Genomic DNA, 55,316 nt, shown 5'->3' with positions numbered 1-55,316 from the left:
CGAGATCCGCACGCCGATGAACGCGATCATCGGGCTCACCCACCTGCTGCAGGACGACGTCACCGGCCAGCGCCCGCGCGCGCGGCTCAACCGCGTGCGCGCCGCCGCCGACCACCTGCTGGGCATCATCAACGACGTGCTCGACCTGTCGAAGATCGAGGCCGGGCGGCTGACGATCGAACACGAACCGCTGTCACTGCGGCGCATGGTGGCCCATACCATCGACATGCTGGGCGAACGGGCAAGCGCCCGCGGCCTCGTGCTGCGCGACGACTTCGACCCCGGCCTGCCCGACGTGGTGCTCGGCGACCCGTTGCGGCTCGAGCAGGTGCTCGTGAACTTCGTCGGCAACGCCATCAAGTTCTCCGAACGCGGGGCGGTGACCGTGCGCATGCACTGCCTCGCGCCGCCTGGGCCGAACAGCGTGCGGCTGCGCATGGCCGTCGAGGACCAGGGCATCGGCCTGACACCCGAGCAGCAGGGCCGGCTGTTCCAGGCCTTCGGCCAGGCCGATGACTCCACGTCACGCCGTTACGGCGGCAGCGGCCTCGGACTCGTGATCGCGCAGCGGCTCGCCCGGCTGATGGGCGGCGAGGTGGGCGTGACGAGCCAGCACGGCCTCGGCAGCACCTTCTGGCTCGACGTCACGCTGCCCCGTTCGGTGGGTGGCCCGGTTCCCGCCACCGTCGCCGAGGGCAACAGCGTGCAGGCCGAGCGGTTGCTGGTCGAACGGCACCGCGGCGCCAAGGTGCTGATCGTCGACGACGACCCGGTGAATCAGGAGGTGACCGGCGCGCTGCTGCGGCGGCTCGGGATGGACGTGAGCGTGGCCCACAACGGCGAGGAAGCCGTCGAGGCCGTGCAGCGCGACCACCACGCCCTCGTGCTGATGGACATGCAGATGCCGGTGATGGACGGGCTCCAGGCCACGCGGGCCATCCGCCGGCTGCCGGGGCGGCCCACGCTGCCCATCGTGGCGATGACGGCCAACGCGTTTTCCGAGGACCGCGACGAATGCCTGGCCGCCGGCATGGACGACCACGTCAGCAAGCCGGTGGAGTTGCCCAAGTTCTACGCGTGCCTGTTGCGCTGGTTGCCGGCCGTCACGGTGTCGTGACGGCAAGGCCGGCCAGGTAGGTGTCGAGCACCTGCTCACCCACGACCAGGAGATCGAAGGCCTCGGGGTCCAGCATCCAGTTCTGGATCAGGCCGTCGATCAACGCGTGCAAGCCGAAGGCGGCCGTTTCCGCCGAGACGCGCTTGGCCAGCTGGCCCCGTGCCATCGCCAGCCCGATGCGGCGCGTCATGTGCTCGTGCATCTCGTTGCGCACGGCCAGGTGGCGGTCGCGCACGGCCCGGGTTTCACCCACGTATTCGACCTTGTGCGTGGCGATCTCGAACACACGGCGCACCTGAGGGTCGTTGACGGTCTTCTGCATGGCTGCGCTGAAGGTCTCGCGCATCACGTCGAGCGGCCCCGCGCCGGCATCGTCGGGGCGCCTGATGGCGTCCTCGAACGGCAGCGTGACCCGCTCCAGCATCGCGTTGAAGAGGTCGGCCTTGTCCTGGAAGTGCCAGTAGATCGCACCGCGGGTCACCCCCGCCGCCAGCGCAATCTCGTTCAGGGACGTGCGGGAGACACCCCGGTCCTGGAACACCCGTTCGGCCGCATCCAGGATGCGATTGCGGGTTTCCTGCGCCTCTTCCTTCGTTCTCCGTACCATGTCTCGTTCCGACCCATCGTTCGTTGCGTCGCTTACATACATACAGCGATGTATGTATACTAACGCACGCCGGCTCTGGAACCCCGGTTTTTCAATCGGTGGTTCCCCTTGCCTCACATTCTCCTCACTGTCAGCGCCCACCATGGGCGCTTTTCCCGGAAGGTTTCGCATGGCTGCGTTGCAAAACGTCTTGGCTCCCTCTGTTGTCTTGCGGGCGGGGGGCATCGCCACCGCCGCTTCCCTCGCCATCCTGCTGGCTGCGTGTGGCGCCAAGGACGGAGCCGCCCAGGGCGTCCGCCCGGGCGGCGGCATGCCGCCGCCGGAGGTCGGGGTGGTCACCATCGCTGAACAGGCCATCGAATTGCAGACCGAACTCCCCGGCCGTGTAGAGGCCTTGCGAACCGCGCAAGTGCGCGCTCGCGTCAATGGGGTCGTGCAGAAGCGGCTGTTCCGTGAAGGGTCCGAAGTGAAGGCCGGCCAGGCGCTGTTCCAGATCGACGCGGCGCCGTACCAGGCCACGCTCGAGAGCGCCCAGGCGTCGCTGGCCAAGGCCCAGGCGAACCTGACGCAGGCGGCCGCCCAGGCCGAGCGGTACAAGCCGCTGGCCGAGGCGAACGCCGTCAGCAAGCAGGACTACATCAACGTCGTCGCCGCGCAGAAACAAGGCGAGGCCGACGTGGCCTCCGCCAAGGCCGCCGTCACGTCCGCCCGCATCAACCTGGGTTACGCCAGTGTCACCGCGCCCATCTCGGGCCGCATCGGCCGCGCGCTGGTCACCGAAGGGGCGCTCGTCAGCGCGTCGGAAGCCACGCAGCTGGCGCTGGTGCAGCAGACCAACATGGTCTACGTGAACTTCACCCAGTCCACCAACGACGTGCTGCGCCTGCGCAAGGCCATGCAGGCCGGCCAGTTGCGCAGCGCCGGTGAAGGCGCCGTGGCGGTGCGGGTGGTGCTGGACGACGGCACCGAACTGCCGCGCCAGGGCAAGCTGCTGTTCTCCGACCTGACAGTGGACAGCACGTCGGGCCAGATCACGCTGCGGGCGGAAGTGCCGAATCCGGACGGCTTGCTGCTGCCCGGCCAGTACGTGCGCGTGCGCCTCGCGCAAGCCGAACTGCCCGCCGGCATCCTGATCCCGCAGCAGGCGGTGACCCGCGGCAGCCAGGGCGACACCGTGCTGGTCGTCGGTGCCGACGGCAAACCCGCGTCGCGCCCCGTGAAGATCGGTTCAGGCCAGGGCACGAACTGGGTGGTCCAGGGCGGCCTGAAACCGGGCGAGCAGGTCATCGTCGAAGGGTTCCAGAAGATGATGGTGCCGGGGGCACCCGTCAAGCCGGTGCCCTGGAGCAAGGGCGCCAGCGCGCCCGCCCAGGCAGCATCCGGCGCCGCGCCGGCATCTGCGCCCGCACCTGCCGCCTCGGCCGCGTCCGCGCAGTAAGGGACCCGACCCATGGCCAAGTTTTTCATCGACCGCCCCATCTTTGCGTGGGTGATCGCCCTGTTCATCCTCGTGATGGGCGCGGTGTCGATCACGCAGTTGCCCATCGCGCAGTACCCGCCGGTAGCACCGCCGTCGATCGTGGTGTCCACCGCCTACCCGGGCGCCTCCGCGCAGGTGCTCGAAGACGCCGTGCTCAGCGTCATCGAACGCGAGATGAACGGTTCTCCCGGCCTGATCTACATGGAGTCCGTCGCGCAGGCGGACGGCACCGGGTCGATCACGCTCAGCTTCCAGCCGGGCACCAACCCCGACCTGGCGCAGGTGGACGTGCAGAACCGCCTCGGCCGCGCCACGCCGCGCCTGCCGGCCGCGGTGACGCAGCAGGGTGTGCGTGTCGACAAGTCACGCGCCAACTTCCTGCTGTTCGCGATCCTGTCATCCGACAACCCGGCGTACAACCCCATCGCCCTCGGCGACTACGCGTCGCGCAACGTGCTGCCGGAAATCCAGCGCATCGCCGGTGTGGGCCAGGCCCAGCTGTTCGGCACCGAACGGGCCATGCGCATCTGGATCGACCCGGCCAAGCTCGTCGGCTTCAACTTGTCGACGGCGGACGTCGTCAGCGCGTTGCGGACGCAGAACGCCCAGGTGTCGTCCGGCACCATCGGTGACCTGCCCAACGTGGCCGGCCAGTCCATCTTCGCCACCGTGGTCGTGAAGGGCCAGCTCAGCACCGTCGAACAGTTCAACAACGTCGTGGTGCGTGCCAACGCCGACGGCTCCACCGTGCGTGTCAAGGACGTGGCCCGCGTGGAACTCGGCGCGCAGGCCTACGCCACGTCGGCCCGCCTGAACGGCGAGCCGTCCACCGGCATCGGCGTGCAGCTCGCCCCCTCCGGCAACGCGCTGGCCACGGCGAAGGCCGTGCGCGCACGGCTCGACGAGCTGCAGAAGTACTTCCCGCAGGGCGTGAAGTACACGATCCCGTACGACAGCTCGCGTTTCGTCGACATCTCCATCAAGCAGGTGGTCGAGACACTGATCGAGGCCGTCGTGCTCGTGTTCCTCGTGATGTACCTGTTCCTGCAGAACTTCCGCTACACGGTGATTCCCACCGTGGTGGTGCCCATCACGCTGCTGGGCACGTTCTCGGTGCTGCTCGCGATGGGCTTCTCGATCAACGTGCTGACGATGTTCGGCATGGTGCTCGTGATCGGCATCGTGGTGGACGACGCGATCGTGGTCGTCGAGAACGTCGAACGCATCATGAGCGAGGAAGGCCTGTCACCGCTTGCGGCCACCCGAAAGGCCATGGGGCAGATCTCCGGCGCGATCATCGGCATCACCGTGGTGCTGGTGTCGGTGTTCATCCCGCTCGCCTTCTTCGGCGGCGCGGTGGGCAACATCTACCGCCAGTTCTCGGCGGTGATGGTCACGTCCATCCTGTTCTCCGCCTTCATGGCGTTGTCGCTGACTCCCGCGCTGTGTGCCACGCTGCTCAAGCCCGTCGAGGCCGGCCACCACCACGAGAAGACCGGCTTCTTCGGCTGGTTCAACCGCGGCTTCTCGCGCACCGCCAAGAGCTACGAGAGCTTCATCGCCAAGCTGTTGCGCCGCGCCGCGCGTTACCTCGTGATCTACGCTGCCATCATCGGTGTGGTGGTGCTGCTCGTGTCGCGCATGCCCACGTCCTTCCTGCCTGCGGAAGACCAGGGCACCATGCTCGTGAACGTCCAGCTGCCGCCGGGCGCCACGCAGAACCGGACGCTCGACGTGATGAAACAGGTCGAGGGCTACATGCTCAAGCAGCCTGAGATCCAGAGCATGGTCAGTGTGCTGGGCTTCAGCTTCTCGGGTACCGGCCAGAACGCCGCGCTCGGGTTCATCACGCTGAAAGACTGGAAGGAGCGCGAAGGCCAGGCGCACTCGGCCCAGGGCATCGCCGGCCGCGCGTTCGGTGCGTTGATGGGTGTGAAGGACGCGTTCATCTACCCGCTGAGCCCGCCCCCGATTCCCGAACTGGGCACCGGCTCCGGCTTCAACTTCCGCCTGCAAGACCGCGGCGGCAACGGCCACGAGGCCCTGCTTGTCGCCCGCAACCAGCTGCTCGGCATGGCATCGAAGAGCCCGAAGCTCACCGGCGTCCGGCCCGACGGCCTGGAGGACGCGCCCCAGCTGCAGCTCGACATCGACCGCGACAAGGCCAGTGCGCTGGGTGTGCCGTTCGACTCGGTCAACGCGGCCATCTCCACGGCCCTCGGTTCGACGTACGTGAACGACTTCCCGAACGCCGGCCGCCTGCAGCGGGTGGTGGTGCAGGCCGACGCCCCCACGCGGATGCAACCGGACGACCTGCTGCGCATCAACGCGGTCAACACGAGGGGCCAGGCAGTGCCGCTGTCAGCCTTCGCGACCACCCGGTGGGTGACGGGCCCGATGCAGACCATCCGCTACAACGGCTACCCCACGATGCGCATCACCGGTGAGGCCGCCAAGGGCTTCAGCAGCGGTGACGCGATGGACGAGATGGAAGCCCTCGCGGCCCGGCTGCCGGCCGGGTTCGCGTTCGAGTGGACGGGCCAGTCGCGGGAAGAGAAGCTGTCGGGCTCGCAAGCCGTGATCCTGTTCGCGTTCTCGCTGCTCGCGGTGTTCCTGTGCCTCGCGGCGCTGTACGAGAGCTGGTCCATTCCGCTCGCGGTGATCCTGGTGGTGCCGCTCGGGGTGCTCGGGGTGCTGCTCGGCGGCACCATCGCCGGCATGTCGAACGACGTGTACTTCAAGGTGGGCCTGATCACCATCATCGGGCTGTCCGCGAAAAACGCGGTGCTGATCATCGAGTTCGCGAAAGACCTGCACGCCCAGGGACGAGACCTCGTCGAGGCCACGCTCGAAGCCGCCCACCTGCGCTTTCGCCCCATCATCATGACGTCGCTCGCGTTCATCCTCGGCGTGATGCCGCTGGTGGTGGCCAGTGGCGCCGGGTCCGCCGGCCAACGTGCCATCGGCACCGGTGTGATGAGCGGCATGATCAGCGCCACGGTGCTGGCGGTGCTGTTCGTCCCCATCTTCTTCGTGGTGGTGCGCCGCCTCTTCAAGGGCAGCGAACGCCAACGGAAGAAGTACGCCCACGAAACCGATGACGGCAGCACGCCCGCGCTGGCCCAAGGAGGCTCGCATGAGTGAGCGGCACCTGATGAAAACCGTGGCTGCGGCCGCGGTCCTCGCGATGCTCGGCGCCTGTGCGTCGATGGCACCCACGTATGAACGCCCGGCCGCCCCCGTGGCCGCCGCGTACCCCGCGGTCGGCGCCAGCGCACCGGCGGCCGGCACCACGCCGGCCACCGGGATCGCATGGCAGTCGTACTTCGCGGACGCACGGCTCAAGCAGCTGATCGAGATCGCGCTGAAGAACAACCGCGACCTGCGGGTCGCGGTGCTCAACATCGAGCAGGCGCGTGCCACCTACGGCGTCAGGCGGGCGGACCGTCTCCCCACGGTCAACGCCGGCATGACGGCGCAGCGGCAGAACTCCGGTGTCGAGTCGCTGTACACGGTGGGCCTGCAGGTCTCCGCGTACGAACTCGACCTGTTCGGCCGGGTGCGCAGCCTGAGCGATGCGGCCCTCGCGCAGTACTTCGGCACCGAGGAAGCGCGCAAGTCGGTGCAGATGAGCCTGATCGCTTCGGTGGCCAACGCGTACTACACGCTGCTGGCCGACGACCTGCTGCTGAAGGTCACGCAGCAGACGCTCGAGACCCGCGAGGAGTCGTTCAAGTTGACGAAGCTGAAGTTCGAGGGCGGTGCGGCCTCGGAACTCGACTTCCGCCAGGGCGAGTCGCTGCTCGAATCGGCGAGGGTGTCGCTTGCGCAGCAGACGCGCCAGCGCGCGCTCGACGAAAACGCGCTCGTGCTGCTGCTGGGCCAGGGCATCCCCGACGGGCTGCCGGCCGGCCTCGAGTTGACCGGCCAGGGCCTCGTGGCCGACCTGCCGGCGGGTGTTCCGTCCGAGGTGCTCGCGCAGCGTCCGGACGTGCGCCAGGCCGAGCAGGCGCTGATCGCCGCGAACGCAAACATCGGCGCGGCCCGGGCGGCGTTTTTCCCGCGCATCTCGCTGACCGCCAGCGCGGGCACGGCCAGCACCGAGCTGTCGGGCCTCTTCAAGAGTGGCAGCGGCGCCTGGAGCTTCACGCCGACCATCGTGCTGCCCATCTTCGATGCGGGCCGCAACAAGGCCAACCTCGACGTGGCGAAGGTCAACCGCGAGATCGCGGTGGCGCAGTACGAGAAGTCGGTGCAGACCGCGTTCCGCGAGGTGGCCGATGCGCTCGCCGGCCGCGCCACGCTCGACGAGCAGGCACGGGCCCAGGCCGCGGTCACCCGCGCCGAGGAAACCCGCTTCAAGCTCGCCGACCTGCGCTACCGCAACGGCGCGGCGAGTTACCTCGACGTGCTGGACGCCCAGCGTTCGCTGTTCACGGCCCAGCAGGCCGTCGTGCAAGTGCAGGCCGCGCAGGTGCAGAACCTCGTGACGCTGTACAAGGCGCTCGGTGGTGGCTGGACGGAGCCGGCCGAGGCGAAGTGATTGGTGCGAAGGCCGCCCTCGGGCGGCCTTCGCGCAGCAGACCTTTTGGATGGCCCGCTATGGCGAGACCTGGATCACGGCGCAGCCATAGGCGGAAAGCCTCAGCGCCCCGGCCGCATGCGGCCGGTCGCCCATCAACTCCAGGCCGGCAGGTACGTCGGGTACGACCACGGGCTCGGCCCGGCTGTTGAGAATGAACAGCAGGCTGCGCCCTTCGCCCTCGCGCAGCGTCACTTCGACGCCCGCGGGCACGTGGGGCAGCAGCGGCTTGATCGGCAGGTCGGCCAGCACCGCGTCGAGCAGCAGGGCCGCCAGCGCGTCCGTCACGTAGGTGCCGACGTAGACAACGCGGCCCTCACCCACGCGCCGGATCGTGATCGCCGGCTGGCCAGCAACGAAGCGCGTGTCCCAGCGGCCGGCCACCGTCACCTGGTCGGCGGCATCGTCGCGCACCTTCAGGAGTTCGTAGGCATGCGCGGCAGGCAACACCGCATCGCCCACGCGCAGCTGGTGCGCGCGTCGCGACGATTCCGCGGGCCGCGTGGGCAGCACCAGGGCGCCTTCAGGCCGGTTGAGCTTGTCGGTGAGCCCTAGTCCGTCCAGCGGCGGCAGCAAACCGAACTCTTCGACCGTGATGCCGCACAGGGCCGACAGCGAACGGCCCGGCGCCGTGTCGCGGATGACGTGGTTGTTGGCGTCGCGCGTGCCGGTTCTCGCGCCAATGATGACCGTGCCGCCGGCTCGTGCGAAGCGCTCCAGGCGCTCGGTCCACTCGTCCTTCCAGATCACCCAGTGCGGCACGAAGAAGACCTTGAGGCGCGACAGGTCGTCTTCGGGGTGCAGGAAGCCGCAGGGCAGGCCCTGCTCGAAGCAGTGGCGGTGCAACGGCAGGCTGGCCCCCTGGGGCGAGGGCAGGCCCAGGGGGTAGGTGGTGTGGGCCTCCTGGTTGTCGTAGTCGGCACCGGCGATGCCCACGTCCATGCGCACCGAGGTGCCGAGGATGCGTGACCCGATGCGCTGCAGCGTGGTGCCGGTACGGCGGGCTTCCTCGTAGCGGCGCCGCGGCACGTCGTCGTGGTCGAGGATGCCGTTCCAGTAGATCTCGGCGCCGAAGTGCGCCGGCCGCCAGCGGAAGAACAGCACGCCATCGGCACCGCGGGCGATCGATGACATCGCCATGCGCTGCATCTCGCCTTCTTCGGGCACCGGGGTCGCGAACCCCGGTTGGCTGCCCAGCCCGGACTGCTGCTCGGGCACGATGAAGTTGCCCGCGTAGCCACGCATCACATCGGCCATGAAGGCCTGGTGATGGGCATGGCAGCCGGTGCGCTCGATCTCGTCCTTGAGGAAGGGGTAGACGTCGTAGCCGAGGAAGTCGAGGTCGGTGGTGAACTCGCCGCGGAAGTCGATGTCGCGCAACTGGCCCAGGTTGTGGAAGATGAACCAGCCGGGGTTGGTGGCACGCAGGATCGCGACCTGGTCGTGCTGGAACGCGGCGGTGGCCCAGGCCAGGAAACGGTGGTAGTCCAGCACCTGGGTGGGGTTGGCGAACGAGGGGGCGAGCTCGAACGGCAGGTCGACCTGCTCGAAGCTGTCGTAGCGCTGGGCCCAGAAGTCGGTGCCCCAGGCGTGGTTGAGGGCGGCGATGGTCTGGTAGCGGGCCGACAGGTAGCGGCGGAATTCGCGCGCCGTGCCGGGCGCGTACGACTCCGAGGCGGTGGTGTTGAGCTCGTTGTCGGTCTGCCAGCCGATGACGTGCGGGTGGTCGCGGTAGTGGTTCGCCATCGCCTGCGTGATGCGGCGGCTGTGCTCGCGGTACACCGGGCTCGTGGTGTCCGCCTGCTGGCGCGAGCCGTGCCGGGCCGGACGGCCATGGGTGTCGACACGCAGCACCTCGGGGTAGGCCATGGTGAGCCAGCGGGGCGGCGTGGCCGTGGGCGTGCACATCACCGTCGAGATGCCGTGGCGGGCGAAGACCTCGATGGCGCGGTCAAAGAGCGAGAAGTCGAAGGCGCCTTCACGCGGCTCCATCAGGTGCCAGGCGAACTCGGCCAGGCGGATCACGTTGAAGCCGCATTCGGCCATGCGCGCAGCATCGCGCTCGAGATAACTGTCGTCGACGTGCTCCGGGTAATGCGGCGTGCCGATCAGCAGGCGGTCCAGCGAGGTGGGCCGCCAGGCGGAAGGGGCCAGGACCTGGCGTCGAGGGGCGTGGGCGAAGGGTGGTGAGAAGGTCATGCTCGGCTCAGGAAGGGACGGTTCAAGCGACGCCGGGAGCGGCGACCGAGATGGTCTTGCCACTCGCTGCGAAGAGGTAGGCGTCGGCGGGATCGAAGGCGAGCCGGATCGCATCGCCCGGCACCCGCCGCGACATGGCGCTGAGCTGCACCGTCACGTTGGACGTGCCGCTGTCGGAGCCTTGCGTCTGCAAGGGCGAGGCGTCCGCGTAGAGCACGGTTTCGCGCCCCAGTTGCTCGACGAGCCGCACCTGCGCCGGGAAACCCGTGCCGTCGTTCGAATCCGCAGCCACGATGCGCAGCTTCTCGGGCCGGATGCCCAGCGTCACCGCGGCACCCGGTTTCAGCTCGGTGGCATCCGCCACGCCCACGGCGAGTGGCGGCAGGCCGGGCGTGGCGACGACCGCATGGGCCTCGCCCACCGCCTGCACTTCGGCCGCGAAGAAATTCATGCGCGGGGACCCGAGGAACCCCGCGACGAAACGATTGGCCGGCTGGTGGTACAGCGCGAGCGGCGTGCCCACCTGCTCCACCAGGCCGGCGTTGAGCACGACGATGCGGGTGGCCATGGTCATGGCCTCGACCTGGTCGTGCGTGACGTAGATCATGGTCGCCCCCAAGGCTGCATGCAGCGTGCTCAGCTCCACCCGCATCTGCGTGCGCAGCGCGGCATCGAGGTTGGACAGCGGCTCGTCGAACAGGAAGATCTCCGGCGAGCGGGTGATCGCGCGGCCGATGGCCACGCGCTGGCGCTGGCCACCGGAGAGCTGCTTGGGCTTCTTGTGCAACTGATCGGTGATGCGCAGGATCTCTGCGGCACGCTTCACCGCCTGGTCGACCTCGGCCGGCGGCCGGCGTGCCATGCGCAGGCCGAAGCCCATGTTCTCGGCCACCGTCATGTGCGGGTACAGCGCGTACGACTGGAACACCATCGCAATGCCGCGCTCCACCGGTTCGAGCTGCGTGACGTCGCGCCCCTTGATGGTCATGCGGCCCGAGGACACGGTGTCCAGCCCGGCGATGGCCCGCAGCAGTGTCGACTTGCCGCAGCCCGACGGGCCGACCATCACGACGAACTCGCCTTCCTCGACATCGAGGCTGATGCCGCGCAGCACGGGAACGCCGTGGAAGTTCTTCTCGATCTGGTGAAGCTGGAGGCTCAGGGTCATGGTGGGGTTGCTGGTTTGGGCCGCTGGCAGGCCGATCGGCGGGTTCAGCCCTTGACCGCGCCCGCGGTCAGGCCGGCGATGAAGTGCCGCTGCATCAGGAAGAACATCGCGACGGGCGGAATCGCCGCGATCATGGTGGCTGCAGCCACGACGTTCCAGGCCGAGAGCCACTCGCCCTTGAGGTTGGCCAGCCCGGCGGTCACGGGCTTGACGCTGTCGCTCTGCGTCAGCACCACGGCCCAGAAGTAGTCGTTCCAGATGAAGGTGAAGGTCAGCACCGCGAGCGCCGCCAGCGCGGGGCGCAGGAGCGGCACGACGATGTACCAGAGCACCTTCGGCGGCGACACACCTTCGGCCCGCGCGGCATCGAACAGCTCGCCCGGCAGCGAGGCGATGAAGTTGCGCATGAACAAGGTGGCGAAGCCGGTCTGGAAGGCCACGTGGAACAGGATCAGCGCATAGAAGGTGTCGTACAGGCCGGCCTTCACCATCAGGTCGCGCACCGGGATCATCAGGATCTGGTGCGGCAGGAAGTTGCCGCCGACGAACACGGCAAAGAGCAGCGTGGCACCGCGAAAGCGGTAGCGCGACAGCACGAAGCCGTTCAGGGTGCTGAGCACCAGGACCAACAGCACCGACGGAATGGTGATGACCAGGCTGTTGCCGAAGAACCTGGCCATCGGCGTCTGCGTGAAGACCTGTGCATAGTTGCCGATGAGCGTGGGTGCGACGGGCCAGCCCCAGTAGTTGCCGCTCATGATGTCCTGCGTGGAGCGGAACGAGGTCATCGTCACTGCGATCAGCGGCAGCAGCCAGACCAGCAGCGCGAGGCCGAGGACCGCCATGTACAGCCGCCGCTGCAGCAGCGCCGATTCGGGAATGGGACGCGGGTACATGGGTTCAGATCCTCTCGCTGCGCAGCAGGCGGTGCAGGTACCAGGCGATGAACACTGCCACCCCGCCAAACAGCACCGTGGCGATGGCCGCGCCGTAGCCGAAGCGGTACGAAAAGATCGACTGCTCGTACATCTGGTACGCGAGCGTGGCCGATGAGCCGAAGGGCCCGCCCTGCGTCATCACCGCGATGATGTCGAAGGAGCGCAGTGCACCGATCACGCTCACCGCGATGGCGAGGAAGTTCACCTGCGACAGCTGCGGCAGCACGATGTGGACGAGCATCCGCCAGCCGCGTGCGCCGTCCACCCGCGCGGCGCTCAGCACCGACTCGTCGATGTTGCTGAGGCCCGCCAGGAACAGGATCATGCAGAAGGCCACCTGCGGCCACAGTGCCGCGCCGACCACGGCAAAGGTCACCAGCCGCTCGTCGGACAGCAAGGCGGGCGGCGTCGCACCGGCCAGGCCGTAGAGCTTGGCCAGCAGGCCGAAGCTCGGGTCGTAGAACCACACGAAGATCACGCCCACCGCGGCCGGCGCGAGCACCAGCGGCACGAAGAACAGCGACTTCACCAGGCGAATGCCGCGGATCGGCTGGTTGACGCCCAGCGCGATCGCCAGGCCGAGCGCGGGCGCCAGCAGGAACATCAGCACCCAGATCAGGTTGTTCTTCAGCGAGGTGTAGAACTGCGGGTCGTCCAGCAGCTCGCGGAAGTTGGCCAACCCGACCCAGGTCTTGGGGCCCATGCCGTCCCAGCTGTGCAGGCTGACCCACAGGCTCTCGAGCGCGGAGGCGACGATGATCGTGCCGAACACCGCGACGCCCGGCAGCAGGAAGATCACGGGGTACAGCCACGCGCGATGGCGGCGCCAGAAGCTCATGGTGAAGACGAGCTCAGGCCTTGAAGATGCGCTTGCGGGTGGTTTCCAGCCGCTCGAGGATCTGCTTGCGCCGCTCCGGCGCCGCGCTGAACTCCTGGAAGGCGTTGAGGCCGGCCTGCGCCATGTCGGGGTCGGTGTCGCGGTCGTAGTACTGCGCGGTGCCCTTCACGCCCTTGAACTCGGAACGCACCTGGTCCAGCAGCGGATCGGGTTCCACCTTCATGTCGGTGCGCGGCGTCAGGCCCGACTCGGACTTCAGGAACGCCGCCAGGTTGTCGGGCCGGTAGAAGAACGCCAGGAACTCGCGCGCCAGCGCCTTGTTGGCCGCCTTGGCAGGGATGTGCACCGAGTTGTAGGCGATGTCTTCGTAGGGCCCGACGCCGGGCACGATCTCGGGGAAGGCGGCGAAGCCGATCTGCGCTTTCTCTTCGGGCGGGAACACGCCGGCGATGAACGGCCCCAGGTCCATCATCGCGGCCTTCTTCTGCACCAGGAAAGCCCCGGCCTGCTGCCAGCCGTAGGAGGTGCCATTGGGCAGGAACATGCCCGCGCGGATCAGCTCTTCCCAGCGGTCGAACACTGGCGCCAGCGCCGGGTCGAGGTAGCTCATCTCGCCGTTCATCAGCGCAAGGTGGCGGTCCAGCCCGTTGATGCGCAGGTTCATGTGGTCGAACCAGCCTGCGGCGGGCCACAGCTCCTTGGTGCCCATCGCGATGGGCACCAGGCCCGCGGCCTTCGCCTTCACGCCCATGGCCTTGAACTGTTCGAACGTGCGCGGCACGCTCAGGCCCTTCTCGGCGAACACGTCCTTGCGGTAGAACATGCCCCAGGGCAACGCTTCCAGCGGCAAACCCCACTGCTTGCCGTCGACGGTGACGGCGCTGGCGGCATAACCCAGCGCGTCCTTGTACTTCTCGCGCTCGACCAGGTCGGAGATGTCGTCGAACAGGCCGCGCTTGACGAACGAGCGCATGCGGTTGCCCGAGAACCAGAAGCAGATGTCCGGCGGGCTGGTCACCAGGTAGTTGCGAATGGCCGTCTTGTGCGCTTCGTGGTCCATGTTGTTGATGGTCACGGTGGCGCCGGCCTGTTTCTCGAAGGCCGCCGCGATGGCGGCCAGTGCCGCACGCGTGTTGGCATTGGAGCGCTCGGAGATCAGCGTCAGCGTCCTGGCCTTGTTCTGGCCGATGGCCGGGAAGCTCAGCCCGCCCGCGGCGGCGGAAGCCAGTGCGGCACCGCCCATCTGGACGATCTGGCGGCGGGTGGGGCGATGGCTGGGGGTCATGGTGTCTCCTGCGTGCGTTTGCCAAGTTGTAACGTTAGCGCTAACGTTTAATCATCACATCAAGATAAACCCTAGCTAACGGTAGTGGATGCTTTCGAACGTATGCTCTCGCGTCTCTCTCAAACGACCACCATGAACCGTAAGGCGCCCACCCTCGCTGAACTCGCAGCGGCTGCGGGGGTTTCCACGATGACCGCCTCGCGAGCGATCAACAACCAGCACGGCGTGTCCGACGCCACCCGTGCCAAGGTGCAGCTGCTCGCGTCCCAACTGGGCTATGCGCCCAACCGCATGGCGCAGAAGCTTTCCACCGGCCAGAGCCGTGTGCTCGGCGTGCTGGTGACCGACCTCGACAAGCCCTACAACAGCAGCGTGGTGGCGGGTGTGGTCCGTGCGGCGGCGGCGGCGGCCACCGAAGTGCTGATCTATTCGCTGGTCGACCGCGACCGCCGCCCCACGGGCAACGTCCCCAAGCTGCTGCAGCAATTCACCGACGGCGTGATTGCGGTGCTGCCCTACGAGCAGGGTTTCATGGAGACGCTGTCGCAGGGGCAGGTGCCGGTCGTCACCATCGACACGCCCAGCGAGCACACCGGCTTCGTGTCGATCGGGGCCGACGACTACGGCGGTGCGCGCAAGGCCCTGGCCTACCTGGCCGAGCTGGGCCACAAGCGCATCGCCTTCGTGGCGGGCGAGGAGAAGCTCGAATCGGCCCGTCAGCGGCACCGTGCCTACGACGATGCGGTGGCCATCCTGGGCCTGGAGGCGCTGGTGCTGCAAGGGCATCACACGCTGGCCGGCGGCCGCACGGCCGGCGAGAGCATCGCGAAGATGAAACGCAGGCGTCCGACGGCCGTGTTCGCGAGCAACGACGTGAGCGCGTTCGGCGTGCTCACTGCCTTGCAGTCGCACGGCATCAAGGTGCCCGAAGACATCTCGGTGGTGGGGTTCGACGACCTGCCCGCCGCGGCCCAGGTGCACCCTGCGCTGACCACCGTGCGGCAGCCGATCGAGGAACTCGGGCGCTCGGCCGTCAACACCTTGCTGGCGCTGCTGGCCGGGCTCGACGCGGCCTGCTCTCAGGTCACGCTGCCCACCGAGCTGATCGTGCGGGAATCGACGGCACCACCGAATCGCCACTGAGCCGGCATGTCCGTGCACCCACGCGGCCCGGGCGGGACCTGTGCGTCAGAGATTCGCCCTGTAAAAAGGAGCCAGCGTCTCTGGCGCCTGGTCACTGATTCGATGGGTTGTCTTCAGACCCCCCGTGCGCGCATCACTTCTCGACGAACGCGCGCTCGATCACGAAGTGGCCCGGCGTGCTCATGTTGCCTTCCTTCATGCCCAGCTTCTCGAAGTAGACGCGGGTGTCGCGCAGCATTTCCGGGCTGCCGCAGAGCATGAAGCGGTCGTTCTCGATGCTGACCGGGGGCAGGCCCAGGTCGGCCGGCATCTTGCCGGATTCGAGCAGCACGGGGATGCGGCCCCGGTTGCGGAACGCCTCACGGGTCACCGTGGGGTAGTACAGCAGCTTTTCCTGGACCTGCTCGCCGAAGAACTCGTTGGCCGGCAGCTCTTCGGTGATGACCTTGTCGTAGGCCAGTTCGTTGACTTGGCGGCAGCCGTGCACGAGGATGACCTTCTCGTACAGGTCGTACACCTCGGGGTCGCGGATCATGGCCATGAACGGGGCGAGGCCGGTGCCGGTGGAGAGCAGGTACAGGTTCTTCCCCGGCAGCAGGTTCTGCGTGAGCAGCGTGCCGGAGGCCTTGCGGCCGACCAGCACCGTGTCGCCCACCTGCAGGTGCTGCAGGCGCGACGTGAGCGGGCCCTCGGGCACCTTGATGCTCAGGAATTCGAGTTCTTCATGCCAGTGCGGGCTGACGACGCTGTAGGCGCGCAGCAGCGGCTTGCCGTCGACGTTGAGGCCGATCATCGTGAACTGGCCGCTCTGGAAGCGAAAGCCCGGGTCACGGGTGGTCGTGAACGAGAACTGCCGGTCGGTCCAGTGGTGAACGGTCAGGACTTTGGCTTCGTAGAAATTGCTCATGGTCGTGGCAAGGGGACAAGAAAGATGGCCCGAAGGCCAACCCGCGAGCATAACCGGTGCCGGGGCCCGAAGGGCCGGCAGGCGCGCGCGGCCTGGGGGGATTTGGCCAGTGTCGCCCAGCCGCCTGCCCTGCACAAAGACCGTCGCGGCATATGCTTAAGTGGTGTGGCTCGAGGAAACGCCGGGCGGCCCGAGTTCCTTGCCCCCACGGGGGCCCCCGTCAAAGCGCGATGCTGGCGGACCCCACGCCGTCGAACACCACAGTCACCAGCTCCCCGGCGTGCCCGGTCAGCAGGCCGCACCAGGTGCCGGTGGTCACCACCGTGCCGGCCGGCACCACCTGGCCGTCCTGGGTGGCGTGGCGCAGCCAGTCGGGCAGCACCCACGCCGGGTCCGCACAGGTGTGGGTGCCCACGTAGGTGCGCGGAGGCTGCCCGCCGATGGTGACCTCGCACCGCTGGGCGAGCCAGTCGCGGCGTTCGTAGGGCACCCAGTCGCCCAGCACCAGCGCCCCGTGGGACTGCAGGTCAGCCAGGCGCAGGAAGGCGGGGGCCGCGAAACCTTCGTCCCAGCGCGAGTCGACCAGTTCGATGGAGACGGCCATGGCGTTGATCAGGCCGGATGCGCGGTCCATGTCGAGCGTGGCGGCCAGCGCCGCGTCGACGTCCCGGCCCAGGCGCAGCGCGATCTCGGCCTCGATGCCCCCGAGCCGGAACGGCCACGAGTTCAACTGGGCCGGGCTGGACCACACGCCAGCCGGCGGCAGGGCCGAATGGCCCATCGTGGCCGTGCGCGAGGCACCGCCTGATTTCCAGTGCCGGGGTGGCGCATCTCCGTGCCAGCCCAGTTCATTGGCCACCGCGGCCTGCACGAGGTAGGCATCGTCGGCGGTGCGCAGCAGCTGCGCGAACGGGGCAACGGCCGCGGGAATCCGGTCGCGGCGGGCGGCAAGCAAGGCGTCGATCAAGGCATCCGTGGTGGCGGGCATGGTGGCTTTCTCAGGGCGGAATGGGGACCAGCCGAGTGTCTCTCAAGCCGACCAGGACGGCATCGCCGTCGGCCGTGATGCGGAACTCGCCGTACCGGGCCTCGGCGAACCGCTCGGCATCCCCTTCCTTGAAGAACCACGCGTCGGTGACCAGCACCCAGCGGCCGTCCTTGGCGGTCATTTCGATGCGCAGTTCGCCAGGGGCCAGCACCGGCGCCTCCTCCCCGGCCAGCTCGATGCGCAGCGGCAGCGCCACCCCGCGTTCGTCCACCTGCACCACCACGTGGGGCGGCAGGTCGCTCGGCCGTGGCTCGGCCGCCACGGCGGGCAGCCGGAAGTTCAATGCCATGTAGTCGCCCTGGGCCAGGGACCGCGGGTCGACGGGTGCCAACTCGACGAGCACGGTGCGGCCGTTCGCGATGACGGCCTCCTTCTGCCAGATGCCGGTGTTGACAACCAGCAGGCACAGCACCACCGCGATCGGCACCAGGGCCGGCGGCAACTCGAAACGCGGCGCGGGTGGCACCGACCCCGCCGGCGTGCGCCGGGGCCCGGACCACCAGGCGATGGCACCGAGCAGGGCACCGGCGGCCACGAGCACGAGTGCCTTGTCGGCCAGGGCCACGTCGAGCCGGTAGTAGTACGCGCCGTTGACCCAGGCCACGCCCACGGCGGCCGCGCTGGCCAGCCGCCAGCGGCCCGTGCCTGCGCACACGGCCAGCACGAGCATCAGGCCACCCAGGGTGCTCATGGCCCCCGCCAGCGCCACGCACACCAACGCCGCGAGCGCCCAGACCGGCCGGCGCGCGGACGGCCACACCCGGGCGAGCCCGACGAACCCGGCCATCGCCAGCCCCACCGACACCCCCCGCTCGAGCAGGGCTTCGCCCTGCCAGCCATCGCCCCAGAACCGTTGCCCGGTGGCGCCCCCCACCAGGAAGGTCATGCCGCTCAGGAATGCCAAACCGGCCACCACCACCAGCACCCAGCCGGCCGCCAGCGGTTCAACGGCCAGCGCCACCTTCGATCCGATCGCGCGCTGCACCGCGAGTGCCACCAGCCACACCACCAGCAACCCGTGCACGGCCCACCAGAAGTTGCCGCCCTCGCGGGCGCGGAACCACACGTCCGGCGGCAGCAGCGCCATGGCCACCATGCCGGCCGCCACCGAACCGAGCCACGCCCGCAACCAGGCGCGCGGCACCGCCACGGCCAGCCCGATCGCCACGGCGGCGAGCACGGCCGAAGCCTGTCGCTCGTCGGGCATGTCGTCGTACAGGCCGAAGGCGAGCAGGCCGCCCCCCACCAGCAGCCCGGGCACGGCCAGTTGCTCGACGAACAGCGGCAGCCCGCGCGCGCGCAGCACCACCACCGCCGCGACGAGGCAGGCCACCCCGATCGGGTAGCCGGCGCCCGCTTCGATCAGCCCGCCCAGCAGCAGGCCGAAAAAGCCGCAAAGCGGGATGGCCGCCAGCCACGCCCCGAAGGCCGTGAGCAGCACCACCGGCCACGGCCGCTCTTCCGGCGGCACCAGGGGGTCGCCGCCCAGCAAGCCCTCGCCGGCTGCATCACTCAACGCGCGGGCCCAGCGCTCGCGCGCGCTCACGCCGCACTCCCGGCGGCCGAATGTGCGCGGGCCACGCGCATCACCCACTGGACCGACGCCGCCAGCAGCCCGGCGGCCGCCAGCCCCGTCACCAGCAGCAGCGCGATCTCCTCGTTCCGGAAGGCCTGGAACAACCATCTGGCCAGGCCGCACACCAGCAATGTGTCGAGGGCCAGGGCCACGGCGCTGAGGGCAAAGATGTCGAAGTGGCCGCGCCAGGACAGCAGCAGTGCCGCGGCGCCAACCACCAGCACACCCAGCCCGTAAAGCGGTTCGACCCGCGAGGCGAACAGGCCGATGAGCGCGGTGAACGTGATCGCCGCCACAGCCAGCGTCACCGACGTGCGCAAGGCCCATGGCCCGGCCCCCGTCTTGCGCCGCCAGACCGGACCGAGTGCCAGCACCAGCAGGATCGACATGCCCCAGGCCGCGAGGTAGACGGGGGTCGTGTCGATCTCGCCTTGGCGCCACCAGTGGAAGTCGCCGGCGTTGGCGTGGGTCCACAGCGACACCCCGGTCATCGCCACCAGCACCCAGGGCGCCCACACCACGTCGCTGCGCACGCCGAGCGCCAGCGGCAGCCCGAGGGCGGCCCAGACGGCAAAGAACTGCCAGGGGTCGGCGCCCGATTGATAGGTTTGCCCGAAATAGGCAAACAGCGCCCCGATGCCGAGCAGCGCCAGCAGGCCGAGCGCGGGCCGGGCCGCCGGCCGCCACCAGGCCCCGAGACCCATCGCCACCACCACCCCTTGCAGCAGGGCAAAACGGCCCAGCCGGCCGAGGCTCTCCCAGTTGGCGGCGATCCACATCACCAGCCCGAGGCCGCCCAGCGCCGCGGCCAGCACCGCCACCCCTTGCGCCAGCCGCACCGTCAGCCCGGTGGGTTCCACCCCGAAGCCGGCCAGCTGCAGAAGCCGCTGGCGGGCTGCCGGCCCCAGTTGTCGGGCTGCCGCCACGTCGAATACCGCGAGCCGAAGATTCATCACCACCCCCTCCCTGGGGTTGTTGTTCGCAGGTCCGCCCGGGCAAACGGGCGTGCACATCCCCCGCCCTGCCGAGCGGCAAGAAGGGTCAACTGTAAGACCTGACAGATGCAATGGCGGCCAGGAACTGGGCTAATCGTTACAACGTGCCGCTGCACGTTGACCCCTCGTCCCACGCAGTCCTGACTCCCATGTTGCGCATCCTGATCATCGAAGACTCCCCGGTCAACATGCTGCTGACCGTGGCCATCCTCGAACGGGCCGGGCATGCCGCCGTGCGCGCGGAAACCGCCGCCCAGGGGCTGACGCTCGCGCGCAGCGTGCAGCCCGACCTGATCCTCATGGACATCCAGCTGCCCGACATGGATGGCCTGGACGCCACCCGGGTGCTGCGCGACGACCCACGCACCTGCGACATCCCCATCATCGCGCTCACCGCCTTCGCGATGAAGGGCGACGCCGAGCTGATGCGCAATGCCGGCTGCGACGGCTACGTCACCAAACCAATTCGTTACCAGGAGTTTCTGCAAGAGGTCGAGTCGGTGGTGCTGAGGATGCGCGGCCGCCACGTGCAAGAGTGAGCAACGGCGCGGGTTCCCGCTCCGTTTGTGCCGCCGGAGGCCGGCCTACACACGATTCTTGCCTCACCGCGGTGGCGGGTTGTTGCGGATGGCCCCCCTGGATAGGGGGCTTCACACTGCAGCCCAACTGAACCCAGTTCCTGATTGCTGCACCGCACACCGGAAGGACTCCCATGCTTCGCAAATTCGTGCTGTTGGCCATTCGTTCCAGCGTGGCATACCGCCTGAGCCAGAACACCGGTACCCGGGGCGTGCCCCCCGCCGGCGTCCCCGGCGTGATGCCCACTGCACAACCCCACGCCCACGCCTGACCGTGTGAGCCTGGGGCCCCACGCCGCAGCCCTGTGGCGGCTTGCCCGCCAGGCCGTGCTCAGCTGGCGTGACGACAACGCGTCCAGCATGGGCGCCGCGCTGGCGTACTACACGATGTTTTCGGTAGCGCCGCTGCTGCTGATCGTCGTGTCGGTGGCGGGCCTCGTGTTTGGCGAGGACGCCGCCCGCGGCGAGGTGTTCGGGCAGCTGGAGCACCTCATGGGTGCACAAGGCGCCGCGGCCGTGCAAGGTTTGCTGCAAAGCGCCAACAAGCCTGCCGAAAGTGCGCTGGCCACCCTGGTGGGCCTCGTGGCGCTGCTGATCGGGGCCACCACGGTGTTCGCCGAACTGCAAAGTGCCCTCGACCGCATCTGGCGGGCGCCCGCCCGCGGCGCCACCGGCATCTTCGCGCTCATCCGCGCGCGGCTGCTGTCGTTCGGGATGATCCTCGGGCTCGGTTTCCTGCTGATGGTGTCCCTCGTGGTCAGCGCCGCGCTGGCAGCGTTCGAGAAGTGGTGGTCGCCGTTGTTCGCCGGCTGGGCACTCCTCGCGCAGGGCCTGAACTTCGCCTTCAACTTCGTGTTCATCACCGCGGTGTTCGCGATGATCTACAAGCTCATGCCCCGGGTGCACGTGGCGTGGCGCGACGTGGGGGTGGGTGCCGCCGCCACCTCGCTGCTGTTCACCGTGGGCAAACAGCTGATCGGCCTCTACATCGGGCGCAGCAGCGTCACGTCGGCGTTCGGCGCCGCCGGGTCGCTGGCCGTGCTGCTCGTGTGGGTCTACTACTCGGCGCAGATCTTCCTGCTGGGGGCCGAGTTCACGTGGGTGTACGCACACACCTATGGCTCGCGCCGCGACGCGGGTTTGCCAGCCCCTCCCGCGGGCTGATCCGTCAGGCGGGCGTCGCAGCCATCAGTGTCTCGAGGCAGTGCTCACGGATGCCGTAGAACGCCTTGATCTCGCGGATCTGCGCCAGCACCTCGGCGTTGGCCTTCGGCACCGACCGCTTCACGGCCAGGATCATCTTGTTCTTGTTCGTGTGCTCGAGGGAGATGAACTCGAACACCTGCGTGTCGTAGCCGGCCGCCTCGAGCAGCAGCGCGCGCAGGCCGTCGGTGAGCATCTCGGCCTCCTGGCCCAGGTGCACGCCGTGCTGGAGGATGGGCCGCAGTGGATGCGGGCTCAGCAGTTGCGGGCGGATCTGCTTGTGGCAGCACGGCGAGCACAGGATGATGGACGCGTTGGCCCGCAGGCCCAGGTGGATGGCGTGGTCGGTGGCTGTGTCGCAGGCGTGCAGCGCGATCATCACGTCGATGGCCGGTGGCGTGTACGTGCGCACGTCCCCTTCGTCGAAGTGCAGGCCCGCGAGGCCCAGCCGGTCGATGGCGCCATTGCACAGGCGCACCAGGTCCTGGCGCAGCTCCACGCCCGTGACCCGCGCGTTGCGGCCCAGCGTGCGCTGCAGGTGGTCATGCACCGCAAACGTGAGGTAGCCCTTGCCCGACCCGAAGTCCACCACGTGCAGCGGCCGGGCGGTGTCGGTGGCCGCCAGCGGTGACGCGGCCAACGCGCCGTCGAGCACCTCGACGAACTTGTTGATCTGCTTCCACTTGCGCGACATCGACGGGATGAGCTGGTGCTGCGCGTCAGCCACGCCCAGCTCGACCAGGAAGGGCCGTTCGATCGACACCCACCGCTTCTTCTCGCGGTCGTGGGTGGCCGGCGCGGCCACGGGCGCATCGCCGCGCACAGGCTTGCGCAGCAGCGTGCACTTGCCCTTGCGGCTCACGAGCAGCTGCACGTCCTCGGTGGACGTGAGCAGGTTCGCGTGCGAGAAGTGCCCGTCGATCAGCGTGCGCAGGTGGGCGATGCCGTCGTCGGGGAGCAGGTTGTGGGTGAGGTCCTTCGTCGTGTGGCTGGCCACGAACGACAGGTGCAGCTGCCCCTTGAGCACGATGGGGCGCACCACCACGCGGTTCAGCGTGGCATCGGGCCCGCGGTGTTTCGAGAGCACGAGTCGCGACAGGCGCGCCTCGGCCAGGCTGGCCGCCACCAGCGCGAGGAAGCGGCCGGTGGGGTCGGTATCGGGGGCGTCGTTGTCGTGCATGGGGACCTGCGAAGGGCCCCCATTGTAGGAAGCCGGGGCGTCAGGCGTGCCGGGCAGCGCCGGTGCGCGCGAACTTGGGAACCGCCGGCGCGAATGCGACGGTGTCCTGCACGCGTTGCCACAGGGTGACGGCCTTGTCGACCCACGCGAGGTACGAGGTGTCCTGGGCGGAGTAGAACGGGATGCCGCGGGCGGCAAAACGGGCGGCGGCAGCAGCGGCGGCCACGTGCTCCGGGGTGGCGCCGTTGGCGGGTTCCACTTCGAAGACGTGCAGGGCCTTGATGCGCTGCATCGGCAGGTGGGACATCAGCTGCTGGCGCAGGGTGTCGGAATCGAGGACAGGTGAATCGTGGTCCATGTTACTTCCATGTCGGGCTGGCAAACGCACTGTAGTCGGCCGATGGCCCCCGTGCTCGGGCAATCAGCGGGGTGGATGTGGCGCAATTCACGCGCTTGGCTGCCGTCACAATTGGCAACCGATGCGCCGCAACTCCCGTCATCACTACAACGTGTACGTCGTCGAACTCGCCGACACGGTGTGGAACCACGCCCGTTTCCGAAAGGCAAACCCCGGTTACGACCTGGGCAAGCCGTTCGTCTACGTGGGAATGACCGGGCTCGACCCCGACCTGCGGTTCGACCGCCACAAGGCCGGCATCCAGGCCAACCGCTACGTGCTCGAACACGGGCTGCGGCTGCTGCCCCACCTCTACGACGTGTACAACCCGATGCCGTACCACGGCGCCTGCGAGATGGAGGTCGAACTCGGCATTGCACTGCGGGAAAAGGGCTGGGGCGTGTGGCAGGGTTGAGCAACCGGCCGCGTCCTACAACCCCTTCCGTAGCAGCCTGACAGGGCACGCCCGCCGCGGCTGTTGCAATGGCAGGACCACGTGGCGCCGCCGCCACGCCCCCTCCGAAAGGCACTGCCATGGCCAAGACCACCAACGAACGCGACCTGCTGTGGGAACTGATCGAGGACATCAAGTTCGCGATGTTCACCACCAGGCACAGCAACGGGCACCTGCATTCCCGCCCGCTCACCACGCAGAACTCCGAGCTGGACGAACACTCGAGCCTCTGGTTCTTCGTCTCGCGCCGCAGCGACACGGTGGCCGACATTGCGGCGCAACCGCAGGTCAACGTCGTCTACGCCGACCCGAGTGACGACAGCTATGTCTCGGTCTCGGGCGACGCCGCTGTGGTCGAGGACCCCGCCAAGAAAGAAGCGCTATGGACCAAGGCCACCGAGGCCTGGTTTCCCGGCGGCGTGACCGACCCCGACCTCGCGCTGCTGGAAGTGCGCATCACCCATGCCAACTACTGGGACGTGAAGGACAGCAAACTCGTGCAGTTGCTGAAGATCGCCAAGGCCGCCGTCACCGGCAAGCCGCCCACGAACCTCGGCGAACACGGCGAAGTGCGGATGAAGTGAACGCGCCTGCCATGTACTCCCGCGACCTGCCCCCGCGCGTCTCCACCGGCGTCACCGGGCTCGACGCCATCCTCGGCGGCGGGCTGGCGAGCGGCTGCGTCTACCTGGTGGAGGGCTCTCCCGGCACCGGCAAGACCACGCTCGCGCTGCAGTTCCTGCGCGCAGGGGCGGCACGTAACGAGGTGGGCCTGTACATCACGCTGTCCGAGACCGCGCCGGAGCTTCGCACCGTCGTGGCCTCGCACGGGTGGACACTCGATGGCATCGAACTGTACGAACTGATCGGCGAGCTGCGGCTGGCGCCCGATGAGAAGCAGTCGGTGCTGTTGCCGTCCGAGATCGAACTCGGCGAGACGATCAAGCGGGTGGTGGAGATCGTCGAGACCCTGAACCCGGTGCGGGTGGTGTTCGACAGCCTCTCGGAGATGCGGCTGCTGGCCGACGAACCGCTGCGCTACCGCCGCCAGATCCTCGCGCTGAAACACTTCTTCTCGCAGCGGCAGTGCACGGTGCTGCTGCTCGACGACAAAACCACCCACGAAGGGGATGCCCAGCTGCACAGCATCGCCCACGGGGTCATCAGCCTCTCGCAGAACGAGCAGGAATTCGGCATCGAACGGCGCCGCCTGAGGGTCGTCAAGATGCGGGGCATCTCGTACCAGGGCGGTTCGCACGACTTCCGGCTCACCACCGGAGGGCTGCACGTGTACCCGCGCCTCGTGGCAGCCAACCACCACCGGGATTTTGCGTCCGCCCCCAACGGCACCGGCTCGGCCGAGCTCGACACCCTGCTCGGTGGCGGGCTGTTCCCCGGCACCAACACGCTGCTCACCGGCCCGTCGGGCATTGGCAAGACCACCACGGCGGTGAGTTGCATGCTGGCCGCGCTGGCCGCCGGCATCCCGTCCAGCTACTTCCTGTTCGACGAAGGCGTGGCCACGCTGATCGAACGCAGCCGCCAGCTCGGCATGAACCTGCACCCCCACCTCGACTCAGGCTTGCTCGAGCTGGTGCAGATCGACCCCGCCGAGATGTCGCCCGGCGAGTTCGCCGCGCGGACGGTCTCCGCGGTGCAGCAGCACAAGTCGCGTTTCGTCGTGATCGACAGCCTGAACGCGTACATCCAGGCGATGCCCGGCCAGGCGTTCCTGCTGCTGCATGTGCACGAGTTGCTCACGTACCTGAACCAGCAGGGCGTGGTGACGCTGGTGCTGCTCGGACAACACGGCCTGCTGGGCGAGATCAGGACGGACGTCGATCTGAGCTACTTGAGCGACGTGATCGTGACGTTCCGGTTCTTCGAAGTGGCGGGCCGGGTGAGGTCGGCGGTGTCGTGCGTGAAGAGCCGCGTGGCGCCGCACGAACGCACGATCCGCGAGTTCCAGTTGGTGGGTGCCCAAGGGGTTCACATCAGCGAAACGCTCTACGACGTCGAAGGCATCCTCGGCGAACTGCCCTCCTGCCGCAGCGACACACCCTTGCCCAAGCGGCCCTTGACAGGGGCTGCATCACAGGCGGGCCCATGACGGATGCCGAAACACGCGTGCTGGTGCTCGCCCCGTGGGGACGGGATGCCGCGGTGATCCAGCAGGTGCTGGCCCAGGCCGGCCTCGCCACGGTCAATGTGCCCACGCCGGGCGCGCTGGTGGCCGCACTCGACGAAGGGGCGGGCACGGTGTTCATCACCGAGGAAGCCCTGACCGGCCCCGTGCTGACCGCGCTCCAGGTCTGCCTGGCTGCGCAGCCGCCGTGGTCCGACCTGCCACTCGTGGTGTTGGCGGGCAAACACGGCGGCGCAAACCCCGCGCGCGCGCGCGCGACACTCGAACAGCTGGGCAACGTCGTGCTGCTGGAACGGCCGCTACACGCGGAGAGCCTGTCGAGCGCCGCGCGGTCGGCGCTTCGGGGTCGCTACCGGCAATACGAGACCCGGCGCCACCTGGGGGAACAGCGCCTCGCGGCCACGGAAACCGCACGGCTGTCCGAGGCCGCGCGGCGTGCGAAGGAGGCCACCCGCCAGGCGACGGAGACGTTCGCATTTGCGCAGTCAGCCGCCCAGCTGGGCACGTTCCACTGCCCGGTGCCCACCACCGAGGTCGAATGGAATGCCACATGCCGCACGCACTTCTGGCTGGGCCAGGACGGGCCGGGTTCGATCAGCATCGACGACTTCCGCGCCATCGTGCACCCCGAGGACCGGCAGCGCTTGCGCAACGGCATGGACGACGCCGTCGACCGCCGCGAACCGTTCGACATCGAGTTCCGCACGGTGTCCCCCGACGGTCAATGGCGCTGGCTGCGGGCCAAGGGCATGGCCTACGGCCCGGCCGGCCAGCCGGCCACGCGGTTCGACGGCATCACGATCGACATCAGCGCGCAGAAGGCGCTGGAGGTTCAACGGGAAGAACTGTTGGCCGCGGAACGCCTGGCCCGGCGCGATGCGGAACGTGCGAGCCGCATGAAGGACGAGTTCCTCGCCACCCTCTCCCACGAGTTGCGCACGCCGCTCGCGGCCATCATCGGCTGGACCAGCGTGCTGCGGCGGTCGGCCACGAGCACCCCGGAGATCGCGCGCGCCGTCGACACCATCGAACGCAACGCGCGCACGCAGGCCCGCCTGATCGACGACCTGCTCGACATGAGCCGCATCATCTCGGGCAAGGTGCGGCTGGACGTGGACCTGCTCGACCTGGGCACGCTGACCGACACCGTGCTGGCGTCGCTCGAGCCCACGGCACAGGCCAAGCGGCTGTCGGTGGTCGTGCAGCGCAGCGGTACGGTTCCGCTCGTGCGGGGCGACGCCAACCGCCTGCAGCAGGTCGTGTGGAACCTGCTGTCGAACGCGTTCAAGTTCACGCCAGCCGATGGCCGCGTGACGGTGCGCCTGGCGGCCACGAATGACGAGGTGGCGCTGGTCGTGGAAGACAGCGGCCAGGGCATCTCCGCGGCCTTCCTGCCTTTCGTGTTCGACCGCTTCCGCCAGAGCGATGCGTCCACCACCCGGATGCACGGGGGCCTCGGGCTCGGCTTGTCCATCGTCAAGAACCTCGTCGAGCTGCACAGGGGCACGGTCGAGGCGCGCAGCGACGGGCCCGGCCGCGGGGCCTGTTTCACGATCAGGCTGCCGGCCTGTACCGGCGACCTGCTTGACAGCCCGTCCGCCACCACCGGGCCGGACGCCGTGGAAACGCCGTGTGCTGCGGCAGGCCATGACCTGTCGGGCCTGCGCATCCTGGTCGTGGACGACGAACCCGACCTCAACGAGCTGCTGCAGCACGAACTCGAGAACTGCGGGGCCGTTGTCTATGCAGTGGGGACGAGTGCCGCAGCGATCGAACTCGTGACGTCGCACCACCCTCACCTGCTGATCAGCGACATCGGCATGCCCGACGAGGACGGCTACGCGTTGCTGCGCCGCATCCGGGCGCTCGGCCCGGAGGCGGGCGGCGACATCCCCGCCATTGCCCTCACCGCGCTCGCCGGCCCGGAAGACCGGGCCCGCGCGCTCGCCAGCGGGTTTGCCACCCACATCGCCAAGCCGGTCGACATGGTGGACCTGCTCGACGAGGTGGTCGAGGTGCTCCGCAGGACCCACGCCACGGCGATCTGACCGAAAATGCAGGCTGTTCCGACACCTGCCCCTCTTGCCATGGCCTTCGCCGACAACCTGAAGCAACTCCCCCCGATCACCCACCTGGCCGGCCTGCAACTCTTCGATGCCCGCGGCCAGCTGGCGGCAACGCTCGAGAACAAGCCAGGCCAGGCAGGTTCGGTGGCCGTGTACCACGCACTGACGCAGCGCTTCGGCAGCATCAACGCCGATGCCGCCCGCGAAGGCCTCGCGCTGTACGCCGAGCACACGGCGGACGCCCGCGCGAACCCCGGCAAACACCCCAACATCGACCGCTTGCTGGCCATCGAGCGTGACGGCGGCCAGTTCGGCGTGGCGTTCCTGTCCACCTGAACCGGGTCACCGGTTCGTGATCGAAGCCCCGGGCGCCGGGGTTTCGTACGCCCTGACACACACGGGCGATGCGGGCCATGAGATAGTGGTTGCCACGGGGTGGCCCGTTGGCCATCCGGAAGGGAGGCCCCGATGCAGACGCTCGACGTGATGCTGTCGCTGAACCTGTTGACCCCCCACCAACACCGCGAAATCCGCGCGTGGACCGCGCGGGCCCGCACCCCCGAAAAGATCATGGAGATGCCGCCGCACCTGTGGCGTGCCCTCGAACTCGCCAGCGTCCTGATGGACTTCGAGGGCGAGCCCGGCACGGCGTCCTGACCCCCTCGGGCCGGTCAGACCCGGGCGGGCATCGGCATCGTGTCCCCCACGTCCGCGGGCGGCGCTGGCTGGCGGCGCTGCACGAACGTGTTGGCCACGCGCGTGGACCGCGCGAAGTACGCGATCCACAGCATCGACACGATCACCTGCCGCACGAGGGTCGCCACCGCGCCGGCCGGCAGCTGGGCCGCGGCCGCGGGGATCGCGGACGCCACCACGTGGTCCGTGATCGCCACGGCGATGCCCAGCACCGCAAAGCCGGTGAACACACGCGGCAGGCTGCTGCGCTTGCCGAAGTACAGCACCAGCACCAACACGGCGCCGGACAGCGACACGATGTTCAGCACCAGCGAGCCGGTGACCACGGCCGCCCACAGCGGGTGGTAGTCGGGGCTGCCAGCCACGGTGATCTCGTGCCACCGCGGCAGGGTGGCCGCGGGCCAGGTTTCCCACATCGCCTTGACCACGTGCACGATCGCTCCCAGCAGGCCGATCGGCAGCAGGATCAGCCAACCGCCCAGGCCCCGCGCTGCGCCCGCGCGGTCGGCGCGGACACCGGGCGCCGGGTCCCAGCCGAAGAGCCGCCAGGCGCCCACGGCGCAACCCATCAGGGCCAGCGTGATGGCCACCGCGGGCAGCCAGTGCGGTTCACCGGCCACCGGCCGCGGGTCGGCGGCCGGTGCAGGCGCGGCGGGAGCCGCCGCAGCGGCCCGGTCGGCGGGATCGTGGAACAGCGAATAGTTCATGCCCTCGCGGGCCTTCTGCAGGTTGTCGGCGTAACGTCCCACGTCGCCTGCAGCCACGTGGTCCGCCAGCGACGTGTACCGGTCCGTGAGCCGCACGGTGGCGCCCTGCCACTCCTTGAGCCGTTCGAACCGGAAGGCCGGGTCGTCCACCGCCACCCGGCCGTCCTTGCCCTGCGGACTGCCCGGCAGCATCACCTCCGTCACGTTGGTCAGCGCGGTGGGATGCGACAGCCCGAGCGGCGACTGGCGCACCAGGTCGTTGGGCCGGCGCAGCATGTCGAACACCTCCGGGCTTTCCACCGCGGCCTCCACGCGCTGCCCGGCACCGGACGGTTGCCAGAAGTCCTTGATCCGGTAGTGTTCGGTCACCGTGATGCGGTTGGCGGCCGGGTTGTCGTCCACCCCGAGCGGCGCGGTGCGTTCGATGCCGCGGTAGAACCGCGCGTAGTAGTTCACGTACTCCTGCTGCAGCGACTCGCGGCCGTCCGCCTGCAACGCGCCGCGGATGCGCTCGGCGGTGGCGCCACTGGCCACCGTGGTGACGGTGAACAGCACCGGCTGGTCGTACCCGGCCCGCGAATCGATCACGGCACGGGTGTCGCGCTGCTGCAGCTTCGCCGCGTCGCCGGCCATCGGCACGAGGCCCTGCGAACCCGGTGCCACGACCAGCGCCACGCCATGGTCGGACTGCACCACGTGGGCCAGGTCTCCTTGCTGCAGCGCGCGGGTCGGGTCGAGCCAGTAGGTCTTCCCGTCCAGGCGGGCCTGCACCAGCACGTGGTTGAACGCCCCCGGCGACGCCTGCCGGCGTTCGATGCCCCGGCCGTTCGATGTGTTCACGAGCGCCGGTGACGCCTCGATGCCCAGGCCGCGCAGCAGCGCGAGGGTCAGTTGCGTCTTGTCCTTGCAATCGCCGAAGCGGCGGCCGAGAACCACCTCCGGCGCGTTCGGCGCGTGCGATCCCACCCCCGCCTCCACCCCGAGGTACCGCACCTCCCGCTGCACGAACCGCAAGGCGGCCAGCAGGCGCTCGGCCGGTTCGGCGTGCGACGCGGCGATGCGGTCGATCTCGGCCCGCACCTTGGGGCCCGGCGTGGCGGGCAGCCGGTACAGCGGCAGCGCCCAGTCCACCACCGCGGCCCAGTCGCCGAACTCGCTCCATTGGACATGGCGGTAGGGGTCGTGCCAGCCCGGCGCATTGGATTCGACCTTCAGGCCGGCCACGGCCACGGTGTCCCAGCGGTGGTCGCGGTGGGTGCTGTCGTCGTGCACCGTGGGCGCCGGCGCCCCGTTGGACGGCCGCAGGTGCAGCGTGCGCTGGCGAGGCCACAGCAGCCGTGCGTGGACACGCGCCACCGGCACCGACCACTGCATGTCGAACCCGCCGAACTGCCGGCCGCCGAACACGGGGTTGGTGCCGCGCAAGCTGTAGGCGTACTCGACGACGTCCCCGGCCCGCACGTCGTCGAGCACCACGCTGGCAGTGCGCCGGCCATCGAACACCAGCTGCTCCATGTCGGTCTCGCGCTGCAGTATCCGCACGTGGGCGGTCCGGAGCTTGGAGATCGTGCGGTCACCGCGGTGCACGTCGATCGTGTGCAGCGTCAGCGTCTGGTACGTGGGGTCGAACCCGAACTCGAGGTTGGCGATCGACTCGACACCATTCGTGTCGAGGGCCTTCGAGACCATGTGGCGGTAGGTGACCCGGTCACCCCCGTCGACACGCACCTGCGTGTCGCTCAACAGGTACTGCACCCCGCCGGTGGCCTGCCCGGCCGACGCAGCAGGCGCGGCGGGGGCCGGCACGGACACCACCCACGCGGGCACCGGCGCCTGGCCCAACGGCGCGCGGGCGGCAAACGCCCCCGGCGCCCACCACAGGCTGCCGCACAACAGCACGGCATACCGCAAAACGCTCCACATCCAACTCCCCTTCCCCGGTTCGCAGGGCCCCTGCAGGGCGGAGCCGTGTCCAACCCATTATCTGGCGGGGCACCGAATGCGAACGAAGGAGAACGAAGGAGAACGGCCGAAGATGCGGCAAATTGCCGCACGTCGCGGGGCCCGGTCGATCCGGGCCCCGCGACATCAAGCAAGCGAAGCGAAGCGCGAGATCAAGCCACCCGCGAGGACCGGCTCCGCCGGCCGACCCGGGGTCGCCCCCCGGGGGCAGGAGGCGAAAGCCGACTGGGGGGCCTTATCTAGCCGCTTCGGGGAGCTCGATCTTGATGTCGAGCACTTCCAGGTTGTCCGTGCGTTCAAGGTTCACCCGGATGTCTTCCGGCCGGATGGACACGTACTTCGAGATCACGGCCACCAGCTCGCGCTGGAGCTGGGGCAGGTAGTCGGAAGGCCCCGATCGGCCACTGCGCTCGTGCGCGAGGATGATCTGCAAGCGTTCCTTGGCCACGCTGGCGGTCTTCTTTTTCTCCCCGAGAAGGAATGAGAGAAAGGACATCGCTTTTTACCTCCCACCGAACAGACGCTTGAAGAAGCCCGGCTTCTCGGCATCGACAAACCGCATCGGACGTTCCTCGCCGAGGAACCTCGCCACCACATCCTTGTAGGCCTCCGACACGTCCGTGCCGGCCAGGTGCACCGCGGGCAGGCCCTGGTTCGACGCATCCAGCACGGTCTCGGACTCGGGCACCACACCGATCAGCGGCGTGCGCAGGATCTCCTGGATGTCCTCGAGGGACAGCATCTGCCCGCCCACCACCCGGCTCGGGTTGTAGCGGGTGATCAGCAGGTGTTCCTTGATCGGGTCCAGGCCCTCGATGGCCCGCTTCGTCTTCGACGACAGCATGCCGAGGATGCGGTCCGAGTCGCGCACCGACGACACCTCGGGGTTCGTGACGATGAGCGCCTCGTCGGCGAAGTGCATGGCCATCAGGGCGCCGGTCTCGATGCCGGCCGGGGAGTCGCACACGATGTACGCGAACCCCATCTCGGCCAGTTCCTTGAGCACGCGTTCCACGCCGTCTTGCGTGAGGGCGTCCTTGTCACGCGTCTGCGAGGCCGCCAGCACGAACAGGTTGTCGCACTGCTTGTCCTTGATCAGCGCCTGGTTCAGGTTCGCCTCGTTGTGGATCACGTTGATCAGGTCGTACACCACGCGGCGTTCGCACCCCATGATCAGGTCGAGGTTGCGAAGACCGACGTCGAAGTCGATCACCGCGGTCTTGTGTCCGGCCAGGGCCAGCCCGGACGCAAAGCTCGCACTGGTGGTGGTCTTGCCCACGCCTCCCTTGCCGGAGGTCACCACGACGATTTTGGCCATCGGTTTGTCGATCCTTGTTGGTTGAATTCGGTTGTGGCCCGGAGGCTCAGAGCTTCAGCGCCTCGACCACGAGCCGCTCGCCGTCGAGCCGCACCTGGGCCGGCTTGCCCAGCACGTCGGCCGGGAGCGCGGTTTCGGTGGTGCGGTAGGTGCCGGCGATGGACACGAGCTGGGGCTCCATGCAGATGCTGAAGATGCGCGCGCTGCTGTCCCCCTTCGCGCCGGCGATGGCTCGGCCGCGCAGGGGGGCGTAGACGTGGATGTTGCCGTCGGCGATCACCTCGGCGCCGAAGCTGACGACGGCGAGCACCACCAGGTCGCGCCCCTTGGCATAGGCCTGCTGGCCCGACCGCAGCGGTTTGTCGACCACCAGCGCACCGGACGGGATCACCGGCCACACGGGCGGCGGCACGTCGACGACGGCGGGCACGGGGTCGGGTTCCGGTGCGGCCGCCTTCGGCGCGGGAGGCGCCACCGTGAGGGCCGGGGTGTCGCCGAGGCCGGCGGCCAGCGCCTGGGCCATCTGCTCTTCGCTGCCTCCCAGCACCCCGACGGGTTGCAGGCGGTGCTGGCGCAGCAGCGCGGCCAGCGCCTGGAAGTCGATGGCCTCGGTGGCCTCGCGCACCGCCTGGAGGTCGATCACGACCGGGTCGTGGTCGAACAACGAGGGGGTGTTGCCGAAACGTTCTTCCAGTGCGGAGGCGAGCGCCTTCACGTCGGTGGACTTCAGCACCAACGCCATCGCCGTCAACGCGGCGCTTTTCAGATCGAAGAGGGCGGACGGGGAACCGCTGGAAGGTGCAGCCATGAGGAACACGTCAAAGGGGCGAAGTGTACCGGGCCCGCGTGCCACACCCCTTCGTGGACGGGGGACTCAAGCCGCGCGGGCGAACGCGGCGGCCTCGGCCACCAGGTCGGGGTCCGGGCGCACGCCGGTGTACAGCACGAACTGTTCCAGTGCCTGCAGCGCGATCACTTCGCCGCCGGTGATGACCGGTTTGCCGGCGGCACGGGCTGCGACGATCAGCGGGGTCTCCACCGGGATGGCCACCACGTCGAACACCGTGTGGGCGCGTTCGATCAGCCCGAGGCTGAACGCCAGGTCGCCCGACTCGTCACCGCCGGTCATGCCGATCGGGGTGACGTTGACGACCAGGCCCGCCGCGAGGCCCGCCGTGTCGGGCTGCCAGCCATAGCCGTAGGTGGTGGCCAGCGCGCGGCCGGTGGCCTCGTTGCGGGCCACCACCGTGCCGGTGGTGAACCCCGCGTCGCGCAGGGCACACGTGACGGCCTTGGCCATGCCGCCGCTGCCCCGCACGGCCACACGCAGGTCGCGCGGCACCTGGTGCACGTCGAGCAGGTGGCGCACCGCGAGGTAGTCGGTGTTGTAGCCGCGCAGGAACCCGCCGTCGTTGACGATGGTGTTGACCGACTGCAACACGCCCGCCGACGGATCGAGCGCGTCCAGCAGCGGGATCACCGCCTCCTTGAACGGCATCGACACCGCACAGCCGCGGATGCCGAGCGCGCGGATGCCGCCGATGGCGGCCGGCAGGTCGGTGGTGGTGAAGGCCTTGTAGACGAAGTCGAGGTCGAGCGCGTCGTACAGGAAGTTCTGGAAGCGGGTGCCGAAGTTGCCCGGGCGGGCAGACAGCGACATGCACAGCTGGGTGGTCTTGCTGAGGGTCTTTTTCATCGTGGAGCAGGCCAGGCGGCCGGTTGGAGCGTGGCGGCGGCGGTGTCGAGCACCGCGCGCGCCGGGAGGTCGGGAGGACGTTGCTGCACCCGGCGCACGGCACAGGCGAGGCCGAACCGCGCCGCCTCGGCAAACGCGGCCCCGCCGATCAGCGCGGCCACGGTGCCGGCCACCACCGCATCCCCTGCCCCCACCGTGGTGCACACCGGCACCACGGGCACCACCGTGTGCCAGGCGGCATGGGCGGACACGGCGACGGCACCGTCGGCGCCGAGCGACACCAGCACGTGGGGCACACCGAGCGCCACCACGGCGCGCGCCGCGGCCACCACGTCGGCCAGCGTGGGCAGCGGCCGGCCGGCCAGCGCCTCGAGTTCGGTGCGGTTGGGTTTGACAAACACCGGTTGGATGGCGGTGTCCGCCAGGTGCCGCAACACGGCGCCGAGGGCTTCGCCGCCGGTGTCGATCACCAGGCGGGCGCCCCGGCCGGCGGCGGCATGGGCCAGGCGGACCAGCGTGTCCGCGCCGATGCCCGGGGGCAGGCTGCCGGTGAGCAGGCACCAGTCACCAGGCTGGAGGCGGGTGCGCAGCGTGTGCAGCAGCGCCGCTTCGGCGATGTCGCGCAGCACGGTGTCGAAGGTGATGCCGGGCAGGTCGATGGAGGTGGTCCGCTGGCGGGCCGCGTCGGTGAGCTGCAGGTTCTCGCGCGTGGCGCCGGGCACCCGTTCCATGGCGTCGACGATGCCACGCTGGGCAAGCGCCGCCTCGAAGCGGGACGCGTTGTGGGCGCCGAGCCAGCCGCAGGCGATGACGGGCACGCCGAGCGACACGAGGCCCGCCGCCACGTTGAACCCCTTGCCGCCGGCCTGGATGTGTTCGGCCGTGGCGATGTGGCTCGCCCCGGCGTCGAGGGTGTCGATCCAGAGGGTGCGGTCGATGGCCGGGTTCAGCGACACCGTGAGCGCGCGGACCGTCATTCGAGGTGGCTGATCAGGGGATTGAGACTGGGGTTCATGCGGCATTTCCGGCCCGAAGCGGCCACTCTACCCGAAGCCATCGGCGCCATCCGCGTGCCTGGTGCCGGACGCACGAGGTTACAGCGTGCACCCGAGTTGCGCCAGGGTGTTCCAAAGCGCAGACTGGTGACAGAATCGACGCCCATCCGCCCCCCCCCCACGACGCACCGGCTGGCCTCGCGACCCGAGTCCAGCCAGCGCGCGCCGCGGCCTTGCCCACACCCCCGGCATCGCGAAGTTTCCCGTATCCGCCGCGCACGCCCGCGCCGCTGCACCCTGGAGAGAACCGATGACCGACGTCAAAAAAGGCAGCCTGGAGCTGTCCCCCGCCGAAGCCGCACTGCGCGATGCCGCGCTCGAATACCACCGCAGCCCCGTGCGCGGCAAGATCGCGGTGGTGCCCACGAAGCCGCTGTCGAACCAGCGTGACCTGTCCCTCGCTTACTCGCCGGGCGTGGCCTATGCGTGCCTGGCCATCGAGCAGGACCCGTCGCTCGCCGCCGACTACACGTCGCGCGCCAACCTGGTGGGGGTGGTGACCAACGGCACCGCGGTGCTGGGCCTCGGTGACATCGGGCCGCTGGCAGGCAAGCCGGTGATGGAGGGCAAGGGCTGCCTGTTCCGCAAGTTCGCGGGCATCGACGTGTTCGACATCGAACTGGCCGAACGCGACCCCGACAAGCTCGTCGACATCATCGCGTCGCTCGAGCCCACGCTCGGCGGGGTCAACCTCGAGGACATCAAGGCCCCCGAGTGCTTCTACATCGAGCGCCAGTTGCGCGAGCGCATGAAGATTCCCGTCTTCCACGACGACCAGCACGGCACGGCCATCATCTCCAGCGCCGCATTGCTGAACGGCCTGGAACTCGTGGGCAAGGACATCGCGTCGGTCAAGGTGGCCGTGTCGGGCGCGGGTGCCGCGGCCATCGCGTGCCTCGACATGATGGTGACCCTCGGTGTGGCGCGCGAGAACGTGTTCGTCTGCGACTCGAAGGGCGTCATCCACGACCAGCGCGGTGACAAGCTCGACGCCTCGAAGCAGCGCTACGTGCAACGCACCGATGCGCGCACGCTGGCCGACGTGGTGCGAGGCGCCGACGTGTTCCTCGGCTGCTCGGCCCCCGGCGTGATGACGGTCGAGATGGTCAAGACCATGGCCGACCGCCCGCTGATCCTGGCGCTCGCGAACCCCGAGCCCGAGATCCGCCCCGAACTGGCCAAGATGGCGCGGCCCGACTGCCTCATCGCCACCGGCCGGTCGGACTACCCGAACCAGGTCAACAACGTCCTGTGTTTCCCGTACATCTTCCGCGGTGCGCTCGACTGCGGTGCCACGCGCATCACCGACGAGATGAAGGTGGCGTGCGTGCGCGAGATCGCCGCGCTGGCCAAGGCCGAGATCAGCGCCGAGGTGGCGTCCGCGTACGACGGCCGCGAACTGCGGTTCGGCCCCGACTATTTCATCCCCACGCCGTTCGACTCCCGGCTGATCCTGCGCATCGCCCCCGCCGTGGCGCTGGCCGCCGCCGAATCCGGCGTGGCCGCACGCCCCATCGCCGACATCGAGGCCTACCGCGAATCGCTCAACCGGTTCGTGACCCACACCGGCATGATCATGCAGCCGGTGTTCCGCGCGGCGCGTGCGATGCCGAAGCGGGTGGTCTACGCCGAGGGCGAGGATGAACGGGTGCTGCGCGCCGTGCAGATCGCGCTCGATGAAAAGCTCGTGCGCCCCATCCTGATCGGCCGGCCCGAGATCATCACGTCGCGCATCGAGCGCGCCGGGCTGCGCCTGCAGGCGGGCCGCGACTTCGAGCTGGTGGACCCGGCCGACGACGTGCGGTTCAAGCAGTACTGGGAGGCTTACCACCGCCTGAACGGGCGCAACGGCATCACGCCGGAAGGTGCGAAGTCCATCGTGCGCCGCTCCAACACCGTGATCGCCGCGCTGATGGTGCACCTCGGGGATGCGGACGGCATGTTGTGCGGCCTCGTGGGCCGCTACGACGCGCACTTCGAACACGTGCGCGACATCATCGGCCTGCGCAAGGGCGCCCGCACGTTCGCCGCGATGAACGCGCTGCTGCTCGACAAGTACACGCTGTTCATCGCCGACACGTTCGTCAACGACGAGCCCGATGCCGCGCAACTGGCCGACATCGCCGCGATGGCGGTCGAGGAGGTGCAGTACTTCGGCCTGCCCCCGAAGGTGGCGTTCCTGTCGCACTCGATGTACGGCAGCAGCAAGCGGGCCTCGGCGCTCAAGATGCGTGCCGCCCGCGACCTGTTCGCCGAACGTTGCCCCGACATCGAGGCCGACGGCGAGATCCACGGTGACGCCGCGCTCAGCGAGGAAATGCGGCTGAAGGCGCTGCCGTCGTCCACGCTGACCGGCTCGGCCAACGTGCTCGTGCTGCCCAATCTCGACGCCGCGAACATCCTGTTCAACGTGTTGAAGATGACCGGCGGCCAGGGCGTCACCGTGGGCCCGATCCTGCTGGGGGCCGCTGCACCGGTGCACGTGCTGACCCCGTCGTCGACGGTGCGGCGCGTGGTGAACATGACGGCGCTGGCCGTGGCGGCGGCGGGTGTGAAGCGCTGACACGGTAAGTTGCTGCGGGGCACAGCCGTGTCACCCCGGCGAAGGCCGGGGCCTCCACCCTGGCCAGGCACGCCGGCCTTGGCACTTGTCTGGCGTCGTATCGCTCGCTTCACAGCGTTGATGGGCGGCTCGGAAATTGAGTTGTCTCGTGCTCGCCAAGCGCTTGTCCTCGATGCCTGCTGGCCAAGCTTCAAGCGGAGAAAATTATTCCGGACTGTAGTGAGCGCAGGCCGGGATCTCCAGCGGTGGTCGGGAACGCTGCTGTTCCGCGAAAAGGTGGAGATCCCGGCGTTCGCCGCCCACTGCTGTCCGGGGAAAATCAACCTGAATGGCTGCGTTGCCAGCAGGCATCGATGGTGCAGCCGATTCACCGATGGGTCGACTCAATCGCAGCGTTGTCATCCCGGCGAACGCCGGGACCCACTGGACGGGCGGGCTCGAGCGTGTGATGCAGAGCAGGTGTCGCCTGCAGCGGGCCCAAACTTTCACGCTGTCGAGAGAAGCGTTGAGGCGGGAGGGTATCAGGCCAGATATGACCGGGACGTCGCGGCGCCTGGACGCAGTGGGTCCCGGCGTTCGCCGGGATGACCCGAGATTTTCCCCGGACAGCAGTGGGCCTGCGCCGGGATGACAAAAGAGGGATGGCTCGACGCTTGGGCGCACGCGTCCAGTGAGTCAGCGGGTCAGGAATGCCAGTTCCGTGTCCCAGCTGTCCATGTCGGGGAACTCGGCGTTGAGGTACCACTCGATGCGCGACCGCCAGGCCTCGCCCTGGCCCTCGGCGTGTTTGTCCCAGGTCACGCCGGCGGCATCCGCCCATTGCAGGAACTCGGCGGTGGCCCGCATCAACCCCTGCGGGTGGCCGTGGAACGAGGTGACCGCGTAGGTGCCCCCGGGCAGCGAGCCCGTCACGACCCGGTCGTCGCCCGGCAGCACCTTGGCCACCGGGAAGCCCACTTCGATGGTGAGCTTGGCGGCCATGTCGATCACGAGGTAGCGCCACATCTCCGGGCCGTCCGGGGCCTCGCCATGGGCGGCAAGCCAGGCGAGCACCTCGCCCGACAACGGTGGCAGCAACGCGGGGATCTCGGACATCGCCACGGAAGCACGGATCGCGGCGTACGGCCGCGGGGGCCGTTGTTCGAGTCGGGGGGGCGAGATGACAGGCATGGCAACCTCCTCTGCTGTGTTGACTGAACTAGAACGTTCTAGATGGCACAGGCGGCCACGTCAAGCACCGAAAGCGCCGAACCTACGCAGAGCGCCGCACCACGAGCGTGTGTGCCAGCGTGATGGACGGCGGCAACTCGCCTGCGATGCGACGCAGCAGCAGCCGCATCGCGTGCTCGCCGAGCTCGCGCCTCGGTTGGGCAATGGTGGTCAGCGACGGTTCGAAAATGCTGGCGACCGGCACGTCGTCGAACCCGACCACCGCCAGATGCTCGGGCACCTGCCGCCCCGACGCGAGCGCCGCCTTGATCACGCCGATCGCCAGCGTGTCGGACACCGCGAACACGGCGGTCGGCGGCTGCTCGAGGGCAAGGAGCCGCCGCGCGGCCAGTTCGCCCAGAGGGTGGTCGATGCCGCCGACGATCTGGATGTAGTCGGACCGCTCTTGCAGCCCTGCCTCGCGAAGGGCGTCCCGATAGCCGTCGCGGCGCTGCTGCGCGTACAGGTAGCGTTCGTCGCTGTTGACCAGCGCGATGCGGCGGTGTCCTTTCGCGAGCAGGTACAGGACGGCGTCTTTCGCGGCCAGCCTGTGGTCAATGCTGACGTGCGGGATCCGCTCGTCCGGCACGAACTCGGAACACGCCACCCAGGGCAGCGAGCGAACCTCTTCGCTGACCATCTGCTGCGTCGTGTACGGATCCATGCTGACCACCCCATCGTAGAAGTGGCGGCTGAGCATCTGCGCGACCATCCGCTCGCGGGCGTCGCTCAGCCCCGTGTCGCAGAGCAGCAGCTCGTAGTCGTTCTCGCGGGCGCAGGCGCCAAGTCCTCGCACGATCTCGGCGTAGTAGGGGTTGGCGAAGTCGGGCACGAGCGCCAGGACCATGCGCGTGCGGGCGGTGCGCAGCGAGCGGGCGGCGACCGTCACGCGGTAGTTCAGCGAGCGCATCGCCGCTTCGACCCGCTCGCGCGTTTCCTCGCGCACCGACGGGTGGCCATTGAGAACGCGCGAAACCGTCGCCGTGGACACCCCGGCCACCCGCGCGACATCCACTACTGCGACCATGAAACACCCATGAAACGTGATGCGTCGATGTTACATCGCCACGAGGACGCAAAAGAAAATCTCCGGGTATGTGCGGGTAATCATGTCAATGCAATGGATTACATTGAAATGCACCAATCATTCGATTCGCCACCAGCAACCCTGTCAAACAAGGAGATCTGAGAATCATGATCAAAGCAAATGACGACCCCGTGGTTTCGAGCAGACGCGACCAGGGCAAGAACGGGCCAGAGAAACGCCGGGCCTTCCTGAAGGCCGCGGCCGCGGCCGCAGTGCCGACGCTCTTGGGCGCGTCGGCAACGCCGGCCCTTGCCCACGATGGCGATCGGCACGGGCGCTCGATTCCGCGGGAGAGCATCAGCATTCAGCTCTACACGCTGCGCGGGCTGAGCCTCGAGGCCACCCTGCAGGGCCTCGCCGCCATCGGCTACCGCAAGGTCGAGCACGCCGGCTTCGGCAATCGGACGGCGGCAGAGTTCCGGGCAGCGCTACAGCAGGCCGGCCTGCGCGCGACCTCCGGGCATCAGGCGATCCCGCAGCCCTGGAATGACAGCGCCTGGCATCAGCAGGTCGCGGACGCTGTGGCCGTGGGCCAGCAGTACATCGTCACGCCGTTGAGTCCGATCACGTCTTTTCCGGCCGATGGCGACTTCACGAAGATCAAGGGGTTGACGACGGTCGCGGCGTGGCAGCGGTATGCCGAGGACCTCAACCGCGCCGGCGCGATCGCCCGCGCCGCCGGCCTGCGCTTCGGCTTTCACAACCACTCCTGGGAATTCGCCGGGCTCGAGGACGACACGCCGCGGGTCGGCTTCGACATCCTGCTCGCAGAGACGGATCCACGGTTCGTGCACTTCGAGCTCGACCTGTACTGGGCGTGGTTCGCGCACCGCGACCCTGTGCAACTGATCGCCTACGCGGGCGACCGCATCCGCCAGTTCCACGTCAAGGACATGCGGTTCGTCGACCACAAGGCGGCGTTCGCGGACCTCGGCACCGGGGTCATCGACTTCGCGCGCATCTTCCGCGCGGCCAGCAAGGCGGGGGAACACGAATACATCGTCGAACGCGACGACGCTGGCACAAGTGCCTTGAGTACGGCGAGGGTCGGCTTTGACTTCCTGAATCGGGTGCGGCTCTGATCTCGCCTGGTCGCATCGCCCCGGCAGCGTACGGGGCGATGCGCCAGATCCCGCGCATGGCGCGCGGGTATCAGGCCCCGAGCCTGAACGTGCCCACGGCACCCGACAGCTTCACCGCCTGGTCCTTCAGGCTTTCCGCAGCGGCGGACGACTCCTCCACCAGCGCCGCGTTCTGCTGCGTCATCTGGTCGAGTTCATTGACCGCGCCGTTGACGGCCCCGAGGCCCATGCTCTGCTCGTGAGCGGCGGCGCTGATCTCGCCGATGATGTCCGTCACCCGCTGCACGCTCGCGACGATCTCGCCCATCGTGCTGCCCGCTTCATGCACGAGCTTCGTGCCCGACTGCTTCTGCTGCGAATCGACCAGCTCCCTCACGCCGGCGAGGTAGGCCGTCGAACGTGGCTCGAACTGTTCGGCAAACGCCTTCGAGGCGCCCTCGGCGTCACCGGACTTCTTCAGGTCGCCCACGGTCTGGCGCGCAGCCAGGTAGTCCTTGCGCAGGTTGCCCACCTTCTCGAACAGGGCCACCTCGTCCGGCAGGTTCATGTGCTGTTCGATCAGCTTCTGCAGCTCGGTCGTGCGGGCGACGGACGACGCGGTGGCGCCCGCAAAGTACGCCACGAGGCTCGGGTCGCTGCTGCGGGCGATGGCCGCGGCACGCTGCACGCCCGACGTGGTGTGCATCAGCCATTCGGATGCCGCACGTCCACGGAACGGGAGATGCCGCTCAGGGTTCGCGCCTCATTTCTGCGACGAAGTCGCAGTAGTCGCTGTGGCAGTAGGAATGGGTGAGTTCGACGGCCAGGCCGGATGCGAGATAGCCGAGGCGCGTGATGTAAAGCAGCGCCTTGCCCACCTCCACACCCAGCTGGGACGCGAGCTGCGGCGTGGCATTCACGGCACGCAGGTGCTGCAGCGCACGCACCGGGGCATTGCCGGAACGGGCCAGGTGCTCATACAGCGAACTCTGCACGGCCTGCGGGTCGGGCAACAAGGCGGCTGGCAACACGCTCACCTCATACGCCATGACCACGGAGTCAGCCAGGCGCAGGCGCTCGAGGCGTGCCACCTGGGCGGTGGATGACAGGCCGAGGCGCAGTTGTTCGTCGGGCGACGGTGCGGTGGTGGTGCGGTTGATCCAGCGCGACGACGGCGTGTAGCCACGCTGCTGAAGCTGTTCCGCGAAACTGGTCAGGCGCGACAGCGGCTGTTCGATGCGCGGCGCGATGTAGTTGCCGGAACCCTGGCGGCGCACCACCAGACCCTGTTCGACCAGCCGTTCGATGGCTTTGCGGGCCGTGACCCGCGACAGGTCAAGCGATTCGGACAGCGTGCGCTCGGAGGGCAGGGCCTGGTCGACGTGGTAGATGCCGTCGCGGATGGCCTGCTCGAGCTTGCGGGCAAGCTGGGCGTACAGCGGCGAGCTGTCGGAGGGGTCGGGTTTGAAATCGAGGTCCATGTTCACGATGATGCCCCGCCTTCGGCCAACCGGCGCGCCAGCTCAGCGGCCGGTGCGGCGGCTCGCCGGCCGCAGCTGGTCGTGGTGCGCCTCGGCCCAGCGGTCCACCGCCAGCAGCGCCTTGCTGAGCGAGGCACCCAGCTCGGTGAGGGCGTAGTCGACCCGCGGCGGCACCGTGCCGTGGTCGGACCGCACCACGAGGCCGTTGAGTTCGAGCTCGCGCAGCGTCTGCGTGAGCATCTTCTGCGAGATGCCACCCACTTGGCGAAGCAACTCGTTGTTGCGCACCGGTCCGCGCCGCAGCGCCGGGACCACCAGCAACGCCCACTTGTTGGCGATCAGTTCGAGCGCCCGGCGCGACGGGCAGGTCTCGCTGTACACGTCGGCGGCGGATTGCGTGGCGGCGGGTTTCATTGACCTGGTTACCAAAAGGTGCGTACTGGTGACTTGGTGGCCCGGTCATTATCGTTCTCCCCATCGTTGGCAGTCCGATACCTGGGAGGCGCACATGGGCTGGGTTTACCTGATCGCAGCGGGGCTGATCGAGGTGGTGATGGCGTTGTCGCTGAAGCAGTCCGACGGGTGGACCCGGCCGGGTCCGTCTGCACTCGCCATCGGTGCCGCGGCGGCCAGCATCTTCGCGCTGACCAAGGCACTGGGCCACCTGCCCCTCGGCCCGGCGTATGCCATCTGGACCGGCATCGGTTCGGTGGGCGTCGTCCTGGTGGGGGTGTTGTGGCTCGGCGAATCCGTGTCCGCCGTGCGCCTGCTGTGCATCGCGCTGATCGTGGCCGGCACCGTGGGCCTGCGTGCCGTCGAACCCTGAAATGCTTGAAAGCACCTCGTCATGACCTACCTGCTCCACATCCAGGCCTCGCCGTCGGCCACGTCGCGGTCCACCGAACTGGCCCGCACCTTCCTCGCGGAACACCAGCGGCACCATCCCGGCCTGCCGGTGAAAACCGCCGACGTGTGGCAGCTCGACCTGCCCGAGTTCGACGACACGATGATCGCGGCGAAGTTCGCGGTGTTGCGCGAACAGGCGGCCACACCGGCCCAGCAGGCCCTGTGGGCCCGGGCCGTGGCGCTGTCACACGCGTTCAACGGCGCCACGAAGGTGGTGGTCAGCACCCCCATGTGGAACTTCGGCCTGCCCTACCGGCTGAAACACTACATGGACGTCGTCACGCTGCCGGGCCAGAACTGGCGCTGGTCGCGGGACACGGGCTACGAAGGGTTGCTGGCCGGACGCAAGGCCGCGCTGATCTGTTCGAGCGCCGGTGACTACCCGGTGGAACCGGTCGATGCCGGGTCCGACTTCCAGAAGCCACCGCTGCGGCGCTGGCTGCGTTTCCTCGGCATCACCGACGTGGTGGAGGTGACCTCCGGGCCGACACTGGCCCCACCCGACAGCGTGGCCCGGTCGATGGACCTGGCCCACGCCGAATGCAGGCGGTTGGCGGCGGCATTCTGACCAACACCCCACCACCCGGCGTGCGCCCACTGCTGTCCGGAACAATTTCCCCAGTTGAAGCGTTGCCAGCAGGCATCGGGGAAGTAGCCTCAGGGGCCGCGGCGCAACGCCAGACAAGTGCCAGCGCCGGCGTGCCAGGCCAGGGTGGAGACCCCGGCCTGCGCCGGGGTGACGGCTTCGTTTCTCGAGCCGCCAGACTTGCACGCCGCACATGGCGCAAGCGATGTGCGCGCCCTCAAGCACGAGGTGAAGCGAGCGCACGGGGTTCCCCCGTAGGAGGCCTCCTCCCGGGGGCGCTCTTTGCCTGAGAGAAAGCTCGACTCGAAGGCACCAGTGGGCCCCGGCGGGTGCCGGGGCGACGGGAATTTATCCCGGACAGTAGTGGGCGAACGCCGGGATGGCGGCGGATCCGTTCGGTCCTTCTCAGTGGTTCAGGATCTTCGACAGGAAGTCCTTCGCCCGCGGCGAGCGCTGGTGGGGGCTGCCGAAGAACTCGGTCTTCGTGCAGTCCTCGACGATGCGTCCCGCGTCCATGAAGATCACCCGGTTGCTGACCTTCTTGGCAAAGCCCATCTCGTGGGTCACGCACATCATGGTCATGCCTTCTTCGGCCAGGCGGATCATGACGTCGAGCACCTCGCCCACCATCTCCGGATCGAGCGCCGACGTGGGTTCGTCGAACAGCATCACGATGGGGTCCATCGACAGCGCGCGAGCGATGGCCACACGCTGTTGCTGCCCGCCCGACAGCTGGCCCGGATACTTGTCCTTGTGCGCCATCAGCCCCACACGCTCGAGCATCTTGTGGCCCCGGAGCTTGGCCTCCGCGACGTTGCGGCGAAGCACCTTGACCTGGGCCAGGATCAGGTTCTCCGTCACGCTCAGGTGAGGAAACAGCTCGAAGTGCTGGAACACCATTCCCACGCGCGACCGCAGGCTGGGCAGGCTGGTCTTCTTGTCGGAAAGACTCACCCCGTCGACGACAATGTCGCCCTTCTGGAAGGGCTCGAGTGCGTTGACCGTCTTGATCAGCGTGCTCTTGCCGGAACCCGACGGGCCGCAGACCACCACCACCTCGCCCTTGCGGATCGTGGTCGAGCAATCGCCCAGGACCTGGAAGTTGCCATACCACTTGCTCACATTCTGGATGTCGATCACAACGGGCTCCCCTATCGGATGATCTGGATCTTGCGCTGCAGCCGACGCACGAGCAGTGACAGGCTGAAGCAGATGGCGAAGTACACGACGGCGGCGACCAGGTAGGTCTCCACCGGACGGTTGAAGTTCTTGCCCGCCACGCCGAAACCCTTCAGCAGGTCGTAGGCACCGATGGCGTAGACGAGCGAGGTGTCCTGGAACAGGATGACGGTCTGGGTGAGCAGCACGGGAAGCATGTTCCGGAACGCCTGCGGCAGCACCACCAGCTGCAGGCACTGCCGGTAGTTCATCCCCACGGCGTACGCGGCGTGCGTCTGCGCGGCCGGCACCGACTGGATGCCGGCACGCATGATCTCCGCGTAGTAGGCCGCTTCGAAGATGGTGAAGGTGATGACCGCGGACAGTTCCGCCCCCATGGGCCGGCCCACCAGCAACGGGATCAGCAGGAAGAACCACAGGATGACCATCACGAGCGGCACCGACCGGAACGTGTCGATATAGGCGCCGGCGGGGATCGCGAGCCAGGGGCGGCCCGACAGGCGCATGAGCGCAAGGACGGTTCCGAGGGCAATGCCCCCCACCATGGCGATCAGCGTCAGTTGCACCGAAAACGCGAGGCCCTTGAGAATGAAGCTGCCCATCACGTCCCAGGTGAGGAAGGCGAAATCGACGTTCATGCCTTGCCTCCCACCGTGCCCGGAATGCGCAGGCGCCCTTCGACGAATCGCGTGAGGCGGCCGATCGAGAAGGCGGAGATGAAATAGAGCGCCGTCACGCCGAGGTACACCTCGATGCCCCGGGACGTCTCCTCCTGCGCCTGCATCGCGAACATCGTCAGCTCGGGAATGCTCACGGCAAAGGCGACGGACGAGTTCTTGATGACGGCCATCGCCTCACTCGTGAGCGGGGGGATGATGATCCGGAAGGCCCGTGGGAGCAGCACGTACCGGTAGGTCTGGGCGAGGCTGAGCCCCAAGGCGAGGCCGGCGAAGCCTTGGAACCGCGGCAGCGCCTTGAGTCCGGCAGTGACCTGGTCGGCCACCCGGGCGGAGGTGTAGAAACCGATCGCAAGCACCACCATGGCGAACCCGGGGACGGCTGCCAACGGGGGCACCACCACCGGCACCACGTAGTACCAGAGGAAGACCTGGACCAGCAACGGGATGTTGCGGAACAGCTCGCACCAGGCATCGCCCAGCCTGACGAACGCGCGGTGCGGCAGCGTGCGCGCGATGCCGGCCAGCGTGCCGAGTGTCAACCCGGTGGCCAGCGCACAGGCCGAGACGGAGAGGGTCCACCCCCACGCCGACATCAACCAACTCAAATAGGTGCTCCCGCTTTGATACTCGCGCAGGAAAACCCCCCAGTCCCAGAAGTCGCTCAATTCAATCTCCTTGCTGCAATACAGAATCTGTTGCGGCGCCTGCCGCTGGTGCGTGTCAGTTGGGTACCCAGTCGGTCGGGTACTTCCAGAAGTCCTTGAGGAGGTAGGGCATCTTGAGATGCAGGCTGCGGCCGCCGGGCGGGATGGGCTGGAGAAACCATTGGTCGTGGAGCGCCGCGGCTTCTCCCGACAGGATGAGCCGGCGCATCTCGTCATCGACGATGCGCTTGAACGCGGCATCGTCCCGGGGCAGCACGATGGCCAGCGGTTCGACCGTCACGTACCGCCCCACGATCTTCAGGCGCGACGGGTCGGGGCGGGCGGCGACCATCCCGTGGAGCAGCGCCTCGTCCATCAGGAAGCCGTCGGCGGTGCCGGTTTCCACCGCGAGGATGCCCTGCGCGTGATCGGCCACTTCGCCCACCAGGATGCCCTGGTTGTGGAGCCGGTTGCCTTGGTCCAGGGCCCTCATGGGGTTCGTCCCGGTGGTGGACACGAGCTTCCTGCCGCGAAAGTCCGACAGCCCATTGAACGGGTCGCCCGCACGCACCACGATCCGCGCACCGGTGACGTAGTGGGGAATCGTGAAGGCCACCTTCTCCCGGCGCTCGGCCGTGTTCGTGGTCGACTCGCACGCCAGGTCCGCGTGGCCCTCCACCACGCTGGAGATGCGCGTGGCGTTGTCCACCAGCAGGTACTCGACCCGCAGGGTCCCGATCTCGAGCTTCTTCGCGACCGCCCGCACCAGCCGTTGGCACAGGTCGATCGCGTAACCGACCGGCGGCCCTTCGGCCCGGGCCAGGTAAGAGAACGGCACGGAGGTCTCCCGGTAGGCGATCACCACCTTGCCGGTCTGCTTGATCCGGTCGAGGACGGGGCCCGCGCACGCGGAAAAGGCGAGCGCAGCCAGGCACGTCGCTGCGCACAGCGACCGCATGTCATGGAACATCATGTCAACCTCCGGTGGCGCTAGCCGCGAGACGAAAAACCTGGACGGCCTTGCTCAGCCAACTCGTGGGGGCGGCGGCCAGGCACTGGCGCATGACGCCACCCCTTCGAACAGGCGCGCGACGGTCAGACGACGTCGGCGGCAGGCCGGGCCTGGCGTTCGGCCACCGGTTGTGTCAGCCGTTCCGGAACCAGCAGCGCGGCCAGATCCGATGCCGACATCAGGTCCATGTCCTGCACCGCATCCGCGATGGTCCCGCCATGACGCAGCACACGCTTCGCGATGGCGGCGGACTTCTCATAACCGATGAACGGGTTCAACGCGGTCACGAGGGTCACGGACTCGGCCACACGGCGCGCGAGGAGCGGCCTGTTGGCCTCGATCCCTTCGATGCAGTGGTGCTGGAGGGTGCGGCACCCATGTGTCAGGTGCATGATGCTCTTGTGCAGCGACCAGGCAATGATGGGCTCGAAGGCATTGAGCTGGAGTTGCCCCCCCTCGCTGGCCATCGTGATCGTCATGTCGTTGCCGATGACTTCGAAGGCGATCTGGTTGACCACCTCGGGGATCACGGGATTGACCTTGCCCGGCATGATCGACGAACCGGCCTGCCGCGCCGGCAGGAAGATTTCGCCGAAGCCGGCCTGGGGCCCCGACGACAAGAGCCGCAGGTCGTTGCAGATCTTGCTCAGCTTGCACGCCACGCGCTTGAGCACGCCGGACAGTTGCACGAAGGCACCCGTGTCTTGCGTGGCCTCTATCAGGTTGGCGGCCTTGACCACCGGGATGCCGGATATCTCCGCGAGCAACGGGATGACGGTGGCCGAGTAACCCGCCGGCGCATTGATGCCGGTGCCGATCGCGGTGGCGCCCAGGTTGACCTCGGTGATCAGGAGCCGCGCTTCGCTCAGGCGAAGCTCGTCCTCGCCGATCATGATGGCGAAGGACAGGAACTCCTGGCCCAGGGTCATCGGCACGGCGTCTTGCAACTGCGTGCGGCCGATCTTCAGCACGTCCGCGAACTTCACGGCCTTGCCTTCGAGTGCGACCCGCAAGTCGCGCATCGCCACCAGGAGATGGTCGATGCCCCGCCACGCCGCCAGGCGCAGGGCCGTCGGGTACACGTCGTTGGTGCTCTGCGAGGCATTGACGTGGTCGTTCGGGTGGATCAGGTCGTAGCGCCCCTTCTCCGCGTTCAGGAGTTCCAGCGCGCGGTTCGCGATCACCTCGTTCGCATTCATGTTGGTGCTGGTGCCGGCACCGCCCTGGATCACGTCGACCACGAAGTGTTCGTGCAATGCCCCGCCGATGACTTCGTCGCACGCGGCCGTGATGGCCTTGGCGATTTCGGGTTTCACGACACCCAGCTTGGCATTCGCGATGACCGAGGCCTTCTTCACCTGGGCCATCGCCCAGATGAGGTCCGGACATTCGCCGATGGTGCGCCCGCTGATGGGGAAGTTCTCCATCGCACGTGCCGCATGGATGCCCCAGTAAGCTGAGTGCGGGATCTGCATCGAGCCGAGGAAATCATGTTCCTCGCGAGCGTTCGTGGGATTGGTTCGGTTCGTTGGGTTCGAGTGGGTCATCAGGTGGTCCATGCGGGTGTTTCGTCGTTCAGGCCTGCAAGCTTGATGCCATCGACCACATGACTGCCTTGCGCGCCAAAGCCGCGGTGGCATCGATCACGGGCAGGGGGGCGTTCGATGCGTGAAGCACGATGGGGATCTCGGTGCATCCCAGCACCACCGCGGAGGCGCCGCGCTGCTGCAGCAACCGGGCGGCCGCGCGGAGGAATTCCGTGGCGATCTCGAGCTTGCCCGCCTTGACGGCGGCGATCCCGGGCATGACGAGTTCCATGATCTCGCCTGCCGTCGGCAGCAACCACTGCACCTTGTGGGCCGGCAGCCGCGGGGATCTGCGATTGACGTACAGGCCGGAGGCCAGTGTCGCTTCGGTCGCGAGCAGCCCGATGCGGCCGTTCGCGCCACCCACCTTCACCGCCTCTTCGAGGGCCGCGTCGACCAGGTGCAGCATCGGCAGGTCGATCGCCTCCTGGAGCTCATCGAACCACAAGTGCGCCGTGTTGCACGGGATGACGATGCTGCCGACACCCGCGGCCACGAGGCGCTGGCCGCTCTCGAGCATGGCGGCAAGCGGCGAGGCGCCGGCACCGCGGAACGCCTCGGTGCGGTCGGGCACCTGGGGAATGCAGCTCACGACGACCGGAACGTGTTCCTGGTCCCGGTGTGCTGGCGTGGCCTCGAGCATCTTGCGCATGAAGTCGACGGTGGCCAGGGGCCCCATGCCACCCAGGACACCGACCACGCCGAAATTCTCGCTGACGGAGGGCAGCGTGCGGGCCACGGTGGGCACGAGACGCGGTTCATCTTTGATCAACATGGTGGTCCTGGATGGGGGTATTCGTTCAAGCAGGCTCAGGCCGCGGGTTTGTCGGAGAACGACTTGATGTTGTCCCGCAGTTCCTTGCTCATCGGGGCGTTGAGGTTGATGCCGCGCGGGGGAATGGGTGACATGAACCACTTCTTGTAGAGCACTTCGAACTCGCCGCTTTTCATCAGGCCAGTCACGGTGTCGTCGACCAGCTTCTTGAACGCGGGGTCGTCCTTGCGCAGCATGATCGAGTACGGCTCCACCTGGATCGGGTCACCCACGACCGACCAATCCGCCGGTTTCTCCGAACTGGCGCGAAGCCCGTAAAGCAGGATGTCGTCCATGCCGAAGGCATCGGCGCGGCCCTGTTGCACGAGCAGTGCCGATTCCGCATGGTCCTTCGAGGCCACGAGGTCGAACCCGATCGATTGCTCGTGGTTGAGCTTGCGAAGCACCATGAAGTTGGTGGTGCCGGTGGTGGACACGACCTTCTTGCCCTTCAAGTCCGCATAGCCCTTGACCGGGGATGCGGCCTTCACCAGGAAGCGCGTGCCGGTGTAGAAGTAGTTGACGGCGAAGGCCACCTGCTTGGCGCGCTCCACGTTGTTGGTCGTCGAGCCGCATTCGAGATCGACCGTGCCGTTCTGGATCAACGGGATGCGGTTCTGCGGCGTGAGGGCCTGGGTGGCCACCTGCAGATCGGCGCGCCCCGTGGCCTTCCTCACCTGCTCCACGATCTTTCCGCAGATGTCCCACCCGAAGCCCGTCGGCTTGCCGCCCTCGCCGCCGAGGTAGGAGAAGGGAATGGAGGATTCGCGGTAACCCACCGTGATGGTGCCGCTGGCCTTGACCTTGTCGATGGTCGATGGCTGCTGGGCTTGCACGCCTCCGGCGACAGCGGTCAGGATCAGGGGAATGAGCTTGTTGATCGAGGACATGGTGGGTTTCCTTTGTGCGGAAGGTGCAATCGACTGGGCAAAGAAATAGTACGAATTGCACGTTCCGTTGTGTGAGCCGTTTCACGCACATACCATTAGCTGAACTAATACATGGCCCTTGCGGCTGATTTCGAAGGAGTTCATCCACCATGCGTCTCAAGCACATCGAAGCGTTCCATGCCGTGATGCTCACGGGGTCGGCGAGCGGGGCTGCCCGACTTCTCCACGTCACGCAATCGGCGGTTACCCAGACCTTGCAACACGCGGAGATCCAGTTGGGCTACGCGCTCTTCACGCGCCAGCGCAATCGGCTGGTGCCCACGGCCGAGGCGCAGTCGCTGTATCCCGAGGTGCAGCGTTTGATGTCGCAGCTCGAGGCCGTGCGCCGTATCTCCACCGCGCTCGGCAGCGGCGCGCAGACGGCATTCCGCATCCTCATCGTCCCGTCGCTGGCCGTGCGCGCACTGCCCGACGCGCTGCAGATCTTCCGGCGGCGGCACCCCGACATGGCGGTGTCCATCCGCACCCTGCACACGAACGACATCGCACGCGCGATGGCGCTGCACGAGGCCGACGTGGGCATCGTCTACGGCAGCATGCCGCACCCCGCGCTGCTCGAAGAGAAGCTCGCCACCGGACGCCTGGTGTGCGTATCGCGCGCGGGCACGCGCGGCACCGACCGCCGAACGACCATCACGTTCTCCGAGGTGTTGCGCACGCCGTTCATCCACATCGACGAGGGCGACCCGCTCGGCATCATCCTCGCGGACCAATGGGCCAGGCTGGGCCTGAAGCCTCAGCCGGGCATCACGGTGCAGACGCACCACATCGCGATGGTGCTGGCCGAGGAAGGGTTCGGCCCGGCGATCATCGACTCGTTCACGGCCCAGGCGGCATCGAGCGGCGGCCTGCACGTGCGCACCCTGCTTCCCGAGGTGCCCGTGGACGTCAAGGCGCTGCTGCCACAAGGCATTCGCTCGCAACAGGCGGTGTCGGACTTCATCGAGGCCTTCAAGAAGGCCACGGCGGCGCAGTAGCCCCGCGCGCAGCGGGCAGCACACGCGTTCTGGATCGTCGGGGGCGTCACTCACCGCGCGAATGGTGCGCCTCGCCCCAGCTTTCCCGCATCCGCGAATTCCTCGATTGCGCTGCGGCACTCAAAGGGGGACCTTTGCGCACCGGCCACGCCTCTGTGAACGCATGTTCATGCCATGGCGCGGCGCTGGGCCGTCGGTATCAGCCCTTCACGCACACCACCTGCTTGAGCGTGTGCACCACGTCCACGAGGTCGTTCTGCGCGGCCATGACGGCGTCGATGTCCTTGTAGGCCGCGGGTGTTTCGTCGATGACGTCCTTGTCCTTGCGGCACTCCACGCCCTCGGTGGCGGCGCGGTGGTCGGCCAGCGTGAAGCGGCGCTTGGCCTCGCCACGGCTCATCGTCCGGCCGGCGCCATGCGAGCAGCTGTCGAAGCTTTCCGGGTTGCCCTTGCCGCGCACGATGTAGCTGCGCGCGCCCATGCTGCCCGGGATGATGCCGAGTTGCCCGGCCTTGGCACTCACCGCACCTTTGCGCGTGACGTACACGTCTTCGCCGAAGTGGCGTTCCTTCTGCACGTAGTTGTGGTGGCAGTTCACCGCCTCGACGTGGCTCTGGAAGTTCTTGCGGATCACGGTCTTCGCGGCCTCGATCACGCGTTTCATCATCACCTCGCGGTTCAGCGCCGCGAACTTCTGCGCCCAGCCCACCGCCCGCACGTAGTCACCGAAGTAGCGCGCGCCCTCCTCGAAGTACGCGAGGTCGCGGTCGGGCAGGTGCACGTTGTTGCGCATCGCATCCTGCTTCGCGAGTTCGATGAACATCGAGCCGATGAAGTTGCCCACGCCACGCGAACCCGAGTGCAGCATGAACCACACGAACCCCGCCTCGTCGAGGCACACTTCGACGAAGTGGTTGCCGCCCCCGAGCGTGCCCAGGTGTTGCAGGTGGTTGGTCTTCGCAAGCTTCGGGTAGTCGCGGCACAGCTCGGTGAACTCGGGTTCGAGTTGTGCCCAGGCCGAGTTCACCGACCCCGGCACCTTGTGCCACGCCCCGGGGTCGCGGGCGCCCGGCTTGCGGCCGTGTGGCACGGCGCGTTCGATGGCCGAACGCAGCGGGGCCAGGTTGTCGGGCAGGTCTTCCGCCCGCAGCGTGGTCTTCGCCGCCATCATCCCGCAGCCGATGTCCACGCCCACGGCGGCCGGGATGATCGCCCTCACGGTCGGGATCACCGACCCGACGGTGGCGCCGATGCCGAAATGCACGTCGGGCATCGCCGCGATGTGGTGGAACACCACCGGCAGGCGCGCGGCATTGGTCAGTTGGCGCCGGGCCTCGTCCTCGACGGGCACGCCCCGCGTCCACATCTTCACCGGCACGCCGCCGGGGGTGGTCTCTTCGATCCAGTTCTGCTCCATCTCGTTTCTCCTTGTCAGCGCTGCGGCAGGCGCCCGGCGAGCGCCTGGTCCAGGCGCTCGAGCGGGATCACCTCGACGCGGAGGTGGTCGACCGGCGCGAACAGCCAGTGATGGCCCGGTTCGAGCACACGGTCGAACTCGCCGTTGCGCAGCAGCAGTGCGCGTTCGTTCTTTTTCACGGTGACCCGCTGGATGGGGTTCATGCCCTCTTCTCCTCATTTCGACGTCTGCCGTCGCCGGCAAGTTCAGTTCAACCGCGATCCTTTTGGCAGGCGCACCGCCAGCCAGTCGTGCACGTCCGCGCGGATCGAACGGCCGGCCAGCAGGAAGTCCTCGAACCGGCTGGGCACGTACGGCAGGTACACGAGCGGCATGCCCGCCTCCGCCGGCGTGCGCGCGGCCTTGCGGCCGTTGCATGCGCCACATGCGGCCACCAGGTTCATCCACGACCACGGCCCGCCGCGGCTGGCCGGCACGATGTGTTCGCACTGCAGGTCGCGGTCGGCAAACCGCTGGCTGCAATAGGCACACGTGTGCCGGTCGCGCTGGAACAGCTTGCGGCGGGTCACGGCGGGCGCCACGTCGAACAGGTTGATGCGCGAGTGGCCGCCCACCGCGATGATGGGGAACACCTCGATCGCCGACTGCCGGCCGGTGACCGCGTTCCAGCCGCCACGCAGCGTGCGCAGCGGGCCGTCGCCGTCCACCCACACGACAGTGCCGCTCGCGTGGTGCACCGCGGCCTGTTCGACGGAAATCCATGCCTGTGGCGTGCCGAGCAGGTCGAGTTGCAGCACGTGCTGGTGGGTGTCGGATAACACGGGGCCCTCCTTTCGCGGGCGATCAGGTAACGCGGTGAACATGGCGCCCCGTGCACGACTCGAACGTGCGACCTCCGGTTTCGTAGACCGGCGCTCTGGATCCAACTGAGCTAACGGGACAGAATCAAATGCTGGCGCCTCGTGCGGGAGTCGAACCCGCGGCTTCCGACTAGACAGGTCGGCACTCTGGCCACTGAGTTAACGAGGCATTCGAACAAAAACCACTTCGGCTGTGCCCGCCGCGCGAGTCGTCCCGTCGGACGTGGTGTCTCGCTGCACGAGGGCCGGTGGCGCCGCGCACATCCCGCACCGCCCACACCCGGTGGCTGGCGATGACGGAGTGCGAGGACACACCCGAAGTGGTGCGGCACGCGGCTGCCGCGGAAAACAAAAAGGCCCGGATCCTGTCGGATGCCGGGCCTCTGCGAGCAGAGCGTGGAGGGTGCGCGGTCAGGCGCTTCCCTCTCCCGGGAGCGGGCAATCCTCATCACCGCGGCGGCTGCCGTCCGTGCCACGCACGAACGCAAACGAACCCTGGGCGGGTGTGGTGCGTTGGAGGTGGGCTGGGCGGTGCACGGTGGATCCTTGGGGCGGTGGTGAGGGTGTGTTTGGGTGAACTGAAGCCGGATGGTAAATAGTCTTTACCAGTCCGTCAACACTCTTTCTGATATTTCGGCACGGCGTCGCGCCGCGATCCGAAGAGCGAGCGTGCGACTCGATTCGCGAGACGCCCGCGGGCAGTGGGCGCCCGACCTCCGAGGTTGCCCACACAGCCCTGTCGTCCCGGCGCAGGCCGGGATCTCCACCTTCTCGCTGAACAGCAGCGTTCCCGTCCACCGCTGGAGATCCCGGCGTTCGCCCACTACTGTCCGGAATAATTTCCCCCTCAGTTGAACAGGGGCGGTTGGGCGGCGGCGAAGGCTTGCGCGGCTTGCCTTCGTCGTCGATACAACTGGCGGCGGCGAAGGCTTGCGCGGCTTGCCTTCGTCGTCGATACAACTG

At 68.2% G+C, this 55,316-nt stretch carries 53 protein-coding genes and 2 tRNA genes (1 of these 55 running past the window's edge); 20 read left to right on the top strand and 35 right to left on the bottom strand.

The genetic code is table 11. The annotated features are described in order from the left end of the window. Positions 1–1,117, top strand: partial view of a response regulator gene (locus ASC87_RS14595; RefSeq protein ID WP_056663053.1) — the 3' portion only. Its footprint begins 2,699 nt before the window's first position; 1,117 of the gene's 3,816 nt are visible here — the last part of the coding sequence; its start codon lies off the left edge, out of view; it ends in the stop codon at positions 1,115–1,117. Here the strand turns inward: ASC87_RS14595 and ASC87_RS14590 are convergent. After that, entirely contained in the window at positions 1,104–1,724 is a 621-nt protein-coding gene (locus ASC87_RS14590; protein WP_056663052.1) for a TetR family transcriptional regulator, read from the bottom strand. The two genes, ASC87_RS14595 and ASC87_RS14590, sit on opposite strands and share 14 nt — an antisense overlap. A gap of 169 nt (positions 1,725–1,893) precedes the next feature. On the opposite strand from ASC87_RS14590, the gene ASC87_RS14585 reads away from it, so the two are divergent. From ASC87_RS14585 to ASC87_RS14575, 3 genes are read left to right on the top strand one after another with little or no spacing between them, the layout of a single operon-like run. Next, positions 1,894–3,162 (top strand): efflux RND transporter periplasmic adaptor subunit, encoded by a 1,269-nt coding sequence (locus tag ASC87_RS14585; protein ID WP_056663051.1) that lies wholly within the window; start codon positions 1,894–1,896, stop codon positions 3,160–3,162. A 12-nt stretch (positions 3,163–3,174) separates the two neighbouring features. After that, positions 3,175–6,348: an efflux RND transporter permease subunit gene (locus tag ASC87_RS14580; RefSeq protein ID WP_056663050.1), complete on the top strand. Its 3,174-nt coding sequence runs from the start codon at positions 3,175–3,177 to the stop codon at positions 6,346–6,348. Beyond that, the gene (locus ASC87_RS14575) at positions 6,341–7,747 is read left to right on the top strand and encodes an efflux transporter outer membrane subunit (protein ID WP_056663332.1); all 1,407 of its coding nucleotides are present in this window, start codon (positions 6,341–6,343) and stop codon (positions 7,745–7,747) included. Before ASC87_RS14580 ends, ASC87_RS14575 begins: the two co-directional genes overlap by 8 nt. A gap of 57 nt (positions 7,748–7,804) precedes the next feature. Here ASC87_RS14575 and ASC87_RS14570 read toward each other — a convergent pair whose 3' ends face one another. From ASC87_RS14570 to ASC87_RS14550, 5 genes are read right to left on the bottom strand one after another with little or no spacing between them, the layout of a single operon-like run. Continuing rightward, the gene (locus tag ASC87_RS14570) at positions 7,805–9,985 is read right to left on the bottom strand and encodes a beta-galactosidase (protein WP_082568633.1); all 2,181 of its coding nucleotides are present in this window, start codon (positions 9,983–9,985) and stop codon (positions 7,805–7,807) included. A 22-nt stretch (positions 9,986–10,007) separates the two neighbouring features. Beyond that, positions 10,008–11,153, bottom strand: a complete 1,146-nt coding sequence (locus tag ASC87_RS14565; RefSeq protein WP_056663049.1) for an ABC transporter ATP-binding protein — start codon at positions 11,151–11,153, stop codon at positions 10,008–10,010. Between the two features lie 44 nt (positions 11,154–11,197). Then, positions 11,198–12,049, bottom strand: coding sequence for a carbohydrate ABC transporter permease (locus ASC87_RS14560; protein WP_056663042.1), 852 nt, complete (start codon positions 12,047–12,049; stop codon positions 11,198–11,200). Positions 12,050–12,053: 4 nt separating this feature from the next. Next, positions 12,054–12,929: a carbohydrate ABC transporter permease gene (locus tag ASC87_RS14555; RefSeq protein ID WP_056663039.1), complete on the bottom strand. Its 876-nt coding sequence runs from the start codon at positions 12,927–12,929 to the stop codon at positions 12,054–12,056. A gap of 13 nt (positions 12,930–12,942) precedes the next feature. Next, positions 12,943–14,214: an ABC transporter substrate-binding protein gene (locus ASC87_RS14550; RefSeq protein WP_056663038.1), complete on the bottom strand. Its 1,272-nt coding sequence runs from the start codon at positions 14,212–14,214 to the stop codon at positions 12,943–12,945. A gap of 132 nt (positions 14,215–14,346) precedes the next feature. Between ASC87_RS14550 and ASC87_RS14545 the strand changes: the two genes are divergently transcribed. After that, positions 14,347–15,357 (top strand): LacI family DNA-binding transcriptional regulator, encoded by a 1,011-nt coding sequence (locus ASC87_RS14545; RefSeq protein ID WP_056663033.1) that lies wholly within the window; start codon positions 14,347–14,349, stop codon positions 15,355–15,357. A gap of 133 nt (positions 15,358–15,490) precedes the next feature. Here the strand turns inward: ASC87_RS14545 and ASC87_RS14540 are convergent, their stop codons facing one another. From ASC87_RS14540 to ASC87_RS14525, 4 genes are all read right to left on the bottom strand, one after another. Further along, a complete protein-coding gene (locus ASC87_RS14540) occupies positions 15,491–16,264 on the bottom strand; it encodes a ferredoxin--NADP reductase (RefSeq protein ID WP_056663023.1) in 774 nt (257 codons plus the stop codon). A 220-nt stretch (positions 16,265–16,484) separates the two neighbouring features. Next, positions 16,485–17,252, bottom strand: a complete 768-nt coding sequence (locus ASC87_RS14535; RefSeq protein WP_056663022.1) for a fumarylacetoacetate hydrolase family protein — start codon at positions 17,250–17,252, stop codon at positions 16,485–16,487. A 10-nt stretch (positions 17,253–17,262) separates the two neighbouring features. Then, entirely contained in the window at positions 17,263–18,858 is a 1,596-nt protein-coding gene (locus ASC87_RS14530; RefSeq protein ID WP_162255162.1) for a GDYXXLXY domain-containing protein, read from the bottom strand. Continuing rightward, positions 18,855–19,841 carry a DUF2157 domain-containing protein gene (locus tag ASC87_RS14525; protein ID WP_056663019.1) on the bottom strand — a complete coding sequence of 329 codons (987 nt, stop codon included), beginning with the start codon at positions 19,839–19,841 and terminating at the stop codon, positions 18,855–18,857. Before ASC87_RS14525 ends, ASC87_RS14530 begins: the two co-directional genes overlap by 4 nt. 191 nt (positions 19,842–20,032) lie before the next feature. Between ASC87_RS14525 and ASC87_RS14520 the strand changes: the two genes are divergently transcribed. The 3 genes from ASC87_RS14520 to ASC87_RS14515 all read left to right on the top strand — a co-directional run bounded on the left by ASC87_RS14520 (position 20,033) and on the right by ASC87_RS14515 (position 21,625). Then, positions 20,033–20,422, top strand: coding sequence for a response regulator (locus ASC87_RS14520; protein ID WP_056663017.1), 390 nt, complete (start codon positions 20,033–20,035; stop codon positions 20,420–20,422). 173 nt (positions 20,423–20,595) lie between these two features. Beyond that, entirely contained in the window at positions 20,596–20,733 is a 138-nt protein-coding gene (locus tag ASC87_RS31890; RefSeq protein WP_157604050.1) for a hypothetical protein, read from the top strand. Positions 20,734–20,737: 4 nt separating this feature from the next. Next, positions 20,738–21,625 (top strand): YihY/virulence factor BrkB family protein, encoded by an 888-nt coding sequence (locus ASC87_RS14515; RefSeq protein ID WP_235582173.1) that lies wholly within the window; start codon positions 20,738–20,740, stop codon positions 21,623–21,625. A gap of 4 nt (positions 21,626–21,629) precedes the next feature. On the opposite strand, the gene ASC87_RS14510 is transcribed toward ASC87_RS14515, so the two are convergent. After that, complete coding sequence (locus ASC87_RS14510) at positions 21,630–22,844, bottom strand: SAM-dependent methyltransferase (RefSeq protein ID WP_056663015.1); 1,215 nt, start codon at positions 22,842–22,844, stop codon at positions 21,630–21,632. Positions 22,845–22,884: 40 nt separating this feature from the next. Then, the gene (locus tag ASC87_RS14505) at positions 22,885–23,202 is read right to left on the bottom strand and encodes a hypothetical protein (protein ID WP_056663013.1); all 318 of its coding nucleotides are present in this window, start codon (positions 23,200–23,202) and stop codon (positions 22,885–22,887) included. Between the two features lie 121 nt (positions 23,203–23,323). Here ASC87_RS14505 and ASC87_RS14500 point away from each other — a divergent pair, with 121 nt between their 5' ends. The 6 genes from ASC87_RS14500 to ASC87_RS14475 all read left to right on the top strand — a co-directional run bounded on the left by ASC87_RS14500 (position 23,324) and on the right by ASC87_RS14475 (position 28,564). Continuing rightward, positions 23,324–23,656 carry a hypothetical protein gene (locus tag ASC87_RS14500; protein ID WP_056663010.1) on the top strand — a complete coding sequence of 111 codons (333 nt, stop codon included), beginning with the start codon at positions 23,324–23,326 and terminating at the stop codon, positions 23,654–23,656. A 119-nt stretch (positions 23,657–23,775) separates the two neighbouring features. Then, positions 23,776–24,279, top strand: a complete 504-nt coding sequence (locus ASC87_RS14495; RefSeq protein WP_056663006.1) for a pyridoxamine 5'-phosphate oxidase family protein — start codon at positions 23,776–23,778, stop codon at positions 24,277–24,279. Between the two features lie 11 nt (positions 24,280–24,290). Next, entirely contained in the window at positions 24,291–25,805 is a 1,515-nt protein-coding gene (locus ASC87_RS14490; protein WP_056663004.1) for an ATPase domain-containing protein, read from the top strand. Next, entirely contained in the window at positions 25,802–27,889 is a 2,088-nt protein-coding gene (locus tag ASC87_RS14485) for a PAS domain-containing hybrid sensor histidine kinase/response regulator (protein ID WP_056663001.1), read from the top strand. Before ASC87_RS14490 ends, ASC87_RS14485 begins: the two co-directional genes overlap by 4 nt. A gap of 39 nt (positions 27,890–27,928) precedes the next feature. Then, complete coding sequence (locus ASC87_RS14480) at positions 27,929–28,243, top strand: DUF2322 family protein (RefSeq protein WP_056662996.1); 315 nt, start codon at positions 27,929–27,931, stop codon at positions 28,241–28,243. Between the two features lie 132 nt (positions 28,244–28,375). Beyond that, positions 28,376–28,564 carry a hypothetical protein gene (locus tag ASC87_RS14475; protein WP_056662993.1) on the top strand — a complete coding sequence of 63 codons (189 nt, stop codon included), beginning with the start codon at positions 28,376–28,378 and terminating at the stop codon, positions 28,562–28,564. Between the two features lie 14 nt (positions 28,565–28,578). Here ASC87_RS14475 and ASC87_RS14470 read toward each other — a convergent pair whose 3' ends face one another. From ASC87_RS14470 to ASC87_RS14445, 6 genes are all read right to left on the bottom strand, one after another. Then, positions 28,579–31,233: a DUF3857 domain-containing protein gene (locus ASC87_RS14470; RefSeq protein ID WP_157604049.1), complete on the bottom strand. Its 2,655-nt coding sequence runs from the start codon at positions 31,231–31,233 to the stop codon at positions 28,579–28,581. A 274-nt stretch (positions 31,234–31,507) separates the two neighbouring features. Then, positions 31,508–31,768: a cell division topological specificity factor MinE gene (gene minE, locus ASC87_RS14465; RefSeq protein ID WP_056662987.1), complete on the bottom strand. Its 261-nt coding sequence runs from the start codon at positions 31,766–31,768 to the stop codon at positions 31,508–31,510. A gap of 6 nt (positions 31,769–31,774) precedes the next feature. After that, positions 31,775–32,590 (bottom strand): septum site-determining protein MinD, encoded by an 816-nt coding sequence (minD, locus tag ASC87_RS14460; protein ID WP_056662982.1) that lies wholly within the window; start codon positions 32,588–32,590, stop codon positions 31,775–31,777. Between the two features lie 46 nt (positions 32,591–32,636). Beyond that, entirely contained in the window at positions 32,637–33,398 is a 762-nt protein-coding gene (minC, locus tag ASC87_RS14455) for a septum site-determining protein MinC (RefSeq protein WP_056663323.1), read from the bottom strand. Between the two features lie 66 nt (positions 33,399–33,464). Beyond that, entirely contained in the window at positions 33,465–34,286 is an 822-nt protein-coding gene (locus ASC87_RS14450) for a shikimate 5-dehydrogenase (protein ID WP_056662979.1), read from the bottom strand. Next, on the bottom strand, positions 34,283–35,263 hold the full coding sequence (locus ASC87_RS14445; protein ID WP_056662976.1) for a 1-phosphofructokinase family hexose kinase: 981 nt from the start codon (positions 35,261–35,263) through the stop codon (positions 34,283–34,285). Before ASC87_RS14445 ends, ASC87_RS14450 begins: the two co-directional genes overlap by 4 nt. Before the next feature lie 328 nt (positions 35,264–35,591). On the opposite strand from ASC87_RS14445, the gene ASC87_RS14440 reads away from it, so the two are divergent. Continuing rightward, a complete protein-coding gene (locus ASC87_RS14440) occupies positions 35,592–37,904 on the top strand; it encodes an NADP-dependent malic enzyme (RefSeq protein ID WP_056662974.1) in 2,313 nt (770 codons plus the stop codon). A gap of 675 nt (positions 37,905–38,579) precedes the next feature. Here the strand turns inward: ASC87_RS14440 and ASC87_RS14435 are convergent. Next, positions 38,580–39,074, bottom strand: coding sequence for a GyrI-like domain-containing protein (locus ASC87_RS14435; RefSeq protein WP_056662969.1), 495 nt, complete (start codon positions 39,072–39,074; stop codon positions 38,580–38,582). An 82-nt stretch (positions 39,075–39,156) separates the two neighbouring features. Next, positions 39,157–40,140, bottom strand: a complete 984-nt coding sequence (locus tag ASC87_RS14430; RefSeq protein WP_056662966.1) for a LacI family DNA-binding transcriptional regulator — start codon at positions 40,138–40,140, stop codon at positions 39,157–39,159. Between the two features lie 9 nt (positions 40,141–40,149). Here ASC87_RS14430 and ASC87_RS31885 point away from each other — a divergent pair, with 9 nt between their 5' ends. Continuing rightward, entirely contained in the window at positions 40,150–40,302 is a 153-nt protein-coding gene (locus ASC87_RS31885; protein ID WP_157604048.1) for a hypothetical protein, read from the top strand. Between the two features lie 5 nt (positions 40,303–40,307). Beyond that, the gene (locus tag ASC87_RS14425; RefSeq protein WP_056662963.1) at positions 40,308–41,282 is read left to right on the top strand and encodes a sugar phosphate isomerase/epimerase; all 975 of its coding nucleotides are present in this window, start codon (positions 40,308–40,310) and stop codon (positions 41,280–41,282) included. Positions 41,283–41,352: 70 nt separating this feature from the next. On the opposite strand, the gene ASC87_RS14420 is transcribed toward ASC87_RS14425, so the two are convergent. Genes ASC87_RS14420 through ASC87_RS14410 form a run of 3 tightly spaced genes read right to left on the bottom strand, consistent with a single transcriptional unit; the run spans position 41,353 to position 43,156 of the window. After that, complete coding sequence (locus ASC87_RS14420; protein ID WP_056662960.1) at positions 41,353–41,967, bottom strand: methyl-accepting chemotaxis protein; 615 nt, start codon at positions 41,965–41,967, stop codon at positions 41,353–41,355. Between the two features lie 43 nt (positions 41,968–42,010). Further along, entirely contained in the window at positions 42,011–42,742 is a 732-nt protein-coding gene (locus tag ASC87_RS14415) for a GntR family transcriptional regulator (protein WP_056662957.1), read from the bottom strand. A 42-nt stretch (positions 42,743–42,784) separates the two neighbouring features. Continuing rightward, positions 42,785–43,156: a helix-turn-helix domain-containing protein gene (locus tag ASC87_RS14410; RefSeq protein WP_056662954.1), complete on the bottom strand. Its 372-nt coding sequence runs from the start codon at positions 43,154–43,156 to the stop codon at positions 42,785–42,787. Between the two features lie 94 nt (positions 43,157–43,250). On the opposite strand from ASC87_RS14410, the gene ASC87_RS14405 reads away from it, so the two are divergent. Both ASC87_RS14405 and ASC87_RS14400 read left to right on the top strand, forming a co-directional pair. Beyond that, a complete protein-coding gene (locus tag ASC87_RS14405) occupies positions 43,251–43,568 on the top strand; it encodes a multidrug efflux SMR transporter (protein ID WP_056662951.1) in 318 nt (105 codons plus the stop codon). 21 nt (positions 43,569–43,589) lie between these two features. After that, positions 43,590–44,216 (top strand): FMN-dependent NADH-azoreductase, encoded by a 627-nt coding sequence (locus ASC87_RS14400; RefSeq protein WP_056662948.1) that lies wholly within the window; start codon positions 43,590–43,592, stop codon positions 44,214–44,216. A gap of 423 nt (positions 44,217–44,639) precedes the next feature. Here ASC87_RS14400 and ASC87_RS14395 read toward each other — a convergent pair whose 3' ends face one another. The 7 genes from ASC87_RS14395 to ASC87_RS14365 all read right to left on the bottom strand — a co-directional run bounded on the left by ASC87_RS14395 (position 44,640) and on the right by ASC87_RS14365 (position 51,039). Continuing rightward, positions 44,640–45,374: an amino acid ABC transporter ATP-binding protein gene (locus ASC87_RS14395; protein WP_056662945.1), complete on the bottom strand. Its 735-nt coding sequence runs from the start codon at positions 45,372–45,374 to the stop codon at positions 44,640–44,642. 11 nt (positions 45,375–45,385) lie between these two features. After that, positions 45,386–46,051, bottom strand: coding sequence for an amino acid ABC transporter permease (locus ASC87_RS14390; protein ID WP_056662942.1), 666 nt, complete (start codon positions 46,049–46,051; stop codon positions 45,386–45,388). Then, positions 46,048–46,758, bottom strand: a complete 711-nt coding sequence (locus tag ASC87_RS14385) for an amino acid ABC transporter permease (RefSeq protein WP_056662939.1) — start codon at positions 46,756–46,758, stop codon at positions 46,048–46,050. The genes ASC87_RS14390 and ASC87_RS14385 overlap by 4 nt, the downstream gene beginning before the upstream one ends. A gap of 55 nt (positions 46,759–46,813) precedes the next feature. Beyond that, positions 46,814–47,710, bottom strand: coding sequence for an amino acid ABC transporter substrate-binding protein (locus tag ASC87_RS14380; RefSeq protein ID WP_056662936.1), 897 nt, complete (start codon positions 47,708–47,710; stop codon positions 46,814–46,816). Positions 47,711–47,832: 122 nt separating this feature from the next. Next, the gene (locus tag ASC87_RS14375; RefSeq protein ID WP_235582172.1) at positions 47,833–49,308 is read right to left on the bottom strand and encodes an aspartate ammonia-lyase; all 1,476 of its coding nucleotides are present in this window, start codon (positions 49,306–49,308) and stop codon (positions 47,833–47,835) included. Positions 49,309–49,324: 16 nt separating this feature from the next. Then, the gene (locus tag ASC87_RS14370; RefSeq protein WP_056662934.1) at positions 49,325–50,110 is read right to left on the bottom strand and encodes an aspartate/glutamate racemase family protein; all 786 of its coding nucleotides are present in this window, start codon (positions 50,108–50,110) and stop codon (positions 49,325–49,327) included. A 35-nt stretch (positions 50,111–50,145) separates the two neighbouring features. Continuing rightward, positions 50,146–51,039, bottom strand: coding sequence for a transporter substrate-binding domain-containing protein (locus ASC87_RS14365; protein WP_056662931.1), 894 nt, complete (start codon positions 51,037–51,039; stop codon positions 50,146–50,148). A gap of 149 nt (positions 51,040–51,188) precedes the next feature. On the opposite strand from ASC87_RS14365, the gene ASC87_RS14360 reads away from it, so the two are divergent. Continuing rightward, positions 51,189–52,076 (top strand): LysR family transcriptional regulator, encoded by an 888-nt coding sequence (locus ASC87_RS14360; RefSeq protein ID WP_056662927.1) that lies wholly within the window; start codon positions 51,189–51,191, stop codon positions 52,074–52,076. Between the two features lie 199 nt (positions 52,077–52,275). Here ASC87_RS14360 and ASC87_RS14355 read toward each other — a convergent pair whose 3' ends face one another. The 5 genes from ASC87_RS14355 to ASC87_RS14335 form a co-directional block, all read right to left on the bottom strand. After that, a complete protein-coding gene (locus tag ASC87_RS14355; RefSeq protein ID WP_056662924.1) occupies positions 52,276–53,493 on the bottom strand; it encodes an RtcB family protein in 1,218 nt (405 codons plus the stop codon). 14 nt (positions 53,494–53,507) lie between these two features. Beyond that, a complete protein-coding gene (locus ASC87_RS14350) occupies positions 53,508–53,696 on the bottom strand; it encodes a hypothetical protein (RefSeq protein WP_056662922.1) in 189 nt (62 codons plus the stop codon). Between the two features lie 42 nt (positions 53,697–53,738). Beyond that, positions 53,739–54,314, bottom strand: a complete 576-nt coding sequence (locus ASC87_RS14345; protein ID WP_235582171.1) for an HNH endonuclease — start codon at positions 54,312–54,314, stop codon at positions 53,739–53,741. Between the two features lie 41 nt (positions 54,315–54,355). Then, positions 54,356–54,434: transfer RNA gene (locus ASC87_RS14340), tRNA-Arg, on the bottom strand. A gap of 12 nt (positions 54,435–54,446) precedes the next feature. Further along, positions 54,447–54,522, bottom strand: a tRNA-Asp gene (locus ASC87_RS14335). Positions 54,523–55,316 lie beyond the last annotated feature (794 nt).

It is taken from the genome of Rhizobacter sp. Root1221 (assembly GCF_001425785.1).
In the GTDB taxonomy this organism is placed as follows: domain Bacteria; phylum Pseudomonadota; class Gammaproteobacteria; order Burkholderiales; family Burkholderiaceae_C; genus Rhizobacter.
This window is presented reverse-complemented; position numbering and strand designations above follow the sequence as displayed.

What these genes read in the sequence shown, in the direction of transcription:
- ASC87_RS14570 (WP_082568633.1), bottom strand. Translation starts at nt 9,985, where the DNA reads ATGACCTTCTCACCACCCTTCGCCCACGCCCCTCGACGCCAGGTCCTG.
- ASC87_RS14490 (WP_056663004.1), top strand. Translation starts at nt 24,291, where the DNA reads ATGTACTCCCGCGACCTGCCCCCGCGCGTCTCCACCGGCGTCACCGGG.
- ASC87_RS14350 (WP_056662922.1), bottom strand. Translation starts at nt 53,696, where the DNA reads ATGAACCCCATCCAGCGGGTCACCGTGAAAAAGAACGAACGCGCACTG.
- minC (WP_056663323.1), bottom strand. Translation starts at nt 33,398, where the DNA reads ATGGCTGCACCTTCCAGCGGTTCCCCGTCCGCCCTCTTCGATCTGAAA.
- minD (WP_056662982.1), bottom strand. Translation starts at nt 32,590, where the DNA reads ATGGCCAAAATCGTCGTGGTGACCTCCGGCAAGGGAGGCGTGGGCAAG.
- ASC87_RS14410 (WP_056662954.1), bottom strand. Translation starts at nt 43,156, where the DNA reads ATGAAACCCGCCGCCACGCAATCCGCCGCCGACGTGTACAGCGAGACC.
- ASC87_RS14400 (WP_056662948.1), top strand. Translation starts at nt 43,590, where the DNA reads ATGACCTACCTGCTCCACATCCAGGCCTCGCCGTCGGCCACGTCGCGG.
- ASC87_RS14575 (WP_056663332.1), top strand. Translation starts at nt 6,341, where the DNA reads ATGAGTGAGCGGCACCTGATGAAAACCGTGGCTGCGGCCGCGGTCCTC.
- ASC87_RS14405 (WP_056662951.1), top strand. Translation starts at nt 43,251, where the DNA reads ATGGGCTGGGTTTACCTGATCGCAGCGGGGCTGATCGAGGTGGTGATG.
- ASC87_RS14475 (WP_056662993.1), top strand. Translation starts at nt 28,376, where the DNA reads ATGCAGACGCTCGACGTGATGCTGTCGCTGAACCTGTTGACCCCCCAC.
- ASC87_RS14485 (WP_056663001.1), top strand. Translation starts at nt 25,802, where the DNA reads ATGACGGATGCCGAAACACGCGTGCTGGTGCTCGCCCCGTGGGGACGG.
- ASC87_RS14480 (WP_056662996.1), top strand. Translation starts at nt 27,929, where the DNA reads ATGGCCTTCGCCGACAACCTGAAGCAACTCCCCCCGATCACCCACCTG.
- ASC87_RS14540 (WP_056663023.1), bottom strand. Translation starts at nt 16,264, where the DNA reads ATGAGCAATTTCTACGAAGCCAAAGTCCTGACCGTTCACCACTGGACC.
- ASC87_RS14525 (WP_056663019.1), bottom strand. Translation starts at nt 19,841, where the DNA reads ATGAATCTTCGGCTCGCGGTATTCGACGTGGCGGCAGCCCGACAACTG.
- ASC87_RS14365 (WP_056662931.1), bottom strand. Translation starts at nt 51,039, where the DNA reads ATGTCCTCGATCAACAAGCTCATTCCCCTGATCCTGACCGCTGTCGCC.
- ASC87_RS14500 (WP_056663010.1), top strand. Translation starts at nt 23,324, where the DNA reads ATGCGCCGCAACTCCCGTCATCACTACAACGTGTACGTCGTCGAACTC.
- ASC87_RS14355 (WP_056662924.1), bottom strand. Translation starts at nt 53,493, where the DNA reads ATGGAGCAGAACTGGATCGAAGAGACCACCCCCGGCGGCGTGCCGGTG.
- ASC87_RS14445 (WP_056662976.1), bottom strand. Translation starts at nt 35,263, where the DNA reads ATGACGGTCCGCGCGCTCACGGTGTCGCTGAACCCGGCCATCGACCGC.
- ASC87_RS14370 (WP_056662934.1), bottom strand. Translation starts at nt 50,110, where the DNA reads ATGTTGATCAAAGATGAACCGCGTCTCGTGCCCACCGTGGCCCGCACG.
- ASC87_RS14585 (WP_056663051.1), top strand. Translation starts at nt 1,894, where the DNA reads ATGGCTGCGTTGCAAAACGTCTTGGCTCCCTCTGTTGTCTTGCGGGCG.
- ASC87_RS14425 (WP_056662963.1), top strand. Translation starts at nt 40,308, where the DNA reads ATGATCAAAGCAAATGACGACCCCGTGGTTTCGAGCAGACGCGACCAG.
- ASC87_RS14430 (WP_056662966.1), bottom strand. Translation starts at nt 40,140, where the DNA reads ATGGTCGCAGTAGTGGATGTCGCGCGGGTGGCCGGGGTGTCCACGGCG.
- ASC87_RS14580 (WP_056663050.1), top strand. Translation starts at nt 3,175, where the DNA reads ATGGCCAAGTTTTTCATCGACCGCCCCATCTTTGCGTGGGTGATCGCC.
- ASC87_RS14520 (WP_056663017.1), top strand. Translation starts at nt 20,033, where the DNA reads ATGTTGCGCATCCTGATCATCGAAGACTCCCCGGTCAACATGCTGCTG.
- ASC87_RS31890 (WP_157604050.1), top strand. Translation starts at nt 20,596, where the DNA reads ATGCTTCGCAAATTCGTGCTGTTGGCCATTCGTTCCAGCGTGGCATAC.
- minE (WP_056662987.1), bottom strand. Translation starts at nt 31,768, where the DNA reads ATGTCCTTTCTCTCATTCCTTCTCGGGGAGAAAAAGAAGACCGCCAGC.
- ASC87_RS14380 (WP_056662936.1), bottom strand. Translation starts at nt 47,710, where the DNA reads ATGATGTTCCATGACATGCGGTCGCTGTGCGCAGCGACGTGCCTGGCT.
- ASC87_RS14590 (WP_056663052.1), bottom strand. Translation starts at nt 1,724, where the DNA reads ATGGTACGGAGAACGAAGGAAGAGGCGCAGGAAACCCGCAATCGCATC.
- ASC87_RS14545 (WP_056663033.1), top strand. Translation starts at nt 14,347, where the DNA reads ATGAACCGTAAGGCGCCCACCCTCGCTGAACTCGCAGCGGCTGCGGGG.
- ASC87_RS14470 (WP_157604049.1), bottom strand. Translation starts at nt 31,233, where the DNA reads ATGTGGAGCGTTTTGCGGTATGCCGTGCTGTTGTGCGGCAGCCTGTGG.
- ASC87_RS14535 (WP_056663022.1), bottom strand. Translation starts at nt 17,252, where the DNA reads ATGCCCGCCACCACGGATGCCTTGATCGACGCCTTGCTTGCCGCCCGC.
- ASC87_RS14510 (WP_056663015.1), bottom strand. Translation starts at nt 22,844, where the DNA reads ATGCACGACAACGACGCCCCCGATACCGACCCCACCGGCCGCTTCCTC.
- ASC87_RS14565 (WP_056663049.1), bottom strand. Translation starts at nt 11,153, where the DNA reads ATGACCCTGAGCCTCCAGCTTCACCAGATCGAGAAGAACTTCCACGGC.
- ASC87_RS14450 (WP_056662979.1), bottom strand. Translation starts at nt 34,286, where the DNA reads ATGAAAAAGACCCTCAGCAAGACCACCCAGCTGTGCATGTCGCTGTCT.
- ASC87_RS14435 (WP_056662969.1), bottom strand. Translation starts at nt 39,074, where the DNA reads ATGCCTGTCATCTCGCCCCCCCGACTCGAACAACGGCCCCCGCGGCCG.
- ASC87_RS14550 (WP_056663038.1), bottom strand. Translation starts at nt 14,214, where the DNA reads ATGACCCCCAGCCATCGCCCCACCCGCCGCCAGATCGTCCAGATGGGC.
- ASC87_RS14375 (WP_235582172.1), bottom strand. Translation starts at nt 49,308, where the DNA reads ATGGACCACCTGATGACCCACTCGAACCCAACGAACCGAACCAATCCC.
- ASC87_RS14360 (WP_056662927.1), top strand. Translation starts at nt 51,189, where the DNA reads ATGCGTCTCAAGCACATCGAAGCGTTCCATGCCGTGATGCTCACGGGG.
- ASC87_RS14555 (WP_056663039.1), bottom strand. Translation starts at nt 12,929, where the DNA reads ATGAGCTTCTGGCGCCGCCATCGCGCGTGGCTGTACCCCGTGATCTTC.
- ASC87_RS14505 (WP_056663013.1), bottom strand. Translation starts at nt 23,202, where the DNA reads ATGGACCACGATTCACCTGTCCTCGATTCCGACACCCTGCGCCAGCAG.
- ASC87_RS14420 (WP_056662960.1), bottom strand. Translation starts at nt 41,967, where the DNA reads ATGCACACCACGTCGGGCGTGCAGCGTGCCGCGGCCATCGCCCGCAGC.
- ASC87_RS14560 (WP_056663042.1), bottom strand. Translation starts at nt 12,049, where the DNA reads ATGTACCCGCGTCCCATTCCCGAATCGGCGCTGCTGCAGCGGCGGCTG.
- ASC87_RS31885 (WP_157604048.1), top strand. Translation starts at nt 40,150, where the DNA reads ATGAAACGTGATGCGTCGATGTTACATCGCCACGAGGACGCAAAAGAA.
- ASC87_RS14495 (WP_056663006.1), top strand. Translation starts at nt 23,776, where the DNA reads ATGGCCAAGACCACCAACGAACGCGACCTGCTGTGGGAACTGATCGAG.
- ASC87_RS14390 (WP_056662942.1), bottom strand. Translation starts at nt 46,051, where the DNA reads ATGAACGTCGATTTCGCCTTCCTCACCTGGGACGTGATGGGCAGCTTC.
- ASC87_RS14440 (WP_056662974.1), top strand. Translation starts at nt 35,592, where the DNA reads ATGACCGACGTCAAAAAAGGCAGCCTGGAGCTGTCCCCCGCCGAAGCC.
- ASC87_RS14415 (WP_056662957.1), bottom strand. Translation starts at nt 42,742, where the DNA reads ATGGACCTCGATTTCAAACCCGACCCCTCCGACAGCTCGCCGCTGTAC.